This window comes from Armatimonadota bacterium (assembly GCA_018268395.1).
Classification (GTDB): Bacteria; Armatimonadota; Fimbriimonadia; order Fimbriimonadales; family Fimbriimonadaceae; genus JAEURO01.
Window position 1 is genome coordinate 1 of the sequence record JAFDWQ010000001.1, and the last position, 57,671, is coordinate 57,671.

Here is a 57,671-nt window from a genome sequence, read left to right on the forward strand (position 1 = left end):
CCCGGTCTGCAACGGGTCGGTCGCAATCGAAATTTCCGCCATGCCGCGTTGCCAGACCGGGCCACCCGTCCTCTCGAACGTCGCCCCCGGCACAATGGTGCGCGTGTTCAACTTCACGGGCAACACGGCGAGCTGGACTGTAGGCGTCAACATACTGGCGATCGCAAACAACAAAATGGCGGAATTCGTGTTCTACGACGATGGCGGCACTGGCCGTTGGTTGATCACTCAGAGCAACGTTGACGCGAAAAGGTGGCCGTAACGGCTTTCCATTTGTCATCGAGCCGGGGGAACTGCCCTCGGCTCGATATTAACGTAAAACCGGGTGACGCAATAGGTCGTTGGGTTCGGAAAAGCGTCGAAGTCCTGCCTGAACGTGATTGCGGTGACTCGCGTCCAATCGACGACGCCCTGAAAGTCAGAACGCTTAAAGAGGATACCCCGAGGCTGACCTTGCCAATACGCGTTGCCCGCACTCTGGCCGAACTTGTCCCGAACCGTAATTGCAAACACGTCCGCGGTTCGCCCAGCGGAAACAGTAAAGTAGTCGACCCAGAAGCAGGCCACGTTCGACAAGTTGACGGGAGGAGAAACAAGACTGCAGTTCACTTGCAGATAGTAAGTCCAAGTCATCTCGGCCGTTGTAGTGACCATTTGTTTGCGATTGCCGATTGAGAGCGTCAACGTACCGCCGTTCGTGAAACTCCCGACTTGCACCTGGGCTGCGCGTCGGGGGAAGAGGCATTGGGACCTTGGAAGATCGAACCACTCGTTGCCCCCAGACTGGTTTTTCGTAAACGACTCTTGGTAGAGCGGCGTGTCGAAGCGGTCAATGTCGACGAACTTATAGTGCTGATCCTGACCGAGGCAGAGGGCGGCCGTGAGGGCAACGGTCATAGTGTCTTCATTCTATCGCAGCTTTTCCAGAATCGCGGATGCTAGCGTCCGTCGGAGGGTTTCCTGGCCATGGCATAAAGTGCGAGTGGCCGGGGTGATGTCGCGTGCCCTCCGGACGGGCGGCCCGGTCTGGCAACGGCGTCCACGCTTCATTTGGCTGCCTCCAGACTCCGAAAGCCTCTTGCTCCCGACAACGGACGGACTTAGTCTGGAGGCTTGACGGACGACGGGTGGCAGGGGTGAAACGGGATGTCCGTGCCCGTTTGCACCCCTGTCTGAAGGACCACGGCCCGCAAGGTAACGTCCCCCCGGTGCGCAGGCGGACGTTCAACGATCCCGGACACGCCCACGAGCTCACGTTCTCGACCTACAGGAGGGCCAGGCTCTTTTGGATGCCTCCAGACTTCGAAGGCCTCCCGCTCCCGACAACGGACCCACTTAGTCTGGAGGCTTGACGGACCGATCATGACGGTAACCTCCGCCCTTCTTGGCCAGGTATCGGCACTATCAGAACCGGGGTGGCCCGGGCGACGACGTTTTCGTCACGACGACGTGCCTGGACTTCGCGCTGCTGTTCGCCCGGCCGGAGATGCGCTCTGCGGTCGGGGCTTCGCTGCTCGGCGACCTCGACCACTATGGTGCGGTCCTGCACGCCTACGTCGTCATGCCGCACCACGTCCATCTTGTCGTGCGGGCGCCTTCCGATATGGGGCCACCCGCCCTGATGCAGCGGCTCAAGAAGAACGCCGCCGACCGGCTGCTCCCCTTGCTAGAGCCCGATGAAGCCGCCCAACTGTCGCAGCAGGAAGGTCTGGACGGACGTCGGTTCTGGAAGCGGTCGTTCCGTTCGCTGGTGCTCGAGAGAGACCGCACCTTCTGGCAGAAAGTGGGCTACGTCCACCAGAACCCGGTCCGTGCCGGCCTGGCCGTACGGGCCGAGGACTACCCATGGTCGAGCGCCCGAGCGATGAAGTCCGGAAGGTGGTCGTGGGAGGAAGGCTGCCTGCAGGCGTGCTTGGAGTCGGTGCGGACGAAGCCTCCAGACTAGTTTCGGCGGCGCGCGGTGTGAGGTGGTGTCCGGAGTCTGGAGGCAGCAACGTCAGACCGGCCCTTGAAGCCGCGTGTTGTGAGCCGGTGCGGACGAAGCCTCCAGACTAGGCCCGGCGGCGTGCGGTCTGAGGTGGTGTCCGGAGTCTGGAGGCAGCAACCTCGCCAGAAGACGTTCCTTCGGGACCGGGGTGCAACGGGCACGGATTATCCCGTTCACCACGGCCACCCGTTGGTCGCGCCCACAAGCGTGCCACCCATCGGGAGGCTCACCCTAGGGTGGGGCCACCCCCCGCCGCAAGAGAGAAGCCGGGAGCCAGAGGTGCCGGGCGGTTTCGTGCTCAATACCCGCCGGCCTCAAAAGATTTTGCTAAAAAGTGTGGGGGTCGGACGAAGAGATGTGGAACAGGGTTCCTAAGGCTCGGCGCAGGCAAGGTCGTCTCACGATCGTTGGCCGGCGAGGGGCTGGAGGAAACGAACCATGGCAAACATCGCCTATTCCGCACTCGTCAACGCCGTCCGCGGCAAGATCGGCACCGTCGTGTTCATGAACGCGAAAAGCGGCCCGACCGCCCGTGTCAAGGCCGGGGTCCGCAACCCCAAATCCTTGGCGCAGAGGGCGGTCCGAGGCTACTTGAGCAAGGCCGCCAAAACGTTCGAAGGCCTGACGTCTGCCCAGGCCGACGCCTGGAACGCCTACGGTGCCGGCCAAGTCCGCCACAACCCTGTGACAGGCGAAACCTATCCGCTCAGTGGCATCAGCGCCTACGTCGAGCTGGCGGTCAAGTTCCTGCAGCTCACTCCGACGGGCACGCTTCCGGTGACGCCTCCCGCCACAGACTTCACGGGAGACACGATCACGCTGACGGCGACGGCAGGGACGGGCCAGATCACGCTGACCGCCAGCGGGGCCAGTCAGCTCGGGGTCACGTGTGAAGTCCTCCTACAGAAGCTACCGGGCCGCAACCGGAAGCCGAACCCCGACGGCTACGTCCACGCCGCGTTCAAGCTCTTCGCTTCCGGCTCGCTGGACCTCGTCGTCCCGGTGCCTCCGGGCTTCTATGCCGCCGCCTACCGGTTCGTGAAGAACACGACGGGCCAAGCGACCGACCTTGTCGCCTTGCCGGTCCAGACCGTCACGCTGATGGTCGAAGGCGGCGGAAACGTCGCGAAGAAGAAAGCGGCCTGACGACGGACGGGGAGCGAGGACTCACGACAGCGGGCCCGACCGCCCGTCCACGCTCCCCATCGATCCTTGCCTGCCCGACCCTCGGGTCAACCGGAAGGTTGACAGGCCACGGGCCTCCACCGAAGGGGAGGCCAGGGTGGGCCGGAGCGCGTGGTGCCGGCCCCTCAGCTTGCCGGAAAGCGAGGATCTTGGCGGTACAGCCAGATCTGGCCCGTGTGGTACGCCGGGTGTTGCACCACGCGCCAGAGTCCGGCCACGCCCGGCACGACAGGCCCGAGCGGAGTCTCCACCGGACGCTCCAGCACCTCCGCGGTCGGGGCGTCCACGATCGGCCGGAAGCGGTCGCCACTGAACTCGAGGGCCGTTTTGAGGCGGTCGGGCGTCATGTCGGCGTCTTCGAACGGGAACGGGTCGTCGGTGATGAACTTGGCCCGCACGCAATCCTCGATGCGCTCGGAGTAAGGCGTGAGGACGGGCGGCTGGGGGCCGAGACGGTCGGAGAACCAGACCTCCGAACCGGCCATGTGGTACGTCATCTCGCCGATGTTGCAGGCGCCGGGATGCGGGCGCCAGACGAGCTGCGCCGGGGTCAGCCCCTCGAGCGCTTGAGCCAGGCGCTCGCGGGTGAACCGCCACACTTCGCCATAGGGAGACATGACGAAAGTGTAGCGGATGAGGCGGTGGTCAAGGCTTCTTCGCCGGCAACCGCCGGAACTCGAGGGTCATGGACTTGCCGTCGAACGCGTACTGGAAGCCGAGGAACGCGTTGACGTCGGCGAACTTGACGAACGGTCGGCCGCCGACCACCGCGACAGGCATGACCGCCTGCTCTCCGCTCAGTTCGAGCTTGGCGGTCTTGTCGCCGACCGAGACGACCTGCCCGCCGAAATAGTCGGTGAAGTCTTCGACGGACACCCAGACGCGCGAACTGCGGTGGAAAGCCTCGACCGAGAAGTGACGGCCCTCGAAGACGATCTTCACCGGCCGGTCAGGCGAGGAAACGGGGTCGGGCGGTCGGGGTGCGGAGCCGTCCAAGGGCGGCACGAGCGCACCGATGGCGCGGCGCGCGGCAGGCGCCTTGATGTCTCCGCCGTTCTGCCGGACGGTGTCGAGCAGTTGCGCGACCGTCCTACCGACCGGGATCTGAAAGTGCGGTTCGTCGACCGGGTTCTTCCAGTCCCCGCCCCACTCCAAGCCCGACTCCTTCCCTATCTTGCCGACCTTTTTATAGAGCGGGGACTCCTCGAGATAGTCGCCGTTCTTGAAGAGCCCGACGTCCCAGGCGATCCCATAGTTGTGGTTGCTCTGTCCCCCTCGGGCGTTGGTCACCTTCTGGCCCGGCTTGGTGCGGCCCTGGGCGTACAGTTCGTCCTGCTCGGCGAACGTGCGCGTCCCGCTGACGATGCGGACGTCATAGCCGGCGTCGAGCACGGCCTGGAGGAACCTCCGCGCGTGGGCTTCGGCTTCAGGGAGAAGGGTTTTCAGGTGTTTTTCGCTTTGCTTGTCGAACGGCATCGTGACGGCCCTCGCGTCCGCTGTCTTCAGCGGATTGTGCACTTCTGAACGGGCCGAGGGCGCCCGAGTCAACCGAGACGTCCGAAAACTTCGACAAGGGCGTACGCTCGACGAGGGTGACGTCGGTCTCCGCGGGGCTAAACTCGCGGCGAGGCCGACCATGTCCGTTCTGCGTACGATCCTCTGCACCTGCGCCGCGTCGATGGCGCTCTTCGCTTCCGCCCAAGGGTCGCTGCTCGATCGCCTGGCCCAGCCGCAGGACGGTCGGAGCATGCGGGAGAGCAGCAGTTTCCGCATGGGCAAGGACGGGAAGTACGATCCGAAGTCGCCCTTCACGAAGGACTTGGACGAGCACAGCAACCGGGACAACTTCCGGGTGCCGCCCGGCCAGACCCACGTTCTGATGGACGCGAAAGGACCGGGCGTCATCACGCACATCTGGTTGACGTTCCTGGGCCCGGAAGTGCAGGACTGGGCGCCGAAAGGGAGCGCGACCCACCAAGAGATGCTCCTGAGGATCTATTGGGACGGCGACTCGAAGCCGGGCGTGGAGGCGCCCGTGGGCGATTTCTTCGCGAACTGCTTCGGCAAACGCTCGCCCGTCGTCAGCATCCCGGTCATGGTCGAGGACGGGGACAGTTACAACTGCTTCTGGAACATGCCGTTCCGCAAGTCGGCCCGGATCGAGATCGTGAACCAAGGGTCGCAGAACATCAACCTGCTCTATTACAACGTCGACTGGATCAAGAAGGACAGCCTGCCGAAGGACACGCCCTACTTCTATGCCCAGTACAGGCAGGAGTATCCGGTCGAGAACGGCAAGGACTACACGATCCTCGAAACGGAGGGCAAGGGGCACTACGTCGGGACGGTGCTGGCCGTCCGGTCGCGGAGCCCCTCATGGTTCGGTGAGGGCGACGAACGGATCTTCATCGACGGGGAGAAAGAGCCTTCGATCCAGGGGACGGGCACCGAGGACTATTTCTTGAGCGCCTGGGGCCTGCAGACGACGAGCACGCCCTATTCGGGGACGCCGTATTTCGACCAATGGGGGATCGTGGGCGGGCACACGAGCGCCTATCGCTGGCACCTGAACGACCCGGTCGTCTTCCAGAAAGGCATCAAGGTGGCGATCGAGCACTTCGGATGGATCTCGCCTGACGAAAACCCGAAGTACGTCGCGAACAGTTGGAACGAGCGCGAGGACGACTTCTCGTCTGTGGCGTTCTGGTACCAGACGGGGAAGCCGACCTTTACGGCGCGAGCGCCGGCTGAAAGGAAGCTACCGGACATCGAACGGGTGACGGCTTTCGCCCGGGACGGCGAAAAGCACGGCGCGGGCTCGGTACAACTCCAGCAGCTCGACCTCTATGACGGAAAGCAGGTGCTGTATTCTCCCGTCGTCAAGCCATCGGGCGACAAACCGTCTCCTGACGAAACGTGGATCGAGATCCCGTTCGACATTAAGAAGAAGGAACCATTGCGGCTCCTCTTGAACATGACGACGAGCTACGACTTCGGCATCTACGAGGCCACCTTGACGACCGAAGGGCTCTCGCCGCTGGGCGGATACAAGCTCGGCGGCCCTCTGGACCTCTACTCGGACAAGGTGAAGAACCGCGAATTCCACCTTCTCGACTTCTGGCCCGATCCTGGCCGTTATTGGCTCCGGCTCCGGTGCGTCGGAAAGAACGCGGCGTCCCAGGGGTACTTGCTCGGCATCGAGTCCGTGCGCCTGCGCGAGCGGCGGCCCCGGGTGGAGAAGATGGGTTGGGACCGGGACAAGGACTGGCGCAAGGAACTCAAGCTATACGGCTAATGCCGCAGCGACGGGAACGGGAGTCGCGATGGCGGCGTCTGGGAGACTCAGGCGCCGGCCATGGACATTACTCCTCCCAAAACATACGTGGCCCTCGTCGACGAGTACATCGCCAAGGGCGAGCGGCTCATGACGGCGGCATCGCCCGAAGAAGGCCGTGCGCTCGAAGAGGAGATGCAGGTGCTCTTCGACGCGATCCAGGCTTTCGAAGACGTACCGGGATTCCCGAGCGGACAAGACCAGACGGCACGTCTGCGTTTCTTGGACTGGGAAGACAAGCACGGCGTGCCCGATGACGGGCCATAAGCTTCTGCCCATGGAATAATCGGGGCCCATGCCTCTGCCCGGACCGCTCGAACTCCTGCAGGAACTCGTGTCCTTACCCGGGCCGCCGGGGCAAGAAGACGCCGTTCGCGAGGCCGTCGGGCGGCACGTCGCAGCTCTCGGCTTGAAGGCCGAGACCGATCCGAAGGGCAACCTCTTGGTGAAGGTCGGGCACGGCGATCCGAAAGTGGTCGTGACCGCCCACATGGACGAAATCGCCATGTTCGTCAGGGGCATCGGCCACGACGGGTCGTTGCTTGTCGGTGCGATGGGCGGGCTCCATCCGTGGAAACTGGGCGAAGGCCCGGTCCAGGTCTTGGCCGACGCAGGGCCGATCGACGGGGTCCTCGGATTCGGATCCGTCCATACGGAAGCGCCGGGATCGGTCGTACGGTCGGCCGACGACGACGGTCTGGACTGGGACATGGCTTCGGTCTTGACGGGCCTCGACCCGGACACGCTCATGGACGCGGGGGTCCGACCGGGAACGAGGGTCGTCGTCCATCCCTCCCGGCGCGGACTGACGAAACTTGGCGAGTTGGTCGCGGGATACTTTCTCGACGACCGCGCCGACCTGGTCGCGTGGTTGCTCGCCCTTGAGGAGTCGAAAGACGGGGCTGCTTGCGCCTTGTTCGTCGCGACGGCCTCCGAAGAGGTCGGCGGCGAAGGCGCCCTTTACGTCCTCCACCGCACCCAGCCCGACGTCTGCATCGCCTTGGAACTGGGACCGGTCGTCGACGACGCGCCTGTGGAGTTGAACGACCAACCCACCGTTTGGTCGAACGACAGTTACGCCGCGATGTCCCCGGCGGACGCGCGCCTTCTAGACGACGTCGCCTCGGGACTTGGACTCGACCTCCAGTTCCAAGCCCTGTCTCGGGGCGGAAGCGACGCTTCGTGCGCTGCGAGCCACGGCCTCTGCGCGCGCCCGGTCACCCTAGGCATCCCGATGGCCAACAGCCACGGTTACGAAGTCGTCCATCCCCGGGCGATGGTGAACCTGGCCCGTCTGACGTCGGCGCTCGTCACCCGGCTTTCTTCACCCTGAAGTCCGTTCCAGGCCGGTGCTAAGATGCGGTCATGCCCACCGAAGCCAGAGCCTGCATCCTTGAGGAACCCGGCGCGCCAGCGGTCGTTCGCGACATCGTCATCGACGCACCCGGCCCGAACGAAGTCCTGGTCCGGCTTACTGCGAGCGGCGTCTGCCACACCGATCTGACCGTCAAGAACCTCAACGGCAACGGGATGCCTTTCCCGATCGTGCTCGGTCATGAAGGTGCGGGCATCGTGCAAGAGGTGGGGGAGGGCGTCAAGAACCTTCAGCCCGGCGACCCGGTCGTCATCGCCTACCGCGCGCCTTGCGAGATGTGTCCCGCCTGCTTGCGCGGCGATCCCCGACACTGTTATGCGGCCCTGCGGCCGCAGCCTCGGATCCGGCGGAAGACCGACGGTGCACTCTGCTCACAGGTCTTAAGGTGCGGCACCTTTGCGACGCACACCGTCGTCCATGCGAAGGCGGCGATCAAGATGCCGGACGTCATGCCGTTAGACCGCGCGTGCCTGATCGCTTGCGGCGTGATCACGGGCGTGGGCGCGACCATGTTCACGACCCCGGTCTTCGCAGGGTCGAGGGTGGCGGTGATCGGGTGCGGCGGGGTCGGATTGAGCGTCCTGCAGGGTGCACGGCTCCAGCACGCCCGGCAAGTGATCGCGGTCGACGTCAACCCGGTGAAGCTCGACTGGGCGCGCAAGTTCGGTGCGACCCATACGGTGAACGCCCGTGAATGCGACCCTGTCCTCGAGGTGCGGAGCCTGACGGAGGACGGTTGGGACGGCGGCGTCGAATTCGCGTTCGAGGCGACCGGCATCCCCGCCTGCACGGAGCAGGCGGTCCGGATGCTGAGTTACGGCGGAACGGCCACGACGATCGGCTTCCCGGCTGCGAGCGACGCGGTGAACCTCAACCTGGGCGACATGGCGACCGGCGTCTACTGGAACAAAGCGGGCCTCAACGTGTGTCATTGCGGCGACGCGCTCCCTTCGACGGACTTCCCGCTCATGGCCCAGCTTTACCTGGAGGGCAAGCTGGACTTGGACGGCATGGTGACGCGCCGGATCACACTGGACGACGTGGAAGACGCGTTCCACGAGATGGAAACGGGCGACGTCATCCGGTCCGTCATCGTACTTTGAACCTGGACCGGGGGGACGGAGCCGCACCTGCAAGATTACGGTGACGATGTGCCGACAATCCCGTATAGGGCTCCGACAAGGATGCCCTGACATCTGATCGGAGAAAGCCGTGAACAACATCCAACGCACAGCGGCCCAGGTTCCAAACCTGGCCGAAATCGCGGGCGGTTCGCCCGCTGCGGCGGTCCGGAGGGCCGCCGAAGGGCCAAAACCTCAGAGGACGGCAGGCAACGACGTCCTCGGTACGCCCGTCGACAAAGCGAACCTGTCCCGACCGGGCCAGATCTACGGAAAGCTCGAAGAGCTGAAGGCTCAAGATCCGGCCAAGTACAAAGACCTCGTCAGCAAGACGGCGGCGCACGTCCAGCGTGCCGCCGACGATGCGACGGGCCACGAGCAGACGTTCCTGAACGGCCTCGCCGCCAAGTTCGCCAAAGCGGCCGACGGCGACCTGACCGCGCTCAAGCCGCCGTCGCAGAACCTCGATCCCCGGGTCGCGGCTTATGCGAAGCAACGCAGAACGGGCCCGCCCGAACACTTGCTCATGCGGCACGCCAATGGCGGACCGGACATGACCAACGGCCATAACAAGGCCTTGGACGATGCGATCGGATCGTTGACCGAAGCCCTCGGACTTGGAACCGTCTTCGACGGGCCGTCCAAAACAGCGGCCTGATCCGGACGCATCCGAGACCGTTCGGCATCCGTACCGTACGGTTTTATGACGAACAGGGGCACGGGACGTCAGACGATCCCGTGCTCCTGCATGAACCGGGTGTTCTGCCGCCAGTCCGGGCGGACTTTGACAAAGGTCTCGAGGAAGACCTTCCCGTCGATCATCTCCTCGATCTCCTCGCGTGCTTCCGTGCCGATGCGCTTGAGCATCGCTCCCCCTTTACCGATCAAGATCCCTTTCTGACCTTCCGTCTCGACGAGCACGACGACGGAGATCCTTGTCAGTCCTGGCGTCTCCTCCCAGTTCTCGACGTACGTCGCGACCGCATGGGGGACTTCCTTGTGGGTCTTGCGGAGCGCCTTCTCACGGACGAGTTCGGCCGCCAACGTCCGGACGGACTGGTCCGTCACTTGTTCGTCGGGATAGAGCGGCTCGCCTTCGGGCAGGGCCTCGACCACGAGTTCGACAAGTCTGCCGACGTTCTGCAGCTTCGTGAAGGAGGTCATCATGTTCCGCTCCGTCCCGTAGAGTCCGAGGTAGGCCTCGTAGTTCGTCTCGACGTGCGCGGGTTTGAGGACGTCCATCTTGTTCAGGCTCAGCACCACAGGTTTGCCCGCCGCCACCCGCTTGATCAGTGCCGCAAGTTCCTCGTCGTCCTTGCCGGGATGGCGGCTCACGTCGACGACGGCGAGGACCACGTCGATACCGTCAAGGGACTGCCGGACCGTTTCGTTCAGGATCGAGCCGAGTTTGTGCTTCGAGGCATGGAGGCCGGGGGTGTCGGCGAAGACGATCTGGGCGTCGCTCCGCGTATGGATCCCGAGGATCCGCCGCCGCGTCGTCTGGGCTTTGTCCGAAACGATCGAGACTTTTTGCCCGACGATGGTGTTGACCAGCGTACTCTTGCCGACGTTCGGTTTCCCGACGACGGCGACCACGCCCGCCCGATAGGCCCCCATGTCAGTCCCTCTTTCGGAACATGACGTTCAGCGCCTTCGGGTCGGCGTCTCGTTCGCTCCGCCCGTCGCCGCCGCTTTCGGAGACGCTTCGCCGCCGTCGCCGACGACGGCCACGGCTCCTTTGCACGTCTTCGGACGGCTCGTCGGAGTCTTCGGTCACTTCGAGCATGGACGGCTTCAGCAAGAGGTCGTCGGCGAGTTCCTCGCTCCAGCTTTCCTCGACCCACTCGTCGAGCTTCATGATCGGCACGTCGAACCGCATCATGTCCCAGTGGAGGGTGTTGTCTTCCCTCTGGACGGGTCCGACCAGCTTGAGCAGGTCGTCCGGGTCGCGGGCCAGGATGCCCTCGATGTCCGCACGGGTCCCCACTAAGAAGCAGTGGGTCGAGCCGTCGAGGGCCTGGAAGCGCAGGCTGTTGCCTTCGGTCGACATCCATTCCCGGTCGATGACGTTGTACGCCGACCACTTGTCAGGAAGCGCCAAAGTCCGTGGCCCGGTCTCCCTGCAGTGGACGGTCAAGAACGGCGGGCGGGCATGGACGACATCGTTCTGGAAGCTCCAGACGTGGGCCCTCGCCATCTGGCCGAGCGAACGGAACAGACCGGGGGTGACGATCGGTTCGCCCAAGAACACGGAGTGCCACTTCCCGGTGAACTCGCTCGCGAAGGTTCGTTCGACATAGCTCGGAAGGCCGGAGTGCGAGTACTCGCCGTGGACGACACCGTCCTCGGGAATCGCGAAGTAACTCGGCTCGAGCTGTCCACCCTTGGCCAAGGCTTGCTCGGGAAGGTTCTGGCACAGCGGGTCGCGGCTGTTGAGGATCGTCGTACCGGAGCGGCTGTTGAACGGTTGCGGCCGGAGCGCGATGCCCGTCACTTCGCGGACGCGTTCGAGGCTTTCGCGGCCGCCTTCGAACAGTCCGGCGCTGTAGAGCCAGAAAAGCACCTTGCCGTCGCGCTGGAGCCTGGTCTTGATCGCACTACGGACTTCCGGCCGGATGTCCCACGCGTTGACAAAGACGTGGAGCTTGCACTCGGGGAAGTTCTCGCGGTGGGCGAGGTCGCTCAAAAGGTAGAAACCGGCGCTCAGACCTGACCGGAGCACCGACTCCCGGACGTTCTGGACCAGGGCCTCGAACGCTCGACCGTCGACCAGGTAGGCGAGCGACCGCTCGTCGACGAACACGGCGACGTCGGGGTCCGTCGGCTGGGCGCCCATCGCCCACACCAAGGCGTCCTGGATCGCCTTCGCCCTTTCCCAGATCCCTCGCGACGCCAACCAACCATTGCCCCATGTGTCCATCCAAGCCGCGCCGGAGCTATGGGCCAGAGCCGAGCCGGCGCCCCTCCAATGGACGCTGCCGAGGGCCTGCGGAGTCTTCATAACCGGATTGAAGTCGTCCGGTTCCTTTTGGCCGCTGATCGGTGTCTTGAAGTCCTCTTCGCTGACGTACAGCTTGCCGTTCAAGGCGAAACTGTCGATCGGCGCCGGGAACCCGGCCGCGCTTCCCGGTTCCCTGCCCTTGTAGCTGGGAGGGCCGCCGATGTAATCGATGTCGGGACAGCGCAGAAGCTTTCCGAGCGAGAGGTGGCCGTTCGACGGGTGCGACCACTCGAAGGTGTAACCATAGCTGACGCCGACCAGGAAACGACCCTCGCTTGCGACACGGGCCGCATACGCGAGGTCTCCTAACCGTTCGCACGTCGCGTCGCTCAGGAAAAGGTGGTAGTCCACCCACCGCCGGGCTTTCCGGTCGGTCCGGACGAAGCCCTTCTCCGATTGTCGCATCTCCTGGAACTCGGGCACGTTGACCGTCTGGAAGTCCACGTTGCCGTCGAACCACGCGGCGCGCAACGAGACGACGTCGTCGCGGTAACGGTGACGCAGCCATTCCCGGAACTTCTCGGTGGCCGCGACCGAAGTGTCGTAACCGACCGCCTCGGACTGGAACCATTCGCCGCGCTCGAGGTGGACACCGAGCACGCGCTTGTCCGCGTCGACCTTCTTGAGCTTCCGAAGGTACGACTGGAGACACTCTTGGGCCGCTGTCCAAAACTCGTCGTCGCAGATGCTCGGATCGGCGGGTTGTCCGTCCTCACCGGTGTACGAACCCTTGGGGAACTCTTTCTCGCTACCGGACGGGGCGACGAAGACCGTCCTGAAGACCACTCGGGAATCGGGATCGATCGCCCGCATTCGCTTCAGCAGGAACCCAGAGAGCCCGACGGCCTCGTCGACCGACCCGTCGTCGACGACGAGCTCGATCAAAAACGAGAACAGGTGGATTCCGCACTCGGAGGCGAGTTTCGCCTCTTCGAGGACGGTGGCAAGACGGCCCTCGTCGTCCGCCGAGGCGAAGAACATGAGCGGCGGGATGACCTTGCCGTCCGCGACGATGATCGGGACACCGTCCCTCACGACGACCTGGGCCGCGTCTTCAGGGACCGCGACAGGCTCGCGGCGAGGAAGCCGGTCGGGCTCGGGAGCGGACAGGACTTCGACCGTCTCACCGACGGCGACGGCCTCGCGCTCACGAGGCGGACGGCTTTCGCGTGGCTCGCGGCCTCCCCGCTCGCGGGGCTCCCGGCCGCCCTGCTCCCTAGGCTCCCGTCCGACTTGCTCACGGTGCTGCCGTGCCTTACGGGACCGCGACCGGCGAGGGGCCAAGTCTGGGGCCTGCTGTCCCTCTGCTCCGCCCTCCTCCGGAACGGCCCGTCGTTCGGGAGCGGCACCGGGCGACCGCCACTTGGGAACCGGAAAACTCGGGTCGCCGAACGATATGGATTCCTCTTGTTCATGCCTGTCGGCCGTCGCTTCCACGGCCTTAGACCGACCGGACGGCCTGCGCCGTCCCCGCTCAGGTGCGGCTTGGGGCGCTTCGGGCTCCTTCGGTCCTTCGGAGGCTTGGCTGCGGGAACGGGAGCGCGACGTGGACGCCGGCGGAGGCTTGACCGCTTCCGGTTCTTTCTCCTGGACAGGCTTGGCCGCCCCCGGTCCGCGCCGGGTCTTGGCCGCTTTGGCCATGATCTCGCGCTCTTCTTGGACTTCTTCGAACAAGGTCTTCTTGCGGCCCGCCGCTTTCGGAGCTTCCGTCAACGGTCGAGAAGCCTCTGCGGGAGCCGCCTTTCCGAACAGGGGCTTGGCTTTCGCCTTAGCGGCGGCCGGGGTCGGGGCCGGAGCCTGTACGGTCTTTTCGGTTTTCGTCGTCGCTCGTTTCGTCGTCTTCGGCTTTGTGGAGGCCTTGTCCTGTTCTGTCGCCCCGCTTTCGGTCTTTTGTGTTTTTCTGGCCATCTCGGCTCTTCCGTAATCCGTCGCTTGCTGAAGGCGGCGCACCCGGGCTTTCAAGGCACGGCAGGGCGCAGATCGTACGCTTCACGCAAGGATCAATGGAGTATGGCAGATAGCGTCTTCGACGTCCTGTCCTGGACCAGGCCCGGATTCTACGCCCTCCCCACTACTTTTTCGGGGACGAGCGACCGAAGATTCTAACCGGAGCCTTGCTCCATGGAGCCTTGATGGACATCCTCTCGATCTTGCCGCAGTCGCCTGCGGCCCCGCGGGTGGCGGGTAGTCCGCCGACCAGGGGGAAACCTGATCCGGCCAAAGTGCCGGACCGGCCCGACCCGGCGGCGGCGCCGACGGAGCGCGCCGACGGACAGAAGGAAGCGATTGGCCAAGGGCAGAAGACCCGCCAAAACCTGCTGGACCTTCTCGAAGACGCGGTCCCCGGAACAAAGAGCCTGCTCGCCGACGGGCAAGCCAAGACCGTCCTGTCCGAGATCGCGCTTCCGCCGACCTTGGACGACATGGTCAAGGCGCTGGCCTCGATGGGCATCGCCTTGCCCGCGCTCGCCGGACCTCCGACGGCACCCGTCCTAGCCGAAGCGATCAAGGCTTCCGACCTAGGCGAGGGCGTCAAAGCCACGCTCGCCAAACTGGTCGAAGCCGCCGTACCCGTTCCGGCAGCGGACGTCATCGCCCTTGAAAGGCCGAACCCCGTCCCCGTCCCGGTAACGGGCCGACCGGCGCCGAAAGCCGATACAGGTCCGACACCACACGCCGAACCTGCTCCGAAGCCCGCGCCACACGCCGGTTCCGGACCCGCGCCGCACGCCGGGACGCCGCCCGTTCCGGTCGCACAGGAACCGGTGCCCCAGGCCGTGATCAGACCCGATGCGGACGCGGTCGTCGTCCGTCCGACGCAGACCTCACCGATGCCTGCTCCCACGGCCGAATCGGCACCCGTCGCGGCGTTCGTGGCGGTCGGGCAAGCCGTGGCACAAGGTCAACGCTTCGATCAAGGACTCGCCGAGGACTTGAACGTCGTCGAGATCGCCGCGGAATCCGAGGTCCCGATCGTCACGACAGGACGTGTCCCGGCCCCGACCATGGTCAAGACCGAAGACGTGGCGCCAGAGCAAACGCCACTTACGACAGGGCCCGTACCTGAAGACAGGTCGGCCGCGGAAGTGCCCGAGCGGCCGATGCCGCAGCCGCACGCCGAAGCAGGACGGAACCCCGATCCCAAGCCCGAACTCGGACGACCGGACAAGACCGCGGGCACGGGGCGAACGGACGGACCCGATCCGCACGCCGAAACGAGGAACGCGCCAAAGCCGGATCCGAAAGCCGACTCATCGGTCTTAGGGCGTCCGGACCGGACGGCCCGGACGAACGATCCGGCGCAAGCCTGGATCCGTCCTGCGGTCGGGAACGACGAGACCGCTCCGGTCGAGTCCAAAGCCGCCATGTCCGGCGCCTTTATGGAAACCGAACTCGACGCGTCGAACGTCCTTGACGTCGACCCGGTCGAAGGTTCGGAATCCGTTGAAGCCGTTTCGACGCCGGCTCCCACGGCCGCGGCCCACTCTCCGAAGTCATCGGAGCGGGCGCCGTTGCCGAAGGAGACGGTCGACAGCGTGCACCGACAAGTCGCCGACAGGATCGAGACCATGGTCAGCGGCCGCAGGAGCGGCTCGGTGACCGTCAAGCTCAATCCGACCGATCTGGGAACGATCACGTTGACCGTCAAGAACCTCGGGTCGCGCGTCGACACCGAGATCAAAGCGAGCAACGAGGATGTCCGGTTGGCGCTTCAGGCCCACCGGCAAGACCTTGTCCAAAACGTCGAGAGCCGCGGTCTGACGATGAACTCGTTCAACGTCGGGCAGGACGCTCAACCACAAGGTGGACAAGACCACCGGTCGGCTTTCGTCGAGGCTCAACGGCAGGCCAACCTGAAAGCAGCCGTGACGTCTGCCCCTGAGTCCCGCAGCGCGGTCTCCGTGGCCGCCCGACCTTCGACTTCGGGGGTCGACTACCTCGCGTAGGAGAACGACATGGATCCCGTGACAGGACTGACGAACGGTGCGTACGGCAACGTGGTGAAACCCAAGCCCGGCTTGGACATGGCGACGTTCTTGACGCTGTTGACCGTTCAATTGGCCAACCAGAACCCCTTGGAGCCGATGAGCGACGCAGACTTCTACGGTCAGCTGGCCCAACTCGGGCAAGTCCAGGGCATCGAGAACATCCAGACCTCGATGGAGATGAGCCAAGCGGCGGGGATGATCGGAAAGACGGTCACCGCTGTCCGCACCTTGACCGAGAACGGCGAAAACTCGTTGGTGACAGGCGTCGTAGAGCGCGTGTCGATCCGTGACGGAGAGCGCATCTTGACGGTCCGCGACGCTCAGACGGGCGGCCGCGTGGACGTCAAGCTCGGCAACATCCGGGAGATCAGCGCCTAGGCCATGAGCGAACCGATCCAAAACCTTCAGGTCCAGCAACTGCTCCGGACGCGGGCTGACGCCCCGCGCCCTGCGGCCGCTCCGTCATCGGGCGGCATCGACTTCGAGTCGGTGCTGAGTGACAGGCTGAAGGTGAGCGCCCATGCGAAGACGCGGCTGCAAAGCCGCGATCTGCAGCTCGACCAAGCGGCATGGGAAAGGGTCATGACCGGCGTCGACAAGGCCGCCCAGAAGGGGGCCAAGGAGACGCTCGTGATGGTCGACGACGTGGCCCTCGTGGTCAGCGTCCGGAACCGCACGGTGATCACCGCCGTGGACAAGGAACGGTTGAAGGAGAACGTGTTCACCAACATCGACAGCGCCGTCATCGCCTGACTTCCGGGCGGCACGGCCGCCCGAACGACCCGACCGACCGGAACGAAAACGCAGGACCCGTACAAAGACGTGCGGGACGCCCAGCCCGGGCTCGACCAGCCCGAGGCCGTTCCCGGTCAACGACCAGCCGGACGCACGTGCCGGACACCGAGAACCGAGAACACAAGACATGTTACAAGCCATGCTTGCTGGCGTCGCCAGCATCAAAGCGCAGCAGACGCGCATGAACGTCATCGGCAACAACCTTGCCAACGTGAACACGACCGCCTATAAGGGAAGCCGCGTCACGTTCCAAGACATGCTCGCCCAGACCCTTCGCGGCGCGAGTCGGCCTACCGGCACACTGGGCGGCACCAACCCCGTCCAGTTCGGCCTGGGCGTGTTGGTCGCCGGCACGGACGTCAACAATGAGCAAGGATCGCTCAACGCGACCAACCGCCCGACCGACTTTGCCATCCAAGGCAACGGCTTCTTCGTGATCGGGAACGGTGAGAGCATCGCCTACACCCGTGACGGCGCTTTCGACCTTGACGCGAACGGCGACATCGTCCACCGCGCGACGGGCAACCGAATGCTCGGTTGGTCGGCGGACCAGGCGACGGGCAACATCGACACCAACCAACCGATCGGGCCCACCTCGACCCTGCGGATTCCGATCGGCGCCCGCACCGCCGTCCAGGTGACGACGAACGTCACCGTCGCCGGCAACCTCGACTCCCGGTCGTTCAACACGGCGGGCACGCAATCGACGTCGTTCACGATGCGAGTCTTCGACACCCTGGGAACGGAGCACTTGGTCACCGCGACGCTGACCGAGGACGCGACCAACCCGAACCAATGGAACTGGACCCTTGCGGGTGCAGGCGGCGATACCGTCACCGGTAGCGGCTCCCTCACGTTCGACCCGGCGACGGGCGACCTCCTGACCGGCAACCCTGGCACGATGACGGTCACGCCGCCTGCGTCGTCAGGCGTGCCCGCCTTTACGGTCGCGCTCGACTTCGGAACGGTCTCACAAAGGGCCTCTGAAATGCAGATCCAGATGAGCAACCAGAACGGCTTCGCCCCGGGCTCGTTGTCGTCGTTCTCCGTCGGTACGGACGGCATCCTTACGGGCCTCTATACGAACGGCCTGACGCGCCCCCTGGGCCAGATGTCCCTCGCGATCTTCCCGAACGCGAACGGTCTTGAAAGGACCGGTTCGAACGTTTGGCGCGCTACCGATAACTCGGGCATCCCCGTCATCGGCCCCCCGCGCACGGGCGGCCGCGGTTACGTGAACAGCGGGTTCCTCGAACAGTCGAACATCGACATTTCGAACGAATTCACCGACCTGATCATCACGCAACGCGGTTTCCAGGCGAACACGAAGGTCGTCACGACCGTCGACGAAATGCTCCAAGACTTGATCAACATCAAGCGCTGATCACCATAAGGTGAAGTCGGGCGCGTCCTGCGAACTTGTGCAGGGCGCGCCCTTTTTCGTCGTTTGACGGGAGTTCAATGACCGACGGGGATCGGGCCGACCACGGCGCGGACCTGGATGTCGTACGCCGGACTGTCAGGATCGTTGGACGTGACACGTATCGTCCCGGTTTTGATCCCGGGGGAGGACGTGTCCACGGTCACCGTGTGCTGGCGCGTCCCGCTCGCGGCAATGGAAAACTGGCCGCCAGGCACGGTGAACCCGCCTCCGGCCGTCATCGAATAAACCAAAGGGTTGATCCCGTTCGCACTCCAGAGGGCCGTGTCGGCGGCGTTGGAGAGCGTCAGCGTCCTCTGCCCGTTCGAAAACATCTTGAACAGGCCCATATCGAAGAGGACCGGAGCCCCGAGCTTGCCCGGGACACGAAGGTCGAAGAACACGGGAAGGTGTCCGGACTGACCTCCGCATTCGTCGATCAAGGCCTGCGCGATCGCGGAGCCGACCATCGTGTTCCCCGTGACCTTGAGCGGCTGGTTATACGTGGTCCCGTCGTTGCCCCAAGAACGGTACGAGTGGTTCGGGTCGTTCCATGTGGACGTGCTGTAGGCGAGGTTGGGGTTACCGAGATAGTCGAACCCGCCGCCGTCGACCAGGTCGCTGGACGTCAGCAGAAAATCGAAGCGGTCGTCCATTCCGCCGCTCGACGCCCCGTTCCAAGGATCCTGCGTGTGCACGAAGCGAAACGTGTTGTTGGAGTTCCAGTTACCCGGTGTCTTGATCGGATCGAAGAACCGGCCGAAGTTGTCGACCTGCGATCCGGTCAACTCGATGTACGATGTTTCGGAAGCCGATTGGATGTTGAAGTCTCCGCCGATGAGGAAAGGGTGGCCCAGCGACTGCGCATCGTCCCGGATCAACTGACACTCGAGGAGCCTCCGGCTCTTGTCGTCGTCTGTCGTCCCCGCCTTCATGTGCGAGCTGTAGAGCGAAAGCCGCGCTCCCGCACCCGAGTACCCCTTGAGAAGCACGTCGTAGCGCAAGACGTTCCTGGGCGGACTGGGGGAGTTACCCCCATTGACGACGATCTCGTATCCTAGATATGACAGTTTGGATGTCCGGTACACGAAGGCGCAGTCCGTGTCCGGCCCATTGACGAAGGGAGCGGCCGCATAGTCGCCAGGGCTTCCGGGCGCGTTGTTCACGATCGAAAGGAACGAACTGAGTGCGGACGCGCTCATGAATTCCTGGAGCAGGAAGACGTCCGGACGGGCGCTCCGGCCCTCGAACACGCCGAACATCGCAGTTTCGATCGCAGACTGCCTCCCACCGCCATAGTTCGAGATGTTGTGCGTCAGGACGCGCAGTTGGGCTTGGGCGACGGTCGGGACGACAAGCGGGAAAAGACAGGACAAGAGGGCGCTCCTCGAGCGGAGTCCAAACATGGAAGGGGATTGTACATCCTTGTTGTCAGGCTTTTTACCGACAGACCCGCCTTGCGCGGTGCCCGGAAGGGGCGACCGCACCGGCAATTCCTCTAGGTTCATGGCCGCATCAAGCCCGACCCGCATCCGAGAGCCCCGAATCCTGTTAAAGACCCTTAACGCCTGAGTAACATTCCGGCGCGTGCCCTAGGCCCTCTCGGCCGGACGGCACCGTGAGCTCGATTGACTGTGGAGAGGCAGTGGCTGCCCGCCAGCTTCGGCCCGTGTCCAAGTTCAAGAGGCATACCATGCGGAACAGAACTCGAACTTCGCTCCTTTCGTTAATGGCCGTCTTTTCGGCATCGGCGTTCGCCGCACCGTTCACCCCCGGCAACATCGTCATCAGCCGGGTCGGAGACGGTAGCGCCGCCCTGTCCGGGGCCGCCACCGCGGTCTTCCTTGACGAATACACGCCTGGCGGACTCCTTGTCCAGTCCGTCGCGATGCCGACCGCGCTGAACGGAAACAACCGGATCCTGACGAACAGCGGCTCCGCCGGCTCGGAAGGGTTCATCTCCCTTTCCGTGGACGGCAAGGGTATCGCCGTCGTCGGTTATGACGCACCCGTCGGGACCGCCACGGTCGCAACCACGTCCGCCGCAACGTTCAACCGTGTGGTGGGATGGGTCAAGGCCGACGGAACCGTGGACACCACGACCAACATCGACGGTTACGACGGTAGCAACGTCCGGAGCGCGTGCACCATCGACGGTTCGGCGTTCTGGACCGGCGGCACGGCCGGCTCCGGCCTTCAGGCCACCGCGGGCGTGCGCTACAACCCGTACGGCCCCGGCCAGCTCGGCGTCCAACTTTCGACCGACGTTTCGAACACGAGGAACACCAAGATCCAGTTCGACCAGTTGTTCGTCAGCACCATGTCCGGCGCCTTTCGAGGCGTCAACACGATTGGAACAGGCGTCCCGACGACCTCTGGGCAGACGACCGTTCTGCTTCCGGGGTTCGATCCCAACACCTCGAGCACCCAGAGCGTTTACGACTTCTGGTTCGCCGACTCCTCGACGCTCTATGTCGCCGACGACCGCTCGGCGGCCAGCGGCGGCGGACTGCAGAAATGGACGTTCGACGGTACGACCTGGACGCTGGCGTACACCCTGACCTCCGGCATTCCTGGCAACGGTGGGATCCGGGGCCTGACGGCTAAAGCCGATGCGAACGGCAACGTCCTCTATGCGACGAGCACGGAGACCAACGCCAATTCTCTCGTCGCCGTGACCGACACCGGCGCTGGATCGACCTTTAGCGTCGTCGCGGTCGCTGGCGTCAACACCCGCTTCCGCGGACTGGCCTTTTCCCCGGCCGCAGGCGGCGCGACCACCGAGACGTTGGCCCCGGTCAACGGCGCGGTCTCGATCGGCAAGTCGAGCTCGGGCGGCTTCGGCGACACCGCCGTCGTCGACAACGTGAGCTGGCGCGTCTGCAAGTTCGTCGTGACTTCGGCGACATCGCCGATCGTCCGGGTCCGGTTCGACTACACCACGACCAAGACCGCCCCGACCGCGATCGACTGGTCCGTCACGGCCAAGATGGTCCACAGCGGGACCTTCAAAGTCCAGCTCCTGTTGAGCCACGACCCGAACAACCCGAACAACAACGCGGGCTACGACGTGGTCTTGCCGCAGACGGCGATCAACACGACCATGGCGACCTACACGGGTTCGGCCACCTCGACGCCTCTGAGCCAGTACGTCGGCACGGCGGGCACGATGTCCGGCCGGGTCGAGGTCTACCGGAGCTTCAGCGCCGTCGCCGCCCCCTGCGTCGACATCGACGCCGCGCTCCTCAAGGTCACCGGCTGACGTCCCCCGTCGCCTGACGTCGACCGCCCGCCTTCGCGATTGCGAGGCGGGCGGCCTTTTTCATCGACCTCGTTAAGAGTCGGTGAAACGTCTAGAGGATCAGCCCAGAACCGCCGTTAAGTCTTGGTTAACGACCTCTACACTGGCCCCTGTTGCGTGCCGTCCGAGCGCGCGTTGCTGTAACGGTGAGGAGTCGTGCGGGTTTATGGACGATCGTCCGGGCCTCTCCAGGACAGCTATTCGGAGATACCCATGCGGAACCAAGTTCGAACCCTCGTCTTGTCCCTATTCGCCGTCGCGTCTGCAGCGGCGTTCGCCGCTCCGTTCACCCCCGGCAACATCGTCGTCAGCCGGGTCGGAGACGGTAGCGCCGCCCTGAACAGCGCCGCGACGGCCGTTTTTCTCGACGAATACACGCCTGCTGGAATCCTCGTTCAAACGATCGCGCTCCCGACGGCACTCGACGGTGAAAACCGGATCCTGACGAGCAGCGGCTCTGCGACCTCGGAAGGGTTCGTCGCCCTGTCCGTCGACGGCAAGGGCGTCGCCATTGCCGGCTACGATGCGCCGGTCGGAACGGCCTCGATCGCAGGATCGTCTTCTGCGACTTTCAACCGGGTCGTAGGTTGGGTCAAGGCCGACGGGACCGTCGACACCCGGACGAACATCGACGGATACGACGGAAACAACGTCCGTAGCGTCTGCACGGTCGACGGCTCGGCGTTCTGGACGGGCGGCACCGCAGGCTCCGGCCTTCAGGCGACGGCCGGCGTGCGCTACAACCCGTACGGCCCCGGCCAGCTCGGCGTGCAGCTTTCAACGGACGTCACGAACGTCCGCAACGTCAAGATCCAGTTCGACCAGTTGTTCACGAGCTCGATGTCGGGCGCGTTCCGCGGCGTGAACACGGTCGGCACGGGCGTCCCGACGACGAGCGGGCAGACGACCGTCCTCCTTCCCGGGTTCGACCCGAGCACTTCGAGCTCGCAAAGCGTTTACGACTATTGGTTCGCCGACTCCTCGACGCTCTACGTCGCCGACGACCGCTCGGCCGCCAACGGCGGAGGACTGCAGAAGTGGACGTTCGACGGCACCACGTGGGTGCTGGCCTACACCATTACGGCGGGAGTGCCTGGAAACGGCGGCATCCGCGGCCTCACGGGTAAGTCGGACGCTGGCGGGAACGTCCTTTACGCCACGAGCGGAGAAAACGCCGCCAACTCGCTCGTTGTCCTGACGGACACGGGCGCCGGCTCCTCCTTCAGCGTCGTCGCGGTCGCGGCGGTCAACACCCGCTTCCGCGGACTGGCGTTCTCCCCGGTCGCGGGCGGCGCGACCACCGAGATCCTGGCCCCGGTCAACGGAGCGGTCTCGATCGGCAAGTCCAATACAGGCGGCTTTGGCGACACCGCCGTCGCCGACAACGTGAGCTGGCGCGTCTGCAAGTTCGTCGTCACCTCGGCGACCTCGCCGATCGTCCGGGTCCGGTTCGACTACACCACGACCAAGACCGCTCCGACCGCGATCGACTGGGACGTGACGGCCAAGATGGTGCACAGCGGGACCTTCAAGGTCCAGCTCCTGTTGAGCCACGACCCGAACAACCCGAACAACAACGCGGGCTACGACGTGATCTTGCCGCAGACGGCGATCAACACGACGATGGCGACCTATACGGGTTCGGCCACCTCGACGCCGCTCTCGCAGTACGTCGGCACGGCGGGCACGATGTCCGGCCGCGTCGAGGTCTACCGGAGCTTCAGCGCCGTCGCCGCCCCGTGCGTCGACATCGACGCCGCGCTCCTCAAGGTCACCGGTTAAGAGCGAAAGCGTAAGAAAACTGCGAGAGGCGGCGTCCCGATGGGCGCCGCCTCTCGTCCTTTCAAGGCCCCCGGGTTCAAATTAGATTTTCCTCTATTACATCTCTTTTACAAGACAGGTGCTATACAAACAACACGTTTTGTTGTATAGATGGGAATCGTGCTGAGGGCAAGAGGCATTCTGACCACGTCCGTGTCGCTGGTGTTGGCCGGCGCGTGCTGGGCGACGACACGGGAACTCATCGATTTCTCGATCCTTCCGGGCCTGCCGGCCGAAAACGTCCGGTCCGGCAGTTTGGCCGTCGAGGACTATCCGCTTCCGGTGGTGGACAACGCCGGGGCTGCGGCATACGACCACACTCAGTCCCTCGTTTTCGAAAGGAAGATGGAGGAGGGGAGCGTGGAACGGCCCCTCTACAAGAAGGCCGTGCTGACCTATCCGTTGGGACAGAACTCGTTCACCTTCCCGATGCCGGACCATGAAATCTCGCTGTGGCTGCACATCGACGGCCCTCCCTCCGTCTCCCCCGGTGCTTCTCCGTTTTCCCAGAGCGAAGTGCGTCCAGAGATGGTCAGGATCTGCCTCAAAGGCCAAGGCAAAACGTACTATTCAGCCCGCCAGCAGGTCTCGAGAGGGTGGAACGAACTCCGCTTTTGCCTGACGAGCAAGGTCTACGCGCCTCGTTGCCCGGACTCCTTCAACAACCGTATCGTCCAATTTTCGCCCGAAGACGAGTCTGGAACCTTCATCGACACCGTTCAACTGGTGTTCGACGGCACTTATGACTGTGCCGCCAGCTATTCGGTCGGGAAGATCCGGCTGAACACGTGCAAGCTCCAGCCCGTCAGGCCCTGTTCGATCGTGATGGTCTACGACGACGCTTGGTCAGGGTTCCTCGACTACGCCTATCCGACGGTCAAGGCCCTCAAGATGCCGGTCACCGTCGCTGCCGTCCGGGACTACGCGGTCGGGCCCGCCCCTTTCCACATGTCCGTGAACGACCTGCAAGCGGTTTTCGGATACAACTATTTGAACCCGTTGGGCGCAAAGACCTTCTTGGTCGACATCGTCAACCATACGGCGACCCACTTCCGGCTTCACGGCGACACGCCCGCCCTGCGTCGGAACTACCGGACCTCGAGCGGCATGATGGGCGTTTACGACGACATCTTCGAGGGAAGGCGGTTCCTGATCGACAATAAACTGACCCGGAACGCCAGCGAGTCGTTCCTCATCTATCCCGGCGGCGCGAGCGACGCTCAAGTCTACATGGCGATGGAACAGATCGGGATCCGCTTCGGGCGGACCGTGAGCTGCGAACGGAACCAGAACGCCCAAGGCGACAGCCTCCGGAACCCCTTCGCCGGCGAAACGTACGACGCTTGCCGGGCCGAGAACAACGTCGACATTTTCCAGAGCCAACATCCGGTCGAAGAACTCTTCGACTGGATCGATGAAGGGATCCAGACCGGGCGGAACAGGTTCATCATGTGGCACGACGTGATGCCGGCCTTGCCGGAATTCGACGTCAATGGAAGGGCAGCCGACGGCTACCACACGGTCTACAACGTGAACTCGCTGGCGTTTCACGACCAGGTCTTGGCGTACATCCAGGCTAAGAGAGGGCCGCGCTGCTCCGTCAGGACCCTGCCCGCGTGGTACCAGTCCCTCTCGGATTTGCAGAAGATTCCTGGATTCCACTTATAAAGGAGCCCTTTTCGCCCCTGACCACGGCAGTGTCACCGGATCAAGGTCCTTGTCTGGTAGTTTCGCCAGACGACTTTGATCTGAGTCCGGCCTGGTCGTCCTATATACTCTCGGGCATGAAGCAGATGGGGCGTTGTCTTGTGTTGTTCCTCGCGGGCCTCGTCGGGGCGCAGGCTTATGCACTGAACCAGGAGTTGATCGACTTCACGGCACTGCCGACCGTACCGCCGGAAAACGTCCGGCCCGGAAGCATTGCGGTCGAGGACTTTCCCTTGCCCGTCGTCGACAACGCGGGAGCCCCTGTCTGCGACCACTCTCAGTCCACAGTCGTCGAGCGCGAAGTGACGGATGCGACCGACGGAAGAGCCGGGTTCAAGACGTCGGTGCTCACGTACCCGGTCCTGAACACGTTCTCCTTCCCGCAACCTGGGCACGAGATTTCGCTTTGGCTGCACGTGTCCGGCCCGCCGCTCTTCGTTCCTGGCCCGGCACCGTTTTCCTCGACCGAGAGCCACCCCGGACTTGTAACGGTCCGCCTCATCGGGCAAGGCAAGACCTTCACGTCCCGAAAAATGGAGGTCACCCGGGGATGGAACGAGCTCAAGTTCTATCTTTCGAGCAAAGTGAACGCGGCCCGCAATGCGACCGACTTCAACAACAGGCTCGTCCACTTCACCCCCGAAGACGAGAGCGGGACGACCATCGACACGGTCCAGATCGTCGTGGACGGCACGTTCGATTCGGCCGAGAGCTTCTCGATCGGTAAGGTCCGGCTCAACACCTGCAAGGTCCAGCCCGTCGAACCGAGTTCCGTCGTCATGGTCTACGACGACGGCTGGTCCGGGTTCTATAACTACGGTTACAAATACGGGATCCTTCGCATCTATCAGATCCCGGCGACGCTCGCGGTCGTGAAGAACTACGCCGCGCCGGTCGATCTCCATATGAGCCTGAACCAGATCAAAGAGGTGTTCAATTACACAGGATCGGGCGGCAAGATCTTCGACGTGGTCAACCACACCATGACCCACAATCCCCTCCACGGAGACGGCGCGGGCACAGGCCCGAAGCGCAACTACCGGACGCAGAACGGTGTGATCGGGGTCTACGACGACATCTTTGAGGGCCGCAAGTTCCTGATCGACAACGGGCTGACCAGGAACGGAAGCGAAAACTTCTTGATCTATCCCGGGGGGGCCAGCGACGCCCAAGTCCATGCGGCGATGGAGCAGATCGGCATCCGCTACGGACGGAAGGTCAACTGCGAGCGCAACCAAAACGCGAACAACAACAGCACGCGCAACCCCTATGGCGGCGAGTGCTACGACGCCGCGACGGCCGAGAACTCCTGGAGCCAGTACGCGAGCGCCCATCCGCTGGACGAGATGCTCGACTGGATCGATGAGGGCATCGAGACAGGACGGCCCCGCTTCATCATGTGGCACGACCTCGTCCAGAACATGCCCGCGTTCAACGAGGACGGCCGCGCCGTCGACGGCTGGCACACCGTGCACAACACGAACACGATCGACTTCCACAACAAAGTCGTGAAGTACATCAGCCAGATGCGCGGTCCGAAGTGCGTCCCCCGCACCTTGCCGAACTGGTACAACAGCCTGTCGGAACTTCAGCGCGTGGCCGGTGTGCACTATTGATCTTGGAGACCGGGCGAAACCGCACATGAAGCCCGCTTGGACCCTTGATCGTCTTGTCTGAGGGGCTTCGGAGGAAAAACCATCATGCGCTCAAGGTCGGGGACGTTCCGGTTCGCTTTGCTGTCCATCGGCTTGTCGGTGTCCGCTTCGGCCTGGGCCGGTTTCAAGATCGTCCCGGTCTATGATCCCAGCATCACGAACGACCCTCAGGCCGCCGCGATCAAAGCGTGCATCGAGTCGTCGATCGCCCTCTATTCGGCCAAGTTCACCGATGACGTCACGGTCAAGATCTACTTCCAAAAGGGAGGCGGTCTCGGCACGAACATCTACGGCTACTACTGGAACGGGGCCGGCGTCGCCTATGACGTCCTCGATGCCGACGCCAAGTCTAACGACGACATCGAGGCCACAAAGCATATGCGCTCGACCGGATTCGGCAGCGTCGGCTACACCAGCGCCAACGGCCGCGCCATGGGCCTGAACACTCCCGGCTTCCTGTCTGCGGGTGGCGAAGGCGGGTTCGACGGCATCGTCAGCCTGAACACCGATATCTGTTTCTTCGACCACGAGAACCCCGTCGGCGGCAAGTTCGACCTCTATTCCGCCACGGCCCACGAGATCGACGAAGTCCTCGGCACGGTTTCGGGGACGGGCGATTGGCTCGCTTTCTCCGCCGACTGCTTCCGCTACGACGGGGCCGGCCACCATCTCTTCTCGGGCGACACCAACACCCACGCCTACTTCTCGGTCGACGCGACGAACATGATCGTCGAATACAACCAGTTCGGACGGACGGGCGGCGACTGGGGCGACTGGGTGCCGCACTGGCCGTCGATGACGCAAGACTGGTCGATCTTTTCCGGCATCAAGATCGATCCGGGCGAACCGGAGTTCCGGCTCCTCGACGTGGTCGGCTACGACCGCTCGACGCAGTTTCCCGCGACCTACTCCATCGTGCGCGGCGTGCCCCAGTCCGGAAACCTTCAGAGCCTCTTCGTGGTCGACGGTGACCGCCTGACGGTCAAGAACGGCGTCGTCCCCGTCCGCAACGACTTCCCTGTCCAGGTCGTCGTGCAAGGCGATTCGCGGTTCGCCGTTCCCGGCGCCCTCAGGTTCCTCCTGACCGCCAGGACGTCGGTCCCCACCCTTTCGCAGACGATCGAACTCTACGACTGGACGACCGGCCTCTACGTCCCGCTCGACAGCCGGAACGGGAAGGTGGGCGATTCCACCGTGACCGTGTCCGCACCCGATGCTCCCCGATTCGTCGACCCCCTGACCAAGCATGTCCGGGCGCGGATCAAGTACCGGGTGACCCAGGCGGCTTTGACCTCCGACTGGACGGTCGCCATCAATCAGGCCGTCTGGGAGATCACGCCTTAGGGAGGGGCGCGCTGCGTGTCTTTGCGTGGCTTTGCATGGCTCTGCCTTGCTTTGCGGCGTGGGTTCTTCGGACAAGGACAAAAACGCTCGCCTCGGGCACGTCTGGACCACAGTTAACGGAGCATTTTGTCCTTGCCACCCCGCTTAGGCCGTTGTCCTACGACGATGCGCGGCGCAAACTCCTGGCCGCAAGGCTCCACGAAGTCAGCCAACGCGGCAGCCACGTCAACTTTGCGAAGGTGGTGGACGGAGGCTTGCGGACCTCCATTCTTCCCCGCCACCACGAGGTCAGTCTCGGCGCGCCCCGCTCCGTCCAAAGGCAAGCCGGCCTGAGCGTAGAGCCATGGGAAGTCCTCTAGCCCTGCCCGCTCCGGCAGATACCGGGGTGAAGGCCGATGTTGGTGCCGGCTTGCACCCGGGTTCGACGAACACCCAGTGCCACCCGTGCCCTGCCCGCATCTCGGGCTAAGCGTAGATCCGTGCGATCTCGGCAAGGCACCAGGCCTTGACCTTCAGCATCGCCGTTTCGGCGACGAGAAAATCGGACTGCCCGACGGGGACAAAGCCGGGATAGCGCGTGAGCGTGACGAAAGACGCGACCGTGTTCGCTGCGGACTCGACATCGGTCGGAACGACCGTGCCCTGGTGCTTTGAGAGCAACAGCGCCACGTCATGCGAGTACGGCGGCTGGACTCCTCCGGCCACAAGGACGGCCTTTGTGTACTTCTCAGCTGCCTGCTGGGCGTGATACGCCGCCGGCGGCCAAGGGCCGTCGGCTGCCCGGAGAGCCGCGATGACCTGTTCGTCCTCGGCTGCCTTGTCCCGGCCAGTCCTGGACTGCGTTAGGCGGCGGCATAGACCAGCTTGCCCTCTCTGTCGGCCCAATAGGCGGTAGAGCCAATGACCTCCCTCGCCGCCTCGAATTCAGCGGGCGTGCAGACGACAAGGTCGAGCGAGAACTGGCGGCCGGCCATGGCTTGATAGGCGATGGCCTGGCGGGGGACGAACGGGACCTCGGAATCGGCGATCACCAGGACGTCGAGGTCACTGTCCTCTCGGGCCTCGCCCCGGCCACGAGAACCGAAGAGGAGGACGCGGTGGACGGCGAACGTCTCACACATCCTTTGGCAGACCAGGTCCACGGCCTCTGCCTCGTTCATGCTTGGATCGAAGTTTACACTTGGGTGGCCCCCCGATAGGGTGGCCGGGCTGAAAGAGGATGGTTTGTGCCTGTTTCCAGCCCGGTTCGAAGACCACCGGACAGTGTCGGATCCTGCGGAACCTGGACAAGAGGGCGCAAGGCATAGGAACCCCCGGACAGGACCCGTTCGTTCTAACGGTCAAGGCGCACCAGCCTCCCGAGGGCCGACATGATCTTTCACTCCATCCTTCTCCTGAGCACCGTCGCGACCGACTGCAAACCCGCGCCGAAGACCGGCACGCACGTCTCCGCATTCAGCACGAACATGCGGAGCATGTTCCAAGACAGCAAGGGCGTCTACTGGTTCGGCAGCGACGGCGAAGGCGTCTCGCGGTACGACGGCAAGAGCATCGTCCGATACACGAAGAAGGACGGTCTGCCCGCCGACCTCGTGACCCAGATCCAGGAGGACAAGAAGGGCGACCTTTACTTCACGACCTATAGCGGCGTCGCGAAATACGACGGCAAGACGTTCACCACGCTCAAGCCGGTCCGGATGGATTCGCCGGACAAGGGATGGCGGCTCAATTCAGGCGACCTCTGGTTCACATGGAACGCGAATCAAGACGGGCCCTCGCGCTACGACGGCAAGAAGCTGTACTCGTTGCGGTTTCCGAAGCATCACCTCGAGGAGGCGAAGCTGGCGCTCCAACCCAAGCACAGCATGTACATGGTCTACACCGTCTACAAGGACAGGAAGGGAAAAGTCTGGTTCGGCACGGCCGACGCTGGTCTCTGCCGTTACGACGGGAAGACGATCAATTGGCTCTACGAAAGCCATCTGACCAACGTTCCGGGCGCAGGCTCGTTTGGCATCCGGTCGATCATCGAGGACCGCGACGGCAACTTCTGGATCTGCAACACGCGGAAGCGGTTCACGGTCCCGCCGAACAACGGGCCGAGCCACGGCCTCCTCGACTACAGGTCGGAAACGGGGATCGCCGACATCAAGGCCATTGTCGGCGAAGACTGGCTTTATTTCCAGTCGGTCGTACGCGGAAGGGAGGGCGATCTGTGGATGATGCCTTGGGGCGGGGGGGTCTACCGCTATGACGGCCAGTCGGTCACCTACTATCCGGTGAAGGACGGCGAGAAGGACGCCCTGATGAGCCAGATCTACAAGGACCGCCGCGGCGACCTGTGGATCTGCAGCCAAACGGGTGGGCCGTACAAGTTCAACGGCCAGTCGTTCGAGAAGGTGTTGCCACCTGGGTCGGCGGGCGGCATGCTTACGGACTGACGAACACGACCCTTCGCCGGAACGGACGATGTCGATAGGCGTGTGACGAACGTCCATACCTTTCGGCCTTCTCGACTCGAAACTCCAAGGTCATACCGATGTGAGCAAGCAGAAGGACACCCCAGGGAAGATCCGCCATAGTAACCCGTGAAGTCTCCTTGGCAGGCCGTTTTCGACAACGTGGCCAAGGCACGCCATAAGCCCCCGGGTTTCCAAAAGCGGGCCCCATGAGGAGGGGTTTAGGGGTCGAGCTTTGGAGTCTGCAAGGAGGCGATTCTGGAACCCCTTCTCCTTGCCCCATGACTTGTGCGGGAAGGGAGAAGGGGAAGGGGATGAGGGTTCTGGATCTGCACTCCAGCCCCTCCTCATGAGCGCATGCGTCTCTCGATGAGAGGGCTTACGGCAGCTTGACCAAAAACTCCTCGACCGTCATCGCACCGATGTCGCCGTCCTCGCGCGAGCGGACTCCGACCGTCCCGGCCTCGATGTCCTTGTCACCGATGATCAGCATGAACGGCACCTTCATCCGTTGGTTCTCGCGGATCTTCTTGCCGAGCGTCTCGCGACGGTCGTCGACTTCGACCCGGAGCGGCCTCGTGTCGTAAAGCGTGTCGCGTAGGCGGTCGGCCAGGGCGAAGGCCGCCTCGTTGTGCCGGTCGGCGATCGGAAGGACCACGATCTGGGACGGCGAGAGCCAGAACGGATAGGCGCCCGCGTACTGCTCCGTCAAGAGTCCGATCATGCGCTCCAGAGAACCGAACGGCGCACGGTGGATCATGATCGGCCGGTGGGGCTTGCTGTCTTCGCCGATGTATTCGAGCTCGAACCTCTCAGGAAGGTTGTAGTCCACTTGGACGGTCCCCATCTGCCACTCGCGGCCCAGCGCGTCCTTGATCATCAGGTCGAGCTTCGGGCCGTAGAACGCGGCGTCGCCGGGCGAGACTTCGTAGTCGAATCCGATCCTGCGGCAAGCTTCTTCGATGGCCGCAGTGGCCGCCGTCCAGTTGTCTTCGTGGCCGACGTACTTGTCCGAAGCCGGATCCTTCGTCCCGAGTCTGGCCCGGAAATCGTGCAGGCCCAGCTTCTTGAGGACGGTCTTCATCAGGTCGACGACCCCGATGAACTCCTCTAAGAGTTGGTCGGGGGTCACGAAGAGGTGGGCGTCGTCCTGGGTGAACCCGCGGGCCCGGAGGATGCCCGTCACTTCCCCGCTCTGCTCGTACCTGTGGACCGTCCCGAACTCGGCATAACGGACGGGGAGGTCGCGGTACGACCGGAGCTGAGACTGGTAGATCTCGATGTGGAACGGGCAGTTCATGGGCTTGAGGATGTAGGTCTCCTTCTCCTCGTCCTCCATGAACGGGAACATCTTGTCGCGGTACGTGATGATGTGCCCGCTCTTTTCGTAGAGCTTGATGTTGCCGATATGAGGGGTCACGACGGGCTGGTAGCCGCGCTTGAGCTGCTCCTGCTTCATCACGTCGGTCAGGACGTCACGCAGGATCGCGCCCTTCGGCAACCAAAGCGGCAGGCCCGTGCCGACCCGCGGCGAGAACATGAACAGACCGAGCTCCCTGCCCAAGACGCGGTGGTCGCGCTTCTTGGCCTCTTCGAGCATGTGCAAGTACGCCTCGAGCTCGTCCTTGGTCTCGAAGGCGGTGCCGTAGATGCGGGTCAGCTGCTTGTTCTTGACGTCCCCGCGCCAATAGGCTCCCGCGATCGAAAGCAACTTGAAGTTCTTGATCTCCTTCGTGTTCTCGATGTGCGGCCCGCGGCAGAGGTCGATGAAAACGTGCTCCTTGCCCTGTTTGTCGGTCGCCCGCTGTTCGTAGAAGCTGACCTCGTCTCCGACCGGGATCGCTTCGAGGAGCTCCAACTTGTAGAGTGCGTTGTCCGGGCCTTGGCCGTTGGTCGTCTCGTCGAGGATGACGGCCTTGGCCTCGTCCTTGTCACGTACGGACCGTCGGACGATCGGCTGCGCGAGATTGGAGAGTTCCCTCATGCGGTGCTCGATCTTCTCGAGTTCCTCCTCTTTGAGGGGCTCGGGAAAGTCGATGTCGTAGTAGAACCCGTTTTCGATCGGAGGGCCGATGGACAGCCTGGCGCCCGGGTAAAGCTCGGTGACGGCCTGTGCCATCAGGTGTGCGGCGCTGTGTCGAAGTTTGTAAAGGTGGCTTTGTTCGTAGCTCATGTGAACCCCCGCAGACGATGCGGACGAATTGTCGAGTCCCCGGCGATCTGCCAGGAACCTGGGTTTCATGGTACCCCGACGAAACTTTCGGGCCGGACGCGAGGTCTAATGCGGTTGTGAGACTGTCGGTGCTCGTCGTCGCCTTGTTGCCCGGAATCGGAGCGGCCCAGATGGGGCCGCAGGGCATGATGGTCCAAGCCCTGGGCCGTATCGCGTCCTCCGACCAGATCGCGGTCGAAGCGACGGGCACAGAAAAGCGCGGGACGACGCTCGTCGAACTCAAATCGACCGTCGGACTGCTGTACCGCCCCGCAGAGGGCCGTGTCTTGATCGAGGTGCTGAACTTCGAAAACGGCAAACTCGTGGGCCGGATCGCCGGTGACGGGCTTCGCCTCTGGAGCTTCGACGGCCGGGCGAACACCTACTCCAGCTATGGCTACGGGACCGAAGACAAGGGTCTCGACGCTAACTGGAGCGCTAAGTTCTTCCAGTCTCTCCGGCTCCGAACGAACGGGCCGTCCGCGTTCGCGACGAAGGTCCTTGACGATGCCATGCACCTAGGGACGAAAGCGACGGCGTGGCTGCCTTGGATCCCCACGGCCACCGTGGAACGCCAGGAGAACTCTATCGTCTGCAACGCCGGAAATCCGGCCCCCAATACGACGACCTACTTTTTGGACGGCGACGACGAGAGCGGCTACTCTCTGACGGCGGCACGGTTCGTCCAAGCAGGCGGCCAGCCCAAGAAGTGGGACCTGACGTTTACGCTCGGCACGCTTCCGGAGAACACGGAGTTCGGATTCGTACCGCCGCGGGGCGCCCGGATGGTCTCGGTCGGTCAGGCTACGGGCGGCGGCTAGTCACCGTTCGCTCCAGCACGGGCCTTTGTAGGGCCCCTTGGCTAAGTCTTGGGGAGCGGACTGATACACTTGACTTTCCGCTTTGGAATCCGTCGACACCGCGCAAGCGGGCCCTGAGCCCGAGACAGAGCATTCGGCGCGGACCGTCTGGATCCTCGCCTGGCCCGCCGTCGCGCTCAACACGCTGCAGACGGTCAACGCCCTTCTGGACACGTACTTCGTCCAGCACTTGCCCGTCGCGAACCTGACCGCCATCGGAGGAGCGACGAGCATCCTCTTCCTCCTGGTCTCTATGGCCATCGCGCTCGGGACGGCTTCGACGGCCTTGGTCAGCCGGGCGTACGGCGCCGGGGACCGCGAAGGGTTCGTCACCGCGAACCAGAAGTGTCTCGGCCTGGCCTTGACGGGCGGACTGGCCTTCGCCGCTCTCAGCCTGCCGGGATCGGCGCTCGCCAGCGTGACCCTTCTACCCGCGGACGCGCCGCAAGCCCAACATTTGATGCGGGTCTACCTTGGGACGTTCGCCCTCGCCCTTCCGCCCCTGTTCCTTATCCAATCGTTGGCGGGCGCGTTGAGAGGGACCGGCGACACCAAAAGCCCGATGGTGATCAGCGGACTTCAGATCGGCCTGCACATCGTGTGCAACGCCCTGCTCATCAATGGCCGCCTCGCCTTCGGACCGATCGTGATCCCAGGGTTCGGACTGGGGATCTTCGGTGCGGGACTTGCCATGGTCGTCAGCTCCTGGGCTGCGGCGGCGTTCTACCTCTTTTGGGCGGGCCGTACCTCTCTGGGAGCGAGCTGGCGCCTTTCATGGCCTGGCATGGCTTGGGTACGACGGATCCTCGTCATCGCCGTACCGGCCGCGATGATGTCGGTCGTCCGCGTCACGTCGCTGATGGCCCTGACCGGGATCTTGAAGAGCGTTCCGGGCGGAGCCAACGCGATCGCGGCGATGAGACCTGCGTTCAGCATCGAGTCGTTGGCCTTCATGCCTCCCTTCGGACTTTCGATCGCAGCGGCCGCGCTCGTCGGGCAGTCGCTTGGAATGGGACGGCCCGACCGGGCCTCAAAGCTCGCTTGGACGGCCGCCCACCATGCGGCCGTCGTCAGTACGGTCGCCTCCGTCCTCCTGTTCGTCTTCGCGCCCAACGTCGCGCACAGCGTCGTCGCGAACCAACCAGAAGTCGCCGACGTCGTCGCGAGGTACCTGCGCTTCATCTGCGTCACCGAGGTCCTTTTCGCCTATGCGATGGTCCTCGTCGGGGCGATGCAAGGTGCCGGCGACACCGTCCGTCCGATGTGGCTTACGGTCGTCTGCATGTGGGGCGTCCGCGTCGGACTGGCAGGTCTGTTCGCGATCGGGCTCAAGCAAGGCGCCGACGGGTGTTGGCTGGCCATGACCCTGACCCAGGGCGTCCAAGGGCCTGCGGCGATGATCCTCTTCAAGCAAGGCGCTTGGAAGACGGTCCAAGTCTAGACCTTGAGGATCGGTTCGAACTTGTCCGTGATCGCTTCGATGTCGAACGTGGTCTCCGCGTAAGCCCGAGCGGCTTGGCCTGCCGTGGCCCGCTGAGCCACGTCGTCGGCCAGGGCCTCGGCCTTCTCCACGAACCCGGCCTCGTCGTCCGGCCGGACCACGGACCCCGCCCCGTTCTGCGTCACGATCCTGGCGGCCAGGTTCTCCAAGGGAACGGCGAGCAGCAACGGCTTGCCCGCGCACAGATAGGTCAAGACCTTCGAAGGCACCGAGAACACACCGGCGTCGGGCTCGAGGACGGCGACGAGGACGTCCGCCGTGGCGAGCATGTCGGGCATGGCCTCGAACGGCTGGAACGGCAAGACGTGCAGGTTGTCGAGCCCGAGTTCTTGCATACGGCCCTTGAGGAACTCGATGCTCTGACCCTCCGAGACGACGATCATCCTTGCCCGACCCCGGAGTTTTTCGGACAGTCGGACGAGCAGTTCGGGATTGTGCTTCATTCCGAGCGTGCCCGAATAGAGGAAATTGAGGCCGTCCTCGAAGCCGTGCTTGACGCCCCATGGGTTGACCCTGTCCCTGACGGGCATGTCCGACAGGGGGGCCCAGTTTTCGATCACGTGGACTTTCGGCTTGTTCTGGACCGACGCCGGAAGGAACGGTCGGAAATCCTCGGCGATCAGGACGATCGCGTCGCTCTGCTCGAGAAGCCGGTTTTCGAGCCGGACATAGTGGTCGCCCGCGAGAGTGCCGAGGCCGGCCCACTTCCCCGCCATCAGGCGACGGACGGCTTGTCCGATCAAGTCCTGGACCCAGAACGTGAACTTGGCTCCGCTCGCCCGGCTTTGGGCGAGAAGCATCTTCTGCGCGTCGAGCGGCGTGTTGGCCGACAGGACGGCCTGAGGGGCGAAGCGGGCGATGCGCTCGACCGCTTTGCGGCCGTGTTCAAAGTCGGCCTGACGGCGCTTGAAGACGTTGGACTTGTCGACCTTTTGCTCGAGCCGTATCGGTTCGACTTGGAACGACTCCGGGTCGTCGTGCCGTTTGACCAGCGCGCCCTGCGGCGTCAGGAACGACCCTGAGAACAGGTGGAGCACTTGATGGCCCCGACGGGCCAACGAGCGGCTCAGTTCGACCTGGAACGGGTGTCCCGAGTAGTCGTGGACGACGATCCTCATCTTGTTCACGGACGGACACGAAGGCCCGGAAGGCTCTCAAGACCGTTCCGGGCCCCAGCGCTCAGACTTTCGACGGGACGTTGCTCGTCATCTGGTCGTAGATCCAGGCATAGGTCTTCTCCATGCCTTCCCGGAGCGAGACCGAGGGCTCCCAGCCGAGTTCCTTTTCGATGAGCGTGTTGTCGCTGCTCCGTCCACGGACGCCTTTGGGCGCGTTCAAGTTGTAATGCCGATCGAGCGTGATGCCGGCGATGTCCTCGACCATGCCGACGAGTTGGTTGATCGAGACCATTTCCGAGCTTCCGAGGTTGATCGGATACTCGATGCCGCTGTCCATGATCTTCTTGATCCCGAGCGTGCAGTCATCGATGTACATGAAGCTGCGCGTCTGATGGCCGTCTCCCCAGATCTCGATGTTGTGGTCGCCCGTGAGCTTCGAGTTGATGACTTTCCGGCAGATCGCGGCCGGTGCCTTCTCGCGGCCACCGTCCCACGTTCCGTGGGGGCCATAGACGTTGTGGAACCTGGCGACGCGCGTCACGATCCCGAAGTCCTCCATGAAGTGGCGGCACATCCGCTCGCTAAAGAGCTTTTCCCAGCCATAGCCGTCTTCGGCCAGGGCAGGATAGGCGTCTTCTTCCTTCAGACCGGGATTGTTGACGTCCTGCTGCTTTTCGCCGTTGTAGACGCACGCCGACGAGGCGTAGAAGAACCGCTTGGCGCCTTCGTCTTTGGCCGCCATTAACATGTGGGTGTTGATCAAGACGCTGATCATGCAGAGCGCCTTGTTGTTCTCGATGAAGCCCATTCCGCCCATGTCGGCGGCGAGGTTGAAGACCGTCCCACAACCCTTGACGGCGTTTTGACAGGCCTCCCGCTCGCGGAGGTCGAGGATCTTGTTGTCGGCGTAGTCGTGGACTTGGTACCACTCCTCGTACGGCTTGATATCGACGGCCACGAGGTCCTGGACACCGTTGTTCTTCAAGTATTCGACAAGGTGTCCACCAATGAAACCGCCCGCTCCCGTGACCACCGTCCTGTTGCCAGCCATGGGCTGATTATACCTTTGGCCAGGTTCAACGACCCAAGCAGGATTGCCCGGCTTAGGCTCTCGTCAAGCCCCTGCCGAGAGCACGGCCGACGCGACTTCCATGGCCCTTCGGGCCGGCCGGACGTCGTGGGCGCGGACGATCTTCGCTCCCGCCGCCTGCGCCAGGACCTGAACGGCGAGCGTGCCTTCGAGCCGCTCGTCAGGTGGGGCACCGCCGAGGATCTTGCCGAGGAACGACTTACGGCTGACGCCGATCAAGACCGGATAGCCAGTCGCCACGAACTCGTCCAACCGGGCCAAAAGCGCGAGGTTGTGACCGAGCGTCTTCCCGAAACCGATGCCTGGGTCGATCCAGATCCGGTCGCCTGCGACGCCTACGGCTTCCGCGGCCCTGGCGCGCCCGACCAGAAAGTCCCTGACCTCTGCAACGACGTCGTCATAGTGCGGCGCCTCTTGCATCGTGCGGGGTTCCCCTTGCATGTGCATAAGGCAGACCGTACACCCTGAGCGGGCGCACACGTCGGCCATCTCTGGGTCGCCGAAAGCCGTGACGTCGTTGACGACCTGGGCGCCGGCATCGAGCGCGGCCGATGCGACTTCGACCTTCGACGTATCGACCGAGACCACGACTCCCCTTTCGACGAGGCGCCTGACCACAGGGACGACCCGCTGCCGCTCGTCCTCGGCCGAGACGGGAGAGGCACCGGGTCTCGTCGATTCTCCGCCGACGTCGACGAGATCCGCACCGTCCTCGACCATCCGGATCCCGGCCTCGACCGCCTTGTCCTGGTCGAAGTACAGGCCCCCGTCCGAAAAGCTGTCCGGCGTCACGTTCAGGACGCCCATGAGGGCCGGACGTCCGATGGGAAGGACGGACATCAGCTCGCCTGTTCGAGCCCGAAACCGTCGTGGAGCAGCCGGACGGCCCTGGCCAGTTCGGACTCTGGGATCAGACAGCTCAATGAGAAATCGCTGTCGCTGGTCTGGAGCACAGGGATCTGGGCTTCTAGGAACTTCGACAAGACCCCGTAGAACACGCCAGGCTGCTGCATGTACTCGTGCCCGACGACCGAGACCATCGTGCACCCTTCTGCGATCTGTAGCGGCACGACCACAGGATCGCCGAGGGGTTTCATCAAGGCGATCTGAGAGGCGGCGCCTTGACTGGGGGCGACGCCCGTCTGGACGACGTAGATCGCCCCTTGTCCTAAAGGTAGGACAAGGCCGTCGAAGACGTCCAGGATGGTCGCGTACTGCTCGCGAGGGACGGCGAACCCGACTCCGTCCGGGTTCAAGTTCACCATGTACAGGTTGACGGCGTGCTTGGCGAGAGTCTCGTACACCCTTGCCGCGAAGTCGGCACGGTGCTCGGGCGCGACGACGCCCAAGTCTGCCGAGACGTACACCAGTTTGCCGCTGTGGGTCACCCCCGTGACGCGCCGGCCCGGAAACCGGTCTCGGGACACGATCTCCGTTCCGGGATCCTCGCTGAACGTGTTCTTGACCCAGAGCGGCCGGTCGAACCGCATCGCGATCTCGGCCGCCCTCGGGTGGACGACCTTCGCGCCAAGGTGCGCGACTTCGGCGACCTCGTCGTACGTGACCTGACGCAGGGTGGGAGCGTCCGGAACCATCCGCGGGTCTGCCGTCTTGACGCCGTCGACGTCGGTGTAGATTTCGACCCGTTCGGCAAGGAGCGCGGCGCCAAGACCGCTGGCCGTCGTGTCAGAACCGCCACGCCCCAAGGTCGTCAGTTCGGCGCCGGGCAAACCGCCTTGGACCCAGACGCCCTGGAACCCGCAAACGACCGGGATCAGGCCTCGCTTCAGGGCTTCGTGGATGCCGACCGGGTGGATGCCCAAGATCCGGGCGTTTCCATATCGTCCGTCCGTCCGGATGCCCGCTTGACCGCCGCGGAGCGAGATCGCAGGTTGCCCGAGCGTTTTGAGGGTGTGGGCGAAAACGACTGAGGAGAGGATCTCCCCGCAGGCCATCAAAAGGTCGAGCTCGCGGGGATCAGGTTCGACCGCCGGGTCGATCTCCCTCAAAAGGCTGATCAAGGTGTCGGTCGCGTAGGGCTCGCCCTTCCGTCCGATGGCGCTCACGACGACGACGGGCGAGACGCCCTGCTCTCTGGCCGAAATCACCTTCAGCGCGGCCGTTTGACGCGCCTCCTTGGTCTGGACGCTCGTCCCTCCGAACTTCATGACCCGGATCCTCATGGTTCCTCCTCGACCAAGCGGCTCGAAATCCTCTCGGCGACCCGTTCGCCGTCGCCCGCGTCCATGACCATCAACACCCGGTCGTGCATGTCCCCCAAATGGTCGATGACGACCCCGGTCCCGATCACTTCACTGACGACGCGCGCGATAAGCCCTTCTTCATCCCTCATGTTCGCCGCGTGGGCCAAGACGATGCACCGACCGTCGTTCACGGCGTATTGGGCGCCTTGCGAATCGAGGGCCTCCACGACCTTCGACCTTTCGTCGGTCTGCGTCAGGAACGAGAGCCCGCCCGGAGTCAGCTTCAAGAAGTCGATGCTGATCCCGGCGCCGGAAATCGTTCCGAGCACTTTCACCCGGTCCGAAGCCTGTTCCAGGCCCGTGACATGGACGGTGCAGTAACCGCGCCGCATCTCGACACGGTGGATCCCCCTTGGCTTCTCGAACTGGGTCTCAGCGACGGGCCGGGCCTCTTCCGGCCCGGTCAACTCTCGGCGGAACGGCTCGGTCGACGGGTTCAAGCCGCGAACACCTTCTCTGCTTCGGCCCAAGCCTCGTCAGGGACCTCGGCGTCTGACGCGGCGACGTTCTCCTCGATCTGGGAGACCCGGCTCGCTCCGACGATCACGGAACTGACGTTCGACAGTCGGAGGCACCAAGCTAAGGCGAACTGGCCCTGTGTCAGGCCGTACCGGGCCGCGATCGGCTCCAGGGCTTTGACTTTGACCAGGTTCGCTTCCTGCAACGAATCGGTCATGAACATGTTGCTTTTATCGTCCGCGCCCCGAGAACCTTCGGGAAGCGGGCTTCCGGGCCGGTATTTACCCGTCAGGACGCCTTGCGCGAGCGGGCTGAAGACCACTTGGCCGAGCCCTAGCCTTTCGCTCGTCGGGACCACGTCGGCCTCGATCGAACGGTTCAAGAGGTTGTAAACGGGCTGGTTGCTGACGGGCAACGTGCACCCCCATTCGCGGGCGGTCCGACAGACGGCCTCGATCGCGTCGGCGGGCCAAAGGCTGACGCCCCAATACAGGATCTTCCCTTGTCGGACAAGGTCGTCGACCGCACGGACCGTCTCTTCGAGGGGGGTGTCGGGGTCGAACCGGTGAAACTGCATCAGGTCGACATAGTCCGATCGAAGCCGTTGGAGCGATCCGTGAACGGACTCGAAAATGTGCTTTCGGGACAGGCCTCTGTCGTTGACGTCGTCGCTCATGGGGAAGAAGCACTTCGTGGCGACGACCAAGGTCTCCCTCTTCAGCCCGGCGATCGACTTGGCCAGCGCCTTCTCGGCTTCGCCTTGGTTGTACACGTCGGCGGTGTCGAAGAAGTTGACGCCTAACTCGTAAGCCCGTTTGACGATGGCGTCGGTCGTCGCGTCGTCGATGCTCCGACCATGCGTCAACCATCCACCCAGGCTGACGCTACTGACCTTGACACCGTACTTACCGAGCTTCCTGTACTTCAAGAAGCAAGGTTACCTTTCGACGGAAAACAGCACGGACCGGGGCCGGTCTGACCCCTTCGGGAAGGTCGCGACGGGCCGGATCGATCCGGACCGGACGGCGTCGGCGAAGAGGTAGCGCCACCAGAGGTTCGGATCCTGGCGCAACGCGTCGCGCTCGTCGTCCGCGTACGGCCTGTCGCCCATCGCGGCCTGCCAGCGGGCCCTGAATTCGGGATCGACCAACGCCAGGTTGACGTAGGCGTGAGTAAAGCCGAGCCGGCGCATCTCGGCCGCAAGGGCGTTACCGTCTGCGAGCGATTCATACGGGATCAGCGTGGAGTGGCCGGGATTCGCCCAGAAATACGGTTTGTCCAGATAGAAGCCGAAGACTTCGTCGTAAAGGGCGATCTTGACGTCGCCCTGCAGCGCATTGATGGTCTTGGACGGACCATAGAACGGCACGGTCAGTGTCTGGTACTGCTCGCGGTCGATCTGTCCAAGGACGACCCTCAATTGGTCGACGGACTGCGTCATGTAAAGCATGGCCGCGGAGTAGGCGGCCTGAAGGACGACCCCTACCGCCAAAACGCGGCCCAGCGTCAACCTAGCCACCGCTCCGCCCGCCAAAACGCCGAGGGGTACGACCACAGAAGTCAGGTACCGGCTTTGTTGGCTGAGAAAGAACCAGAAGACGAATCCTACGCCGACGACAGCGAGCACGGCCCGTTCCCGCCCTTCCGCACGGCCAGAAGACGCCCATAGGAGCCCCGCTAAGATCGCGACGAAGCCGATCGAGCCTGTCGGAAATCCTCCGCCGTGCGTCTGGTCGGGGTTGACGTAACGTCCGGGCTGGTAGGCGAGCCCAAGGACCGCGTGCCCCAAGGCCTGCGGAGACGTGCCGACTCCGAACGATTTCTGCTCCTCCGTATAGATCTTCGTCCTCCACTCGTCCCAATCTCTGCCACCGAGCTGTTTGTAGAAGAACGGATAGACGGGGCTGCCCGTCAACGCGATGCTTTTCGCGTACCAAGGTGCGGCCACCAAGACGGCGATGCCTGCAAGGATCGCCGTCCCGCGCCACGGACAGAACCCTTGGCCGTCCGCCGGATCCGGCTTCTTCCTCGTGAGAAATGCCACCGTCCAAGCGACGGCCAAGGCGGCGATCAGCGTCTGTAGGCCCGTGTGCTTGGTGCCCATGGCGAACCCCAGACAGAGACCGGAGAGGATCCAGAATTTTCGGTCGGCAAACCTCAGGGCGTCGGCGGCATAAAGCACGGCGAGTCCTGCGAACAGGCCGTGAGGAATGTCGATGTAGCCCGTGCCCGCTTCCCACAAGACGACCGGGCACCCGGCGAACGCGAAGAGGGCCCACCATCCGGCCTTGCCGAAGTTCGGGCTATCGCCGTACCACCGTCGTGCGATCCCGAACACGGCCGCGCATCCGAGCAGGTACCAGCACAGGTTGAACGCCTTCGCGCCGGTCTCTCCTCCGACGGTCAGACCGTAAAGGTACAGCATGTCCGCCGTCATCGGGAAGTTGGAGTGGTGGATGCCCGGTACCGCAATGATCCGGCCGACTTGGAGCCAGATCTTGGGTACGGCGAAGTGGTAGGCGAGGCTGTCCCAGTCCCGCATGTCGGACGGGGCGAGGACGGCGGCGAGGATCAAGATCAGGAAAGGCGCCAAAAGCAGCACTTTCCGTCCCCCTAGACCCCGAGGTAGCCCTTCGAGCCCCTTTCGCAGGTGCCTGGCCTCCAGGGCCAACAAGATCAACGGGCCGAGCCAGAGGGCGATGGTCACGCCGTTCGGAAGGAGCCCCGCCAGGAAGACAAGGAGTCCAAGGAAGGCTAACCCGAGGGCTCCGCCGACGCCGGTCCGTTCCCAGGGGCCGAGTCCGGGTGCCTTCCTACTGAGAAACGACGTCCCGACGGCAGCCATCGCAGCGGACAGCACCAAGGCGAACAGCAGCCCCATCGCCGCGCAGTATACGGGTCCGCAACGGTTGCCATAATCGTCTTCGTGTCCCGCTATTGGCGCGTGTACCGGTTGTTCTTCACGAGTTCGCTCCAACGCGAACTCGAGTTCCGCGCCAACTTTATCGCCAAGATCTTTCAGAACCTCGTCTGGATCGTCTTCTTCATCTTGATCGTGGCGGTGATCTATTCGAACACGACGCTGGTCGCAGGCTGGAACCGGGGCGAGGCGTTCGTGCTGGCCGCGACCGTCTTCTTGCTCGGAAGCGTCAGTTTCGCCCTCTTCTTCAGCCTCATGGAGATTCCTGAGCAGGTCCGGAAGGGCACGCTCGACTTCGTCGTCACGAAGCCCATCGACAGTCAGTTCTGGGTCAGCGTGCGACGGTTCAATTTCGACCAGATCGGGGCCCTGACGGCAGGGGTCGGGATGCTTGTCTACGGCGTCGTCACGTCAGGTCAGCGCGCCGACGCGGTCCAATGGCTGTGCTTCGTCTTGCTCTTCGCCGCAGCCGTCGTGCTCTATAACAGCTTCATGACGATCTTGATGACGCTGGGGATCTGGCTTGTCCGGGTCGACAACCTTTGGGTCCTCGGCGAGACGATCCAGCAAGTGGCCCGGTATCCGATCGACATCTTCCAACCGAACGTCCGCACGATGCTCACGTTCTATTTCCCCTTGGCCTTCATCGCGACCGTGCCGGCGTCCCAGCTCGTCCGAGGGGCGGACTGGAGGTGGGTGCTCGGCGGGTGGGCTTGGGCGATCGGCATGTTCGCCGTCTCTCGCCTGTACTGGAGGTACGCCATGAGCCACTATTCGAGCGCGAGCAGCTAGCTATGGACCGGGTCGGCCCCGTCGGATGGGCGTTCCTGTTACTGGTGACCGGGTAGCTCCCCTACGCCGCGCTCCGGAGCGCGCAGAAGGTGGGCGGATCGGCGAAAAAGCCTAGTGAGGGGGCTTTCCTCGTGTCCGTCGTCGTGTCACAAGCGCTCATGACGGTCACGGCGCTCCTGGCGTCCTGGCGCGAGGGCCTGGACCTCTTCCCTGCCTATCGGTTCGAAGCGTGGCACCTTGCTTTGGCCGCGGCGTTCATCGTTCCGACCCTGGGGACGCTGCCTATACGATGGGAGTGGCGCGGACGTGAGGGAAAGCGTTCCGCGCTTTGGAGGCTGCCAAAGACCTCTCGCGACCTCACATGGTGGATCTGGGTCGCAGTGATCGCGGGTGTTTGCGAAGAGATCGTCTACCGAGGGGTCATGTTCCAGCTCTGGGAGCGGGTTTTCGGCGGAGGTTGGTGGCCGTCCGCCCTGCTGTGCTCGGCCGTCTTTGCCGTGGCCCACGCCATCCAAGGTTGGCGGTCGGTCGCGATCATCTTCTTCCTGGCGCTTGCCAACCATGCGATCGTCCTCTGGACGGGCGGCCTCTACACGGCCATGGCGATCCATGTCGCCTACGATTTCCTTGCCGGCGTCGTGTTCATCGCCTTGATCCGAAGGGACAGGTTGCTCGAAGACGGACCGACCGATATGGGTCCTCCCGAAGACCACGCGGGTGAAACCGGATGAAACACGGCAACGGAGCCTCCGTCGACGTCCGCGAAGCGGTGTCGCAAAGCGATTACGACGAGGCGCGGGAGCTCGTGCGCGCGTTCCACACGTGGCACAAGGAGCGGCATGCGGGCGACATCGATCTGATCGACCGTTACTTCCAACCTGGTGCGTTCGAGGACGAACTGGCGAACCTTCACGTGAAGTACGGTCCGCCCCAAGGTGCGATGCTCGTCGCACGGACCGAAGGGACTGCGGTCGGATGCGTCGCGCTCAGGGATCTGGGTCAAGGCGACTGCGAGATGAAACGCATGTTCGTACTCCCCGCTCACCATGGCAAGGGGATCGGGCTTTCGTTAGCCGAGGCCATCGTGAAGACCGCCAAGCAAACGGGCTACAAGCGCATGTTGCTCGACACGAGCATCCGGCAACAGGAAGCCGAGCGCCTCTATGCGCGGATCGGGTTCGTCCACTGTCGACCCTATTACGAGATGCCCGACGACGTGCGGGAGTGGCTCGTCTTCATGGAACGTCGCCTTGTCTGACAAGTTTATCGAGGTTTGATCGGTCCCCCCGTCCTGGGCGGTTTCATCTTTTTGCGGTGTTCGGGAAGGCTGTTCCAGTACTTTTCGAATTCCTTCTTGGTGTCGGCCGGAAGCCCTTCGAACCCGGTGTACGTCAGCTTCTCTGGGTCGGGGAGCAGCTCGGTCCGATAGGTCGCTGTCCGTCCTTGACCGAACTCGACGATGATCTTGATCTCGGCGACGTCTCCGGGGGTGTAGCGGAAGTCCGGCCTGTCTTCGGGTCGGACCGTCCGGACCTGAGTTTCGACGGCGGCCACGTCGATAAAGTCCGTTAACGATTGGAGCAAGCTGGAACCGTCCGACTCGACCATGCGGGAGAAAAGCTGGGACCGAGTCTGGTGTCCGATCCGGACACGGGCACCTTCAGGCAGTCCGTTGGTCAGGTAGGTGGTCGGTTCCGCTTCCTCGCCCGGACCGGACCCTTGGACCTCGACGACCAAGCCCTTTCCCTCGTCAAAGAGCACTCGGGCCAGTTCCCGTCTGAACCGCTCCGGCATGGCGCCTAGGTTCGAAGTCGACACCGCCTTCTTGGCGTTTTCCCTTGTCGTCCTGTCCAACGTTCCGAAAAGGCGCAAGGCTTCGAAGTCGTTCCAGCGCGCCCGGCGGCGTTGGTCGCCGAACGGCAGGAACGCCCATTGCGAAAGCATGGACGAGCGGCTGTCCCGTTCGGTCGTCAAGGCCCTGGACGCGTTGTCCAAGGTCAGGTTCTCGACGCTCATGGAGCGGACCCACTCCCTCAGGGCGTTCCGATCGGTCCGCTTGTACCGCACGACCGTCGGCCACCCAGGCTTCATCTGGAGATAGCCGCCGGAGGTGTCCACAACGCAACCGGAATCGTCCGTCAGTTCCCCGAAGACCGCACTCAGCGATCGTTCGGGCGACTGCGCCAGCGCCCAGGTGACGGTCTCCGCGTAGTCCGGCAGCGCGGCGACGTAGTCAAGGCCTAAGGCGGCGGCGGTCTGTCCGACGATTTCCGACGGCGTCGAGGCAAGAGGGTCCGTCCCGTCCGCCCCGGCCAACGCGTCGACGAGGATCTTCTGGCTCTGCTTGTCCGAACCGGCCGCGCTCCGGTCCGGCCATGAGCCGACCGCTGCGATGACGGCTCTGGACGTTCGCGACGGGACGAACGTTCCCGTCACTTCGAGTCGCACGGGCTTCTCGTCTCTTCCCTCGATCGGAACGTAGAGTCCGCCGCTCGAACTCATTCCTTCGCACGCGAACTGCTGGTCGATGTCGAACCAGTCGTCGTCGCGACGCACGGAGACCGTCCAATAAGACAGCTCGCCCGCCGCGCCCAACCCGTCGACACTGTCGCGGACCCTGGCCTCGGTCTCGTCGGTTCCGGTCCGTCGGCGAACTCGTTTGAAAGCCTCGGTTTCGGCCAGCAACTGTCGATAGGCCTCGCGGCAGCCCTGCGGGAGCTCTCGCTGCACCGGTGTCGGCTTGAGACTGAAGACCCATCGTTTTCCCAGTGGGATCCGCTCCAAAGGGGCCGACATGACCGCGGCCAAGACCTTGGACTCGAAACGACCCATCGGTAGCTGTCTCGCCAGTTTCTCGGACTCCCTCCAGTCCACGCTTCCGGGATCCCTTTCGATCGCTTGCCTTTGCTTTTCGACCCTCTCGTCCAGATCGCGGGCCACGACGTCGTCGAACTTCGGGACTCGGAGTTTCGCGACAGAGTGGTCGAGCTTCTCGCGCAGCATCCTCCGCTCGTGCTCGGCTTCCGCCCGTTCCTGGTCGGCGGTCCGCGTCAAGGTCTTTCCGTCCTTCGACTCCACCCAAGTCGCGTTCAACGTGTCGGCCAATCGGGCCAAGGCGACGTCGGGCTCCGCATCGGTGAACCCGACCGCGACGTAGTCGTCCCGCAACCGGTCGTCCGCACTCAGCTTCAGACCGGTGGCCTTGGACATCCGTTCGACGACCGACCTCACGTCCGCTGCAGGCGACCGGAAGGTGAAGGTTCCGGTCAGAGCCACGGCGCATGCGAAACCGACGGTCATCGTCTCATTCTACAGACACTCCGCCGGATTTAAGGGTCGGCCCGAAACAAAGTCCGGCCCGGACCGTCGACCGCTTCCTCCCGAGTGTCCGAGAAGCCGACCGTGACGCCGCATGACCATGGAAGCCGGTTCCGAGTCGTGTCCTGCTTCGTCCGACCCGTGTTTGGCTTCCTCCGACACGAGTTTTCGTCGTTCCGACTCGTGTTTTCGTCGTTCCGACCCGTGTCCTGCTTCTTCCGACCCGTGTCTTGCTTCCTCCGGCACGAGTTTTCGTCGTTCCGGCACGAAGTTTTCCCTCCTGGGCTTCGCCTTTCCCCGCAAAACAACCGCCCGAAACCGCCAAGAGACGGGTTTTTGCCGCTCCGGCCCTCCTGAGTGCCCTTGGGTCTGCCGAAAACAATACCATGGTCTATTACCGAGCGCCGAAGACGCAGTTCCAAGCCTGGATGGCCAACTTCCAAAGCGTGGCCGCGGCCCATGCGGCGGCCCTCCGGCTCGACGCCGACGAACTCCTTGAGCTGTCCACGACGAACACGCGGTTCGCCGCCAGCTTCGACGCCCAGGAGACCGCCCACGCCGCGGCCAAAGGTGCGACCGCGCTCTGCGACCAAGAACGGAGCGAGGCGCTGGCCGTCGTGGCCAAGTACAACGCCCAGTTCCATGCGATCCCCGGCATCAGCCCGGACTTGCTCGGCGAGCTCGGCCTGACCGTCCCCGGCGGAGGCAGCGGCACCATACCCGTCTTCACACCCCTAGACCTGAGCGCGACGGGCAGCAGTAACGGCGTCAACTCGCTGAAGTGGAAACGGAACGGAAACGTGAGCGGCACCATGTATGTGATCGAGGCCAGCTATGACGGCACGAACACGTGGGCGATCGTGGACACCAGCACCCGCACGAAGTTCGAGCACGCCGACCAGGTTCCCGGGCGGTTCGTCCGGTACCGGGTCTATGCCAAGCGCGGCCAAAAGAAGTCGAACCCGAGCGGCACCGCTTCGGTCTACGATCCCGGTCAGGGCCTGAGCCTGGTCGAGGGCGGCCGGTCGCAGGTGGCGTAAAGCTCCCCTCTCCCAGTGCCGAAAACCCAATGGGCGCGCACGCGCGAAGGAATCGTCCTGAGTCGGCGGCCGAGGCAGCACCTCGGCCGCCGACGGTTCAGCCCGTCACGTCCATTCGTGCGTACTCGAAGTCGGTGCACGGTTGAGCGATCGAGGAGAGGCCCACCCGTTGGACCTCGATGCGACCGGTCATCCTCAAGTCCGCACCGACATAATCGGACAGCGTTCCGGTCGGCACTCCGAACGTGACGGCATATCCGGTGCCGACGGGATTGTCCGCGACCAGAACGAACTCGCCGGTCGTACCGACCTTCTGAACGTACTGACGGATGCGGAACGGGCCGCTCGCTGACATCCGCGACTTCACGGCGAACGTGATGCTGTCTGGATGGGCTTTGGTCGTGGTGAACCCAAGATCCACCCTGACGATCGGCGCGCTCATGTTCGGCAAGACGAACTTGCAGATCCGCCGGGCGTTCTCGTCGTTCGCGTACCAGCTCGAGAGCGTGCCTCCAGACCCGATCGTCCCCAACCGGACCGTCTCGGTCTCGGGAGCGAGGATCTCGCCCTGCGCGACGACCGCCGCCACTTCTTGGGGCGACAGGGCTTGGTCGTAGATCCGGACGTCGTCGACCGTACCGTGGAACGAGGTCGGATTGCCCTCGAACGTGTACTCCGAGTTGGAGCCGATAAAGAGCCTTGCACCGGACTCATGGATCACGGACGACCAGCTCGAGTGGCCCGTCCATTGGCCGTTCACGTAGTACTCGACGTTCTGACCGTCCCAGGTCGCAGCGAGGTGGGTCCAGCGTCCCTGGACGAAAGCGCCTTGGTCGCGGCCGTTGAAGTCCCAACCTTGCCAGCCGTCTGCATCCAACAGGGGGCCCCAGTGCCCGTTTCCCGAGAGACCGAAGACTCCGAACCAGTACGACAGAAGCCCGTTCGGGCCTTCCTTTGCGAAGATGGGGGCGTCCCGTGTCGTGTCGTCACACCGCACCCATGCCATGAACGTCATTCTGTTCACAAGCCTTAAACTCGGACTGTCCGGGATTTCGACGCGCGTGCAACCGATGCCGACGGTGCCGTCAAAGTACAGGCCCGTGCCGGACCTCCCGGCCGTCCAGGTGCCAAGTTTGGCGTTGACCAGCGTCCCGTCGTTTCCGATGCCCGAGGAATCTTGGACGACCGTGCCTGAGGCGCCGTCGCACGTATAGTGACCGACCAATGCGGCCTGTGCGCAACATGCAGAGAGCGTGGCCGACGCGAGCGCCACGGCTTTTCCGACTTTCATCCACTCTTCTCCCTTTGCCCTAGGAAGGCTTGTCCACTCTTCAGGGCCGGTTCTTTCTACGCCGTCAAAGGACGTTCCCGACCGCCCGTACCCCGTCGTGTGACCGGCTTTTCGGGAATTGGTTCACTCTCGGACGAACCCGATCCGGCCGTTGCGTTCCAGCACCGCCTCTTTGATCGCTTCGACGTCGTCCGTCTGTGCTTCGAGTCGCATGTCGGCCAACAAGTCCTCTTTGGTGACGGCGTGTTGTTCCATCGGCCCGAACTGAACGACCCCTTCCTTGATCAGGCTTTGCCGCGTCCCTTTGACGAGGCTACAGAACCACGGCGACCGATAAGACAGCCTTTCGATCGTCCGTTGGACCAGCACCATTACGGCGGCCGCCTCGAGGCACGAGACCAGGTTCGCCCCACCGTTGATCGCGCGGCTGAGAAGGGACCCGAGCACGACGGCCATGACGACGTCGACGGCAGACGCCTGCGCCATGAACCGCTTCTTGGCAAGTCGCACGAAGGCGATGGCCGCTACGAACACGATGAACGTCCGGACCGAGACGAGCCCTGGGGACAGGTCGTCTCCAGGCGACCACAACAGCTTGGACAGAGACGTCTGGAAGTCGTCCATGAGTCGCTAGACGCCGGGAATGCGGACGGTCTTCCGGGAGTCCTTTGGAGACATGGACCGTAGGAGGAACCGTGGCTGAAGCACGGTTGCGACCAGAGCAACAGCAAGAACCGCCGGGTCGACAAGACGCCATGGAGCCTCGGCCCGTCGAGATCTGGCCGGACTACCGCCCAGCAGGAAAGCTACTCGGTAAGGTCGCGGTCGTGACGGGAGGGGACAGCGGCATCGGACGAAGCGTCGCGATCCACTTCGCCGCCGAAGGGGCCGACGTCGCGGTGCTCTTCCTCAACGAGCGCGATGACGCCGAAGAAACGAAGTCCAAAGTCGAATCCCAGGGCCGTCGGTGCCTGTTGTTCCAAGGTGACGCCGGCATCGAATCGTTCTGCCGCGAGGTCGTCGCCAGGGTCATCGAATCATGGGGCCGGATCGACGTCATCGTCAATAACGCGGCCGAACAGCACCCTCAGGACTCGATCGCCGACATCACCCGCGACCAGCTCGAGCACACGTTCCGCACGAACGTGTTCGCGGCCTTCTATCTTGTGAAAGCAGCCTTGCCTCACCTTCACGAAGGGGCGAGCATCATCAATACGAGCAGCGTCACGCACTACAAAGGGTCTGGCCACCTCCTCGATTACAGCGCGACGAAAGGCGCCTTGACCGCGTTCACGCGGTCACTCTCCGAGTCGCTCGTTGGAAAGAAGATCCGGGTCAACAGCGTCGCCCCTGGTCCGATCTGGACACCCCTGATCCCCTCGACGTTCACGCCGGAGGAGGTGGCGACGTTCGGAAGCGACGTGCCGATGGGAAGGGCAGGCGAACCTGCCGAAGTCGCACCGTGCTTCGTATTCCTCGCCAGCGACGACTCGAGCTACATCACGGGCCAGACCCTGCATCCGAACGGTGGCACCGTCGTCAACGCGTGAGCCGGCGTTCCGAGACGGCTGCTCAGCGAGGCGGGGTCTTGCCGGATTGCTGGGACGAAGGCTTTTCGTCGGTCTGTCGACTGATGACACTGGCTTCCGGCCCGAATCCATAGAGTTCCGGTCGAACGTACTTGCCCCGCTCGTGCACGTCCTTTTGGATCTCCACGGGTATCCCGTGCTTCTGGATCCAAAGGTCGTTGCGGACAGCCTTGACCTCCCACGACACCACGACCCTTGGCCTGCTCGTCCGGATCTGGAACCTATTGCCGACGACTTCCCGTGAGACTTTCGCCAAGACGAAGTCGTCGCCGGAATCGATCACCGTCAAGTTGTATTCCGGATCCCGGTTGATGCTGGCATAGTAGTCGGGAAGCCGGACCCAGGCGTATCCGTTCGCGTCGGTGGTCGCGCGGCCCTGGTAGATGTTCCTTGGTTCGGAACCCTCGGCGCAGTAGTGCCTGAGAAACTTGTTCGCGGGGTCGAGCGGATGGTCGATTTCAAAACTCTTCGTCCCCGTCGTTGTGAGGTTCCCGATCCCGTAGAAGGCATAGTCTGAAGGCGAGCCTCCCGCGACATATCCTACGATGGCCCGGTTGACGCCTGTGCCGTCTGCCTCCGCATGCAGGCCATAGGACTGGATCCCGGACGACGAGCTGCCTCGCGACTTGATCCCATATCGCGCGTTCACTCCACCGCCGTAAGACGTCGTGTCAATCCCGACAGGGTTATCGCCGATTTCTGAGATTTTGAGCGCCGTGGAGGTCGACGGACTTCCGATAATGGCGACGTTTCCCTCCGAATTCACCGACACGGCGTCGTTCGAACCGATATGGAGCCTCCATTCTCCTGTCGCACCGTCCATGTACGTGTAACCGCTGATGGTGCCATTGTGCGAGTAACCGTAGAAAGGCTTGCCCGTCGCCGCCGTCCGGACGTACATGCCGTTAAAGCCTGTCGACGAGTTACCGATTCCGAAAATCTCTGCACTTGAAACCTGGGACGATCTTTGGACTCCGACAAATCCGCTGCTGAAGACCGTAGGCCCGGCGTTGAACGTGTTCGCCAGGTCTCTTCGCGCCACGTTGGTGCTGAGTCGGGCGTCGGGGACCGTGCCTGACGCGATGTCCGAGCCGCCGTGAACGTGCACCTTCGACGCAAAGGCGGTGCCGTCAAGGCCGTCCAAGAGGTCCGCATTGACCCCGAAGACTCCGGACCCGTCACCTCTGAACTGACCGGCGATGGCCGTTCCGGTGATGTGCGAATGCCCCGTCTGGGCCGTGCCCGGCGTCGTCGTCTGGATCCTCACGAACGCGGGGAGCGACGCTTGGACCTGGGCGAAGGCCGGGCCCGCTCCGGCTATGGCCCAGAACGACGCGGCGCCGAGGAAGCCGAACGCTATGGGCTTCAGGTTGGTCTTGTCCATTCTCTTCTCCGAGCCGCCACCGCGACCACCCTACACGTATATCACATACCCTTGGCGTCAAGTCGCACGAGCTCGTGACGGTCGGCCCCAAAGATGGCGGCTCTCCCTCAGGACGTGACCCGGCCGACCTGCTCCCCAGTTCCCATCCGGCCGTCCACACCCTCGGTAGAATCCGGGCCGTGCGCGATCCCGCCAGGACCGCGACGGACTCCGCCCGATACGCCACTGGGACTTTCGTGGCCGGGCCTGCCGTCGCCCCGCCGAAAGGCCTTGAACGTCTCGTTAAGGAGATCAGCGGGATCGTGCAGACCAAGGAAGAAACCCAAGCCATGCCACAAGAGAACTTCGATGCGGACGTCGTCGTCGTCGGTGCCGGACCCGGCGGTTATGTCGCCGCGATCCGCGCCGCCAAACTGGGCGCCAAGGTCGTCTGCGTCGAGAAGGAGTTCTTGGGCGGGACGTGCTTGAACTGGGGGTGCATTCCGAGCAAGGCCATGATCGCGGGCGTCCATGCGTTGCAGTCGGTCAAGCACGCGGCCGACTTCGGCGTCGTCGTCAACGGAGACGTCTCGCTCGACTTCGAGAAGTTTTCGGCCCGGCGCAACAAGATCGTCCAGACGCTCCGGGGCGGCGTCGGCGTCCTGTTCAAGAAGAACGGCGTCACCCATGTCGAAGGCTTCGTCAAGTTCAAGAGCCCCAACGCGATCGAAGTCGAGAAGGACGGCAAGACGTCCACGCTGACGGCGAAGTCGTTCATCATCGCGAGCGGAAGCAAGATCATCGTCCCGCCGATCCCCGGCCTGCAGGGCGGCCGAGAAGACGGGATCTGGACGAGCGACGACGCGGTCACGGCCCCCTTTGTCCCGAAGAAGATGCTGATCATCGGCGGCGGTGTCATCGGCGTCGAGTTCGGCTACGTGTTCAACGGACTCGGGACGGACGTCACCATCGTCGAAATGCTGCCAAGGCTCATTCCGATGGCGGACGAAGACCTCGGAACCGAACTGGGCAAGCAGCTCGGCAAACAGGGCGTCAAGATCATGACGGGTTCGGCCGTCGAGAAGCTTGAAAAGACCAAGGCCGGTTGGAAAGTTTCGGTCAAGAGCGGGGGCGAAACGAAGGACGATACGTATGACGTGGTGCTCGTGGCGGTGGGGCGCCGGTCGTTCACGGACCAGATGGGACTCGAGGACATCGGCGTCAAACTCACCCGGAGCGGGATCGAGACCGACGAGACCCTCAAGACCAGCGTGCCGAACATTTATGCCATCGGTGACGTGACGGGCCGGATCCAACTCGCTCACGTCGCGAGCTATGAAGGCCAGATCGCCGCGCACAACATCGTCAAAGGTGAGGACCGCAAGGCCGACTACCGCGCCGTGCCGAACTGCATCTACACGGTGCCCGAAGTCGCAAGCGTCGGTCTGACCGAAGGCGAGGCCAAGAGCCAAGGCCACGACGTCATGGTCGGCAAGTTCCTGTTCCGGCCGCTCGGCAAGGCCATGGCGACGCTGGAACAAGAGGGTTTCGTCAAGGTCGTCAGCGAGAAGAAGTACGGCGAAGTGCTCGGCGTCCACGTAATCGGCGCGCATGCGACCGACCTCATCGCCCAGGCCGTCGTCGCGATCAAGTTGGAAGCGACGGTCGACGTCATGGTCGACACGATCCATGCGCACCCGACGATGACCGAAGCGTTCCTTGAAGCCTACGAGGACACTCACGGCGTCGCCATCCATAAGGTGTAAGTGAAGGTCGTCGTCGTCGGGGCAGGCGTGATCGGCCTGTGCACGGCTTGGTCGTTACGCCGCGACGGGCACGAGGTCACGGTCGTCGACCGCGGCCCTTTCGACGGTGACCGCGCGTCCCTCGGGAACGGGGGCATCGTCGTGCCGTCCCACTTCGTCCCCTTGGCGGCACCGGGAATGGTCGCGACGGGTCTGAAACTGATGACCCGCCGGGACGGCCCGTTCCGGATCAAGCCGTCCCTGGACGCCGGGCTCGCCAAGTGGTGCTGGCTCTTCACCCGGCACTGCACCGAGGACAACGTGTCCCAAGGAGCGCCGCTGCTCAGAGACCTCCACTTGGAGAGTCGCGGCTTGTTCGAATCCCTCGTCGAAGAGATCGGTGACGACTTCGGCTTTGAACGCAAAGGCCTCTTGATGACCTGCCTGACCGAACACGGTCTTGAAGAAGAGGTCGAAGTCGCCCACAGGGCCCGCGAACTAGGTCTCCAGGCAGACGTCCTCGACCGCGATCAAGTGCAGGCCAGGGTCGGGACGACGCGTGTCGAAGCCAAGGGCGCGGTCTATTTCGCCGACGACGCTCACATGGCCCCTCACGTCTTGGTCCGTCGTCTTCAAGAGACGCTCGAAGACCGCGGCGTGACGTTTCTCTGGAACGTCAAGGCGGGCGGCGTCTCGCCTGAAGGCGGGTTATCGACACCGGACGGACCGTTCGCCTACGACGCCCTGGTCGTCGCGGCCGGAACGTGGTCCGGCGTCTGGGCCAAGACGATCGGTCTCGACATGCCGCTTCAGCCCGGTAAGGGACTCAACGTCGGCCTTTCGGCGCCGCCCCGGCCGCTCGAAATGCCGCTTTTGTTGAAGGAGGCGCGGATCGCCGTCACTCCGATGTGCGGCGGCATCCGGTTCGGTGGCACGATGGAACTGGGCGAGTGGTCGCTCGAACCCGACACGGTGCGTGCGCAGGCCATGGTCAAGAACATCCCCGCCTATCTTCCCGACTTCCCCGAAGACCTCTTTGCGGACGTGCCCGTCTGGACGGGCCTCCGGCCCTGTTCGCCTGACGGACTGCCGTACGTCGGACGGTCGCAGCGGGCGCAAAACGTCGTGTTCGCGACCGGTCACGGCATGATGGGTTTGAGCCTGGGCCCCGTGACCGGAGACATGGTCGCCCGAGAGATCGCGTCACCGGGATCGTGCCCGGCAGCCTTGTCCCCCGACCGTTTCGACGGCTAGGGTAGCGGCGCGTTCGGAAGGCAGTCGAGGTCGATGTCGTCCGGCCCGTCCAGCATCAGTCGCACAGAGCCTGCGATCCCGATCATGGCGGCGTTGTCCGTGCACAGGTCCATCCGTGGCGCGAAGAACGGAACTCCGAGCCGCCCGCACTGCTCCGAAAGCCTCGAACGGAGGGCGACGTTCGCGGCGACCCCACCGACCAGGCTCAACGCCTTGGCTCCGGTCTCTTCCATGGCGCCCAAGGCCTTTTTCGAGAGCGAGTCCACGATCGCGGCCTGGAGGCTGGCGGCGGCGTCCGCGACGTGGAGCCGGTCTCCCTCTTTCTCCACCAAACGGAGGACGGCCGTCTTCAGACCGCTGAAACTGAAATTGAGCGGGTCTTTCGAGAGTCCGCGAGGAAGCGGGTACCGCTTCGGGTCACCGTTCCGGGCGGCATCTTGGACGGCACGTCCACCGGGATACCCTAGACCCAACAGCCGGGCCCCTTTGTCGAACGCTTCTCCGGCCGCGTCGTCGATCGTCTGTCCTAACAGCTTGTAGCGACCGGGCGCGTCGACTCGGACGATCTCGGTATGCCCGCCGGAAACGATCAAGGACAAGTGAGGAAACGGTACGCCGACGCCATCGGCCAGCACGCTCAGGACGTGGCCCTCCAAATGGTGGACACCGATCATCGGGACTCCCCATGCCATCGAGAGCGCCTTGGCGGTCGAGACGCCGACGCTGAGGGCCCCTACGAGACCGGGCCGGTTGGTGACGGCGACGGCCCCGACCACACGTCCTGCCAACGCATCGATCACCACGGGCAAGACGGCTTCGACATGGGCCCGTGCTGCGGCTTCGGGCACGACACCTCCCCATTTCTGGTGCATCTCGATCTGGCTGGCGACGACGTTGCTCAGCACGCTCGTCCCCTGGACGACCGCTGCCGCTGTCTCGTCGCAACTCGTTTCGATCGCCAGTATCGGCTCGGGGAAGGTGTCCAAGTCCGGCATCGTCACTCCGGCATGTCGTGCAGCCACATGACGACCGCATCTTCGCGGTTGTCCGGGTAGTACCGCTTGCGGACGCCGGCGCGGACGTAGCCTAGCTCTTCATAGAGGTGTAGGGCGGCGGTGTTCCCTGCCCGGACTTCGAGGGTGGAGCAGACGGCACCCGCGTCCTTAGAACGGTCCAGAAGTTCCTCCATCAAGTGACGTCCAAGCCCCTGACGGCGTTTGTCCGGATGGACCGCGATGGTCGTCACGTGGGCCTCGTCGGCCAGGATCCACGCACCTGCGTAACCCGCGACCTTCCCCTCGAGCACTGCGACGAGGAACACGCTTTGCACCTGGCCGAGTTCGTTCCGGAACGACTGTTCGGACCAGGGGGCCCCGTGCGAAGCCCGTTCGATCTCCATGATCTCGGAAAGGTGCGCCTCCTCGAGAGGGGCGAACCTGACGCCCCTCATCCTCCCAGGTACGCCTCTTTCACCTTAGGATCGGTCAACAAGTCGCGGCCCGTTCCTTGGAGCACGATATGGCCCGTCTCCAAGACATAGGCGCGGTGCGCGATCTCGAGGGCCCGGTGCGCGTTCTGCTCGACCAGAAGGATCGTCACTCCGTCGCGGTTCAGCTCGCCGATGGTCTTGAAGATTTCGGTGACCAGGTTCGGTGCAAGCCCCATGCTCGGTTCGTCAAGGAGGAGGAGCCGGGGCCGGGACATCATCGCCCGACAGATCGCCAACATCTGTTGTTCGCCGCCTGACATCGTGCCCGCACTCTGCTTCAGACGCTCCCGCACGCGGGGGAACTTGTCCATGACCTTTTCCATATCGGCCTGGACTTCGTTGTCCTTCCGTGTGAACGCCCCGAGCTGCAGGTTCTCCTGGACGGACATGTTGGTGAAGATCTTGCGCCCTTCCGGCGACTGGCTGATCCCCATCCGGACGATCTTGTCCGGTGCGGCGTTGTCGATCTCCTGACCTTCGAACGTGATCGATCCGGTCCGGGGTCGGACCAGGCCCGAGATCGTCCGCAAGAGAGTGCTTTTGCCCGCCCCGTTCGAACCGATGATGGCGACGACCTCGCCTTGGTTCACGTCCAGACTGACGTCGCAAAGGGCTTGGATGGCGCCGTAATAGACGTCAAGGCCGGAAATCTGAAGCATGAAGGCTCATTTTAGCCCTAGCAGCGCCCTGTCCCAATGATCCTAAGCTCCGAAACCCGGGGTGTGGTTCGTAGGTACCTTATGGTGCCGCCGACTCCCGGTAGGCACGTTTGTGAGGGACCGTTGAACCGATTGTCTGTTGTCTTCACCGTATTCCTGGCTTTGGCCCTTGGAGGCTGCTCCGGTCTCGGGGGCGCACCGAAGCCGACAAGC

General features: G+C 63.7%; 51 protein-coding genes (1 of these 51 running past the window's edge). 28 read left to right on the forward strand and 23 right to left on the reverse strand.

Going from position 1 to position 57,671, the window contains the following annotated elements; genetic code table 11:
- The first annotated feature begins 40 nt into the window (after positions 1-40).
- On the forward strand, positions 41-262 hold the full coding sequence (locus tag JST30_00005) for a hypothetical protein (protein ID MBS1712694.1): 222 nt from the start codon (positions 41-43) through the stop codon (positions 260-262).
- Positions 263-276: 14 nt separating this feature from the next.
- Here JST30_00005 and JST30_00010 read toward each other — a convergent pair whose 3' ends face one another.
- Positions 277-897 carry a hypothetical protein gene (locus JST30_00010; GenBank protein MBS1712695.1) on the reverse strand — a complete coding sequence of 207 codons (621 nt, stop codon included), beginning with the start codon at positions 895-897 and terminating at the stop codon, positions 277-279.
- A gap of 487 nt (positions 898-1,384) precedes the next feature.
- Between JST30_00010 and JST30_00015 the strand changes: the two genes are divergently transcribed.
- Both JST30_00015 and JST30_00020 read left to right on the forward strand, forming a co-directional pair.
- On the forward strand, positions 1,385-1,945 hold the full coding sequence (locus JST30_00015) for a transposase (GenBank protein MBS1712696.1): 561 nt from the start codon (positions 1,385-1,387) through the stop codon (positions 1,943-1,945).
- 480 nt (positions 1,946-2,425) lie between these two features.
- Positions 2,426-3,133 carry a hypothetical protein gene (locus JST30_00020; GenBank protein ID MBS1712697.1) on the forward strand — a complete coding sequence of 236 codons (708 nt, stop codon included), beginning with the start codon at positions 2,426-2,428 and terminating at the stop codon, positions 3,131-3,133.
- A gap of 164 nt (positions 3,134-3,297) precedes the next feature.
- Here JST30_00020 and JST30_00025 read toward each other — a convergent pair whose 3' ends face one another.
- Together JST30_00025 and JST30_00030 are read right to left on the reverse strand one after the other, a co-directional pair.
- Entirely contained in the window at positions 3,298-3,789 is a 492-nt protein-coding gene (locus JST30_00025) for a DinB family protein (protein MBS1712698.1), read from the reverse strand.
- A gap of 28 nt (positions 3,790-3,817) precedes the next feature.
- Positions 3,818-4,648 (reverse strand): M15 family metallopeptidase, encoded by an 831-nt coding sequence (locus JST30_00030; protein MBS1712699.1) that lies wholly within the window; start codon positions 4,646-4,648, stop codon positions 3,818-3,820.
- A 160-nt stretch (positions 4,649-4,808) separates the two neighbouring features.
- Between JST30_00030 and JST30_00035 the strand changes: the two genes are divergently transcribed.
- From JST30_00035 to JST30_00055, 5 genes are all read left to right on the forward strand, one after another.
- Positions 4,809-6,467: a DUF2961 domain-containing protein gene (locus JST30_00035; GenBank protein MBS1712700.1), complete on the forward strand. Its 1,659-nt coding sequence runs from the start codon at positions 4,809-4,811 to the stop codon at positions 6,465-6,467.
- A gap of 60 nt (positions 6,468-6,527) precedes the next feature.
- Positions 6,528-6,773, forward strand: coding sequence for a hypothetical protein (locus JST30_00040; protein MBS1712701.1), 246 nt, complete (start codon positions 6,528-6,530; stop codon positions 6,771-6,773).
- A 28-nt stretch (positions 6,774-6,801) separates the two neighbouring features.
- Entirely contained in the window at positions 6,802-7,839 is a 1,038-nt protein-coding gene (locus tag JST30_00045) for a hypothetical protein (protein MBS1712702.1), read from the forward strand.
- Positions 7,840-7,871: 32 nt separating this feature from the next.
- Positions 7,872-8,984 (forward strand): alcohol dehydrogenase catalytic domain-containing protein, encoded by a 1,113-nt coding sequence (locus JST30_00050; protein MBS1712703.1) that lies wholly within the window; start codon positions 7,872-7,874, stop codon positions 8,982-8,984.
- 109 nt (positions 8,985-9,093) lie between these two features.
- Positions 9,094-9,660: a hypothetical protein gene (locus JST30_00055; protein ID MBS1712704.1), complete on the forward strand. Its 567-nt coding sequence runs from the start codon at positions 9,094-9,096 to the stop codon at positions 9,658-9,660.
- Positions 9,661-9,728: 68 nt separating this feature from the next.
- On the opposite strand, the gene era is transcribed toward JST30_00055, so the two are convergent.
- Both era and JST30_00065 read right to left on the reverse strand, forming a co-directional pair.
- The gene (gene era / locus JST30_00060; protein MBS1712705.1) at positions 9,729-10,619 is read right to left on the reverse strand and encodes a GTPase Era; all 891 of its coding nucleotides are present in this window, start codon (positions 10,617-10,619) and stop codon (positions 9,729-9,731) included.
- Between the two features lies 1 nt (position 10,620).
- Positions 10,621-13,911, reverse strand: coding sequence for a hypothetical protein (locus JST30_00065; GenBank protein ID MBS1712706.1), 3,291 nt, complete (start codon positions 13,909-13,911; stop codon positions 10,621-10,623).
- Between the two features lie 224 nt (positions 13,912-14,135).
- On the opposite strand from JST30_00065, the gene JST30_00070 reads away from it, so the two are divergent.
- The 4 genes from JST30_00070 (at position 14,136) to JST30_00085 (ending at position 18,171) form a co-directional block, all read left to right on the forward strand.
- A complete protein-coding gene (locus JST30_00070; protein ID MBS1712707.1) occupies positions 14,136-15,950 on the forward strand; it encodes a flagellar hook-length control protein FliK in 1,815 nt (604 codons plus the stop codon).
- Between the two features lie 9 nt (positions 15,951-15,959).
- Positions 15,960-16,370 (forward strand): hypothetical protein, encoded by a 411-nt coding sequence (locus tag JST30_00075; GenBank protein MBS1712708.1) that lies wholly within the window; start codon positions 15,960-15,962, stop codon positions 16,368-16,370.
- A gap of 3 nt (positions 16,371-16,373) precedes the next feature.
- Entirely contained in the window at positions 16,374-16,745 is a 372-nt protein-coding gene (locus JST30_00080; GenBank protein MBS1712709.1) for a hypothetical protein, read from the forward strand.
- A gap of 181 nt (positions 16,746-16,926) precedes the next feature.
- Positions 16,927-18,171, forward strand: a complete 1,245-nt coding sequence (locus tag JST30_00085) for a flagellar hook protein FlgE (GenBank protein ID MBS1712710.1) — start codon at positions 16,927-16,929, stop codon at positions 18,169-18,171.
- Between the two features lie 74 nt (positions 18,172-18,245).
- Here JST30_00085 and JST30_00090 read toward each other — a convergent pair whose 3' ends face one another.
- On the reverse strand, positions 18,246-19,613 hold the full coding sequence (locus JST30_00090; protein ID MBS1712711.1) for a hypothetical protein: 1,368 nt from the start codon (positions 19,611-19,613) through the stop codon (positions 18,246-18,248).
- A gap of 287 nt (positions 19,614-19,900) precedes the next feature.
- Here JST30_00090 and JST30_00095 point away from each other — a divergent pair, with 287 nt between their 5' ends.
- The 5 genes from JST30_00095 to JST30_00115 all read left to right on the forward strand — a co-directional run bounded on the left by JST30_00095 (position 19,901) and on the right by JST30_00115 (position 28,035).
- On the forward strand, positions 19,901-21,469 hold the full coding sequence (locus JST30_00095) for a hypothetical protein (protein ID MBS1712712.1): 1,569 nt from the start codon (positions 19,901-19,903) through the stop codon (positions 21,467-21,469).
- Between the two features lie 252 nt (positions 21,470-21,721).
- Positions 21,722-23,290 (forward strand): hypothetical protein, encoded by a 1,569-nt coding sequence (locus JST30_00100; GenBank protein ID MBS1712713.1) that lies wholly within the window; start codon positions 21,722-21,724, stop codon positions 23,288-23,290.
- 159 nt (positions 23,291-23,449) lie between these two features.
- Positions 23,450-24,997, forward strand: a complete 1,548-nt coding sequence (locus JST30_00105) for a hypothetical protein (protein MBS1712714.1) — start codon at positions 23,450-23,452, stop codon at positions 24,995-24,997.
- 116 nt (positions 24,998-25,113) lie between these two features.
- Positions 25,114-26,652: a polysaccharide deacetylase family protein gene (locus JST30_00110; GenBank protein ID MBS1712715.1), complete on the forward strand. Its 1,539-nt coding sequence runs from the start codon at positions 25,114-25,116 to the stop codon at positions 26,650-26,652.
- A gap of 84 nt (positions 26,653-26,736) precedes the next feature.
- Positions 26,737-28,035: an NF038122 family metalloprotease gene (locus JST30_00115; protein ID MBS1712716.1), complete on the forward strand. Its 1,299-nt coding sequence runs from the start codon at positions 26,737-26,739 to the stop codon at positions 28,033-28,035.
- Between the two features lie 465 nt (positions 28,036-28,500).
- On the opposite strand, the gene JST30_00120 is transcribed toward JST30_00115, so the two are convergent.
- Together JST30_00120 and JST30_00125 are read right to left on the reverse strand one after the other, a co-directional pair.
- Complete coding sequence (locus JST30_00120) at positions 28,501-28,830, reverse strand: HEPN domain-containing protein (GenBank protein MBS1712717.1); 330 nt, start codon at positions 28,828-28,830, stop codon at positions 28,501-28,503.
- A 47-nt stretch (positions 28,831-28,877) separates the two neighbouring features.
- Positions 28,878-29,195 (reverse strand): nucleotidyltransferase domain-containing protein, encoded by a 318-nt coding sequence (locus JST30_00125; protein ID MBS1712718.1) that lies wholly within the window; start codon positions 29,193-29,195, stop codon positions 28,878-28,880.
- 210 nt (positions 29,196-29,405) lie between these two features.
- Between JST30_00125 and JST30_00130 the strand changes: the two genes are divergently transcribed.
- A complete protein-coding gene (locus JST30_00130) occupies positions 29,406-30,476 on the forward strand; it encodes a hypothetical protein (protein ID MBS1712719.1) in 1,071 nt (356 codons plus the stop codon).
- Positions 30,477-30,873: 397 nt separating this feature from the next.
- Here JST30_00130 and JST30_00135 read toward each other — a convergent pair whose 3' ends face one another.
- Entirely contained in the window at positions 30,874-32,667 is a 1,794-nt protein-coding gene (locus JST30_00135) for a threonine--tRNA ligase (GenBank protein MBS1712720.1), read from the reverse strand.
- 116 nt (positions 32,668-32,783) lie between these two features.
- On the opposite strand from JST30_00135, the gene JST30_00140 reads away from it, so the two are divergent.
- Both JST30_00140 and JST30_00145 read left to right on the forward strand, forming a co-directional pair.
- Entirely contained in the window at positions 32,784-33,527 is a 744-nt protein-coding gene (locus JST30_00140; GenBank protein ID MBS1712721.1) for a hypothetical protein, read from the forward strand.
- An 82-nt stretch (positions 33,528-33,609) separates the two neighbouring features.
- Positions 33,610-35,007 carry an MATE family efflux transporter gene (locus JST30_00145; protein ID MBS1712722.1) on the forward strand — a complete coding sequence of 466 codons (1,398 nt, stop codon included), beginning with the start codon at positions 33,610-33,612 and terminating at the stop codon, positions 35,005-35,007.
- On the opposite strand, the gene JST30_00150 is transcribed toward JST30_00145, so the two are convergent.
- The 7 genes from JST30_00150 to JST30_00180 all read right to left on the reverse strand — a co-directional run bounded on the left by JST30_00150 (position 35,004) and on the right by JST30_00180 (position 42,879).
- Positions 35,004-36,194, reverse strand: a complete 1,191-nt coding sequence (locus tag JST30_00150; GenBank protein ID MBS1712723.1) for a glycosyltransferase family 4 protein — start codon at positions 36,192-36,194, stop codon at positions 35,004-35,006. The genes JST30_00145 and JST30_00150 overlap by 4 nt on opposite strands.
- A gap of 52 nt (positions 36,195-36,246) precedes the next feature.
- Entirely contained in the window at positions 36,247-37,236 is a 990-nt protein-coding gene (locus JST30_00155) for an NAD-dependent epimerase/dehydratase family protein (protein MBS1712724.1), read from the reverse strand.
- A 63-nt stretch (positions 37,237-37,299) separates the two neighbouring features.
- Positions 37,300-38,115 (reverse strand): dihydropteroate synthase, encoded by an 816-nt coding sequence (gene folP / locus JST30_00160; protein ID MBS1712725.1) that lies wholly within the window; start codon positions 38,113-38,115, stop codon positions 37,300-37,302.
- Positions 38,115-39,458 (reverse strand): aspartate kinase, encoded by a 1,344-nt coding sequence (locus JST30_00165; protein MBS1712726.1) that lies wholly within the window; start codon positions 39,456-39,458, stop codon positions 38,115-38,117. Before JST30_00165 ends, folP begins: the two co-directional genes overlap by 1 nt.
- Positions 39,455-39,979, reverse strand: coding sequence for a hypothetical protein (locus JST30_00170; protein ID MBS1712727.1), 525 nt, complete (start codon positions 39,977-39,979; stop codon positions 39,455-39,457). The genes JST30_00165 and JST30_00170 overlap by 4 nt, the downstream gene beginning before the upstream one ends.
- Complete coding sequence (locus JST30_00175; protein MBS1712728.1) at positions 39,976-40,926, reverse strand: aldo/keto reductase family protein; 951 nt, start codon at positions 40,924-40,926, stop codon at positions 39,976-39,978. Before JST30_00175 ends, JST30_00170 begins: the two co-directional genes overlap by 4 nt.
- Positions 40,927-40,935: 9 nt before the next feature.
- The gene (locus JST30_00180; protein MBS1712729.1) at positions 40,936-42,879 is read right to left on the reverse strand and encodes a glycosyltransferase family 39 protein; all 1,944 of its coding nucleotides are present in this window, start codon (positions 42,877-42,879) and stop codon (positions 40,936-40,938) included.
- A 45-nt stretch (positions 42,880-42,924) separates the two neighbouring features.
- Here JST30_00180 and JST30_00185 point away from each other — a divergent pair, with 45 nt between their 5' ends.
- The 3 genes from JST30_00185 to JST30_00195 all read left to right on the forward strand — a co-directional run bounded on the left by JST30_00185 (position 42,925) and on the right by JST30_00195 (position 44,968).
- Positions 42,925-43,710 (forward strand): ABC-2 family transporter protein, encoded by a 786-nt coding sequence (locus JST30_00185; GenBank protein MBS1712730.1) that lies wholly within the window; start codon positions 42,925-42,927, stop codon positions 43,708-43,710.
- A 131-nt stretch (positions 43,711-43,841) separates the two neighbouring features.
- The gene (locus JST30_00190; protein MBS1712731.1) at positions 43,842-44,441 is read left to right on the forward strand and encodes a CPBP family intramembrane metalloprotease; all 600 of its coding nucleotides are present in this window, start codon (positions 43,842-43,844) and stop codon (positions 44,439-44,441) included.
- Entirely contained in the window at positions 44,438-44,968 is a 531-nt protein-coding gene (locus JST30_00195; protein ID MBS1712732.1) for a GNAT family N-acetyltransferase, read from the forward strand. Before JST30_00190 ends, JST30_00195 begins: the two co-directional genes overlap by 4 nt.
- Before the next feature lie 5 nt (positions 44,969-44,973).
- Here JST30_00195 and JST30_00200 read toward each other — a convergent pair whose 3' ends face one another.
- A complete protein-coding gene (locus tag JST30_00200; GenBank protein MBS1712733.1) occupies positions 44,974-47,010 on the reverse strand; it encodes a hypothetical protein in 2,037 nt (678 codons plus the stop codon).
- A 404-nt stretch (positions 47,011-47,414) separates the two neighbouring features.
- Between JST30_00200 and JST30_00205 the strand changes: the two genes are divergently transcribed.
- Positions 47,415-48,068 carry a fibronectin type III domain-containing protein gene (locus JST30_00205; GenBank protein MBS1712734.1) on the forward strand — a complete coding sequence of 218 codons (654 nt, stop codon included), beginning with the start codon at positions 47,415-47,417 and terminating at the stop codon, positions 48,066-48,068.
- Positions 48,069-48,165: 97 nt separating this feature from the next.
- Here the strand turns inward: JST30_00205 and JST30_00210 are convergent, their stop codons facing one another.
- Together JST30_00210 and JST30_00215 are read right to left on the reverse strand one after the other, a co-directional pair.
- Positions 48,166-49,359: a LamG domain-containing protein gene (locus JST30_00210; GenBank protein MBS1712735.1), complete on the reverse strand. Its 1,194-nt coding sequence runs from the start codon at positions 49,357-49,359 to the stop codon at positions 48,166-48,168.
- A 123-nt stretch (positions 49,360-49,482) separates the two neighbouring features.
- A complete protein-coding gene (locus JST30_00215) occupies positions 49,483-49,983 on the reverse strand; it encodes a DUF421 domain-containing protein (GenBank protein ID MBS1712736.1) in 501 nt (166 codons plus the stop codon).
- A gap of 131 nt (positions 49,984-50,114) precedes the next feature.
- Here JST30_00215 and JST30_00220 point away from each other — a divergent pair, with 131 nt between their 5' ends.
- Positions 50,115-50,909 carry an SDR family oxidoreductase gene (locus tag JST30_00220; GenBank protein MBS1712737.1) on the forward strand — a complete coding sequence of 265 codons (795 nt, stop codon included), beginning with the start codon at positions 50,115-50,117 and terminating at the stop codon, positions 50,907-50,909.
- 22 nt (positions 50,910-50,931) lie between these two features.
- Here JST30_00220 and JST30_00225 read toward each other — a convergent pair whose 3' ends face one another.
- Positions 50,932-52,332, reverse strand: coding sequence for a hypothetical protein (locus tag JST30_00225; protein MBS1712738.1), 1,401 nt, complete (start codon positions 52,330-52,332; stop codon positions 50,932-50,934).
- 179 nt (positions 52,333-52,511) lie between these two features.
- Between JST30_00225 and lpdA the strand changes: the two genes are divergently transcribed.
- Together lpdA and JST30_00235 are read left to right on the forward strand one after the other, a co-directional pair.
- A complete protein-coding gene (gene lpdA / locus JST30_00230; GenBank protein MBS1712739.1) occupies positions 52,512-54,077 on the forward strand; it encodes a dihydrolipoyl dehydrogenase in 1,566 nt (521 codons plus the stop codon).
- The gene (locus JST30_00235; GenBank protein ID MBS1712740.1) at positions 54,078-55,310 is read left to right on the forward strand and encodes an FAD-dependent oxidoreductase; all 1,233 of its coding nucleotides are present in this window, start codon (positions 54,078-54,080) and stop codon (positions 55,308-55,310) included.
- Here the strand turns inward: JST30_00235 and tsaD are convergent.
- The 3 genes from tsaD to JST30_00250 are packed head-to-tail and all read right to left on the reverse strand — an operon-like array spanning position 55,307 to position 57,458.
- On the reverse strand, positions 55,307-56,305 hold the full coding sequence (gene tsaD, locus JST30_00240; protein ID MBS1712741.1) for a tRNA (adenosine(37)-N6)-threonylcarbamoyltransferase complex transferase subunit TsaD: 999 nt from the start codon (positions 56,303-56,305) through the stop codon (positions 55,307-55,309). The genes JST30_00235 and tsaD overlap by 4 nt on opposite strands.
- A gap of 2 nt (positions 56,306-56,307) precedes the next feature.
- Positions 56,308-56,760, reverse strand: a complete 453-nt coding sequence (gene rimI, locus JST30_00245; GenBank protein MBS1712742.1) for a ribosomal protein S18-alanine N-acetyltransferase — start codon at positions 56,758-56,760, stop codon at positions 56,308-56,310.
- Positions 56,757-57,458: an ABC transporter ATP-binding protein gene (locus JST30_00250; protein ID MBS1712743.1), complete on the reverse strand. Its 702-nt coding sequence runs from the start codon at positions 57,456-57,458 to the stop codon at positions 56,757-56,759. The genes rimI and JST30_00250 overlap by 4 nt, the downstream gene beginning before the upstream one ends.
- Before the next feature lie 132 nt (positions 57,459-57,590).
- On the opposite strand from JST30_00250, the gene JST30_00255 reads away from it, so the two are divergent.
- Positions 57,591-57,671 carry the 5' end (the start) of an efflux RND transporter periplasmic adaptor subunit gene (locus JST30_00255; GenBank protein MBS1712744.1) on the forward strand. Its footprint extends 1,533 nt past the window's final position, so the window shows 81 of its 1,614 coding nt (coding positions 1-81); it begins with the start codon at positions 57,591-57,593; its stop codon lies beyond the right edge, outside the window.

Bases quoted from the DNA above. Each gene is read 5' to 3' on its own strand.
- JST30_00005 (MBS1712694.1), top strand. From the start codon at position 41: ATGCCGCGTTGCCAGACCGGGCCACCCGTCCTCTCGAACGTCGCCCCC.
- JST30_00010 (MBS1712695.1), bottom strand. From the start codon at position 897: ATGACCGTTGCCCTCACGGCCGCCCTCTGCCTCGGTCAGGATCAGCAC.
- JST30_00020 (MBS1712697.1), top strand. From the start codon at position 2,426: ATGGCAAACATCGCCTATTCCGCACTCGTCAACGCCGTCCGCGGCAAG.
- JST30_00025 (MBS1712698.1), bottom strand. From the start codon at position 3,789: ATGTCTCCCTATGGCGAAGTGTGGCGGTTCACCCGCGAGCGCCTGGCT.
- JST30_00030 (MBS1712699.1), bottom strand. From the start codon at position 4,648: ATGCCGTTCGACAAGCAAAGCGAAAAACACCTGAAAACCCTTCTCCCT.
- JST30_00035 (MBS1712700.1), top strand. From the start codon at position 4,809: ATGTCCGTTCTGCGTACGATCCTCTGCACCTGCGCCGCGTCGATGGCG.
- JST30_00040 (MBS1712701.1), top strand. From the start codon at position 6,528: ATGGACATTACTCCTCCCAAAACATACGTGGCCCTCGTCGACGAGTAC.
- JST30_00045 (MBS1712702.1), top strand. From the start codon at position 6,802: ATGCCTCTGCCCGGACCGCTCGAACTCCTGCAGGAACTCGTGTCCTTA.
- JST30_00050 (MBS1712703.1), top strand. From the start codon at position 7,872: ATGCCCACCGAAGCCAGAGCCTGCATCCTTGAGGAACCCGGCGCGCCA.
- era (MBS1712705.1), bottom strand. From the start codon at position 10,619: ATGGGGGCCTATCGGGCGGGCGTGGTCGCCGTCGTCGGGAAACCGAAC.
- JST30_00065 (MBS1712706.1), bottom strand. From the start codon at position 13,911: ATGGCCAGAAAAACACAAAAGACCGAAAGCGGGGCGACAGAACAGGAC.
- JST30_00070 (MBS1712707.1), top strand. From the start codon at position 14,136: ATGGACATCCTCTCGATCTTGCCGCAGTCGCCTGCGGCCCCGCGGGTG.
- JST30_00075 (MBS1712708.1), top strand. From the start codon at position 15,960: ATGGATCCCGTGACAGGACTGACGAACGGTGCGTACGGCAACGTGGTG.
- JST30_00080 (MBS1712709.1), top strand. From the start codon at position 16,374: ATGAGCGAACCGATCCAAAACCTTCAGGTCCAGCAACTGCTCCGGACG.
- JST30_00085 (MBS1712710.1), top strand. From the start codon at position 16,927: ATGCTTGCTGGCGTCGCCAGCATCAAAGCGCAGCAGACGCGCATGAAC.
- JST30_00090 (MBS1712711.1), bottom strand. From the start codon at position 19,613: ATGTTTGGACTCCGCTCGAGGAGCGCCCTCTTGTCCTGTCTTTTCCCG.
- JST30_00095 (MBS1712712.1), top strand. From the start codon at position 19,901: ATGCGGAACAGAACTCGAACTTCGCTCCTTTCGTTAATGGCCGTCTTT.
- JST30_00100 (MBS1712713.1), top strand. From the start codon at position 21,722: ATGCGGAACCAAGTTCGAACCCTCGTCTTGTCCCTATTCGCCGTCGCG.
- JST30_00110 (MBS1712715.1), top strand. From the start codon at position 25,114: ATGAAGCAGATGGGGCGTTGTCTTGTGTTGTTCCTCGCGGGCCTCGTC.
- JST30_00115 (MBS1712716.1), top strand. From the start codon at position 26,737: ATGCGCTCAAGGTCGGGGACGTTCCGGTTCGCTTTGCTGTCCATCGGC.
- JST30_00125 (MBS1712718.1), bottom strand. From the start codon at position 29,195: ATGAACGAGGCAGAGGCCGTGGACCTGGTCTGCCAAAGGATGTGTGAG.
- JST30_00130 (MBS1712719.1), top strand. From the start codon at position 29,406: ATGATCTTTCACTCCATCCTTCTCCTGAGCACCGTCGCGACCGACTGC.
- JST30_00135 (MBS1712720.1), bottom strand. From the start codon at position 32,667: ATGAGCTACGAACAAAGCCACCTTTACAAACTTCGACACAGCGCCGCA.
- JST30_00155 (MBS1712724.1), bottom strand. From the start codon at position 37,236: ATGGCTGGCAACAGGACGGTGGTCACGGGAGCGGGCGGTTTCATTGGT.
- folP (MBS1712725.1), bottom strand. From the start codon at position 38,115: ATGTCCGTCCTTCCCATCGGACGTCCGGCCCTCATGGGCGTCCTGAAC.
- JST30_00165 (MBS1712726.1), bottom strand. From the start codon at position 39,458: ATGAGGATCCGGGTCATGAAGTTCGGAGGGACGAGCGTCCAGACCAAG.
- JST30_00180 (MBS1712729.1), bottom strand. From the start codon at position 42,879: ATGGGGCTGCTGTTCGCCTTGGTGCTGTCCGCTGCGATGGCTGCCGTC.
- JST30_00195 (MBS1712732.1), top strand. From the start codon at position 44,438: ATGAAACACGGCAACGGAGCCTCCGTCGACGTCCGCGAAGCGGTGTCG.
- JST30_00200 (MBS1712733.1), bottom strand. From the start codon at position 47,010: ATGACCGTCGGTTTCGCATGCGCCGTGGCTCTGACCGGAACCTTCACC.
- JST30_00205 (MBS1712734.1), top strand. From the start codon at position 47,415: ATGGTCTATTACCGAGCGCCGAAGACGCAGTTCCAAGCCTGGATGGCC.
- JST30_00210 (MBS1712735.1), bottom strand. From the start codon at position 49,359: ATGAAAGTCGGAAAAGCCGTGGCGCTCGCGTCGGCCACGCTCTCTGCA.
- JST30_00215 (MBS1712736.1), bottom strand. From the start codon at position 49,983: ATGGACGACTTCCAGACGTCTCTGTCCAAGCTGTTGTGGTCGCCTGGA.
- JST30_00220 (MBS1712737.1), top strand. From the start codon at position 50,115: ATGGAGCCTCGGCCCGTCGAGATCTGGCCGGACTACCGCCCAGCAGGA.
- JST30_00225 (MBS1712738.1), bottom strand. From the start codon at position 52,332: ATGGACAAGACCAACCTGAAGCCCATAGCGTTCGGCTTCCTCGGCGCC.
- tsaD (MBS1712741.1), bottom strand. From the start codon at position 56,305: ATGCCGGACTTGGACACCTTCCCCGAGCCGATACTGGCGATCGAAACG.
- rimI (MBS1712742.1), bottom strand. From the start codon at position 56,760: ATGAGGGGCGTCAGGTTCGCCCCTCTCGAGGAGGCGCACCTTTCCGAG.
- JST30_00250 (MBS1712743.1), bottom strand. From the start codon at position 57,458: ATGCTTCAGATTTCCGGCCTTGACGTCTATTACGGCGCCATCCAAGCC.